Here is a 57,671-nt window from a genome sequence, read left to right as displayed (position 1 = left end):
AAGGCCCCGAAAGGCAAGATGCTTGGTACGGGTGATGTGGGTTATACCGTTCCTGCCGAATTCGTCTATCCGAAGTATTTTCACAAAAAAGGTGCTTTGTCGGCTGCACGTCAGGGTGATGAGGTGAATCCTGAGAAGGCATCGTCCGGTTGTCAGTTCTACATTGTGACCGGAAAGGTGTATGGTGATTCTACTTTGCTGGGTATGGAACAGCAGATGAACCAGATGCGTCTGAACAATGCTTTCAATGCATTGGCACAGAAGCACATGAAAGAAATCTACAAGATGCGCAAGAATAACGATCAGGATGGCTTGATGAACTTGCAGGATTCATTGATTGCGCAGGCCGAGGCTCAGGTTGCCAAGGAACCGGAGTTCAAATTTACTCCCGAGCAAGTAAAGGCCTATACTACTGTGGGCGGTACTCCGCATTTGGACGGTGCGTATACCGTATTCGGTGAAGTGCTGGAAGGTATGGATATCGTTGATAAAATACAGAAGGTCAAGACCGACCGTAACGACCGTCCCGAAGAGGATGTGGTTATTAAAAAAGTGACTGTGATAGATTGATGATGTAATCTGTCATTCCATTTTATGAAGATAAACAAAAAGATATTTGACAACGGTCTGCGGTTGGTGCACAAAGAGGACACCAGCACGCAGATGGTTGCCTTGAATATTGTTTATGACGTGGGTGCTCGTGACGAACATCCCGGGCATACGGGCTTTGCCCATCTGTTCGAGCATCTGATGTTCGGAGGTTCGGTGCATATTCCTGATTATGATGCTCCTTTGCAACTGGCAGGTGGGGAGAATAATGCATGGACCAATAATGATATTACCAATTACTACCTGACGGTTCCGAAATCGAATGTGGAAATCGGTTTTTGGCTGGAGTCCGACCGTATGCTGGAACTGGCATTCAGTGAGCAGAGTCTTGAAGTGCAGCGTGCGGTAGTGATGGAGGAATTCAAACAACGTTGCCTGAACCAACCGTATGGCGATGTGGGGCATCTGCTTCGTCCTTTGGCCTATCAGACGCATCCTTATCGCTGGCCTACTATCGGAAAGGACCTTTCTCATATTGCCAATGCCACGCTGGATGAGGTAAAGGAATTCTTTTTCCGTTTTTATGCACCTAATAATGCGGTTTTGGCCGTTACCGGAAATATTTCGTGGGAAGAAACGGTGAGGCTGACTGAAAAGTGGTTCGCTCCCATTCCCCGTAGAAACGTGCCTGTAAGGCAATTGCCGCAAGAAGTCGCACAGACGGTGGAACGCCGACAAACGGTGGAACGGAATGTTCCTTTGGATGCATTGTTCATGGCTTATCACATGTGTAGCCGTAAGGATGCCGATTATTATGCATTCGATATTTTATCGGATGTTCTGAGCAATGGAAGTTCCAGCCGATTGACCCGCAGGCTGGTGCAGGAGCAAAAGCTCTTTTCCAGTCTCGATGCCTATATCTCCGGTACACGGGATGCCGGACTGCTGCATATCAGTGGAAAACCCTCTGCAGGCGTATCTCTGGAGCAAGCCGAGGCTGCTGTTCGGCAAGAACTGGAAGAGTTGAAATCTGGGCTTGTTGGAGAGCAGGAATTGGAGAAGGTAAAGAATAAGTTTGAATCTACACAGATATTCGGCAACATCAATTATTTGAATGTTGCTACGAACCTTGCCTGGTTTGAGCTGACCGGAGAGGCGGAAGACATAGACCGTGAAGTAGACAATTACCGTGCCGTGACGGCAGAACAGCTTCATAGAGTGGCACAGCAGACGTTCCGTGACGAAAACGGGGTTGTGCTCTATTATCAAAAAGAAAACCTTTAGTATGAGAAATTTATTTGATACGTATAAGCAACACTATAAAGCACTGCTTCTCTTGGGACTGCCCATTGTGGTGGGCCAGTTGGGAGTCATTGTACTTGGTTTTGCCGATACGCTGATGATTGGGCATCACAGCACGGAGGAGCTGGGGGCCGCTTCTTTTGTAAACAATCTGTTTACTCTATGCATTATTTTCAGTACGGGTTTCAGTTACGGGCTGACACCGATTGTAGGAGGCTTTTACGGTAACCGCCGTTTTGCCGAGGCCGGACAGGCGTTGCGGTGCAGTCTGGTGGCCAATGTGCTGGTGGCTTTACTGCTGACTTTCGTCATGACTGTTCTGTATTTCAATGTAGAACGGTTGGGGCAACCTGAAGAATTACTGCCTCTGATTAAGCCTTATTATCTGGTGTTGCTTGCTTCATTGGTTTTTGTCATGTTGTTCAACGGTTTCAAACAGTTTACCGACGGCATCACTGATACCAAGACGGCCATGTGGATTCTGCTTGGAGGAAATGCGCTTAACATCGTAGGAAACTATATTCTAATTAATGGCAAACTGGGTTTCCCGGAACTGGGATTGCTGGGTGCGGGTATCAGTACCTTGTTTTCCCGCATTGTAATGGTGGTGGTCTTTACGCTGATTATGTTCCGCAGTCGTCGGTTTATTCGTTATAGAATCGGTTTCATGCGGTTGGGATGGTCGACCCCGATGTTCAAGAAACTCAATGCGCTGGGCTGGCCCGTCGGCATGCAGATGGGGATGGAGACGGCTTCCTTCAGTCTGAGTGTCATCATGGTAGGCTGGTTGGGAACACTTGCTTTGGCATCGCATCAGATAATGCTTACTATCTCTCAGTTCACCTTTATGATGTATTACGGCATGGGTGCTGCGGTTGCTGTGCGTGTCAGCAACTTCAAGGGGCGGGAAGACGGACAGAATGTGCGTCGCTCGGCATATGCAGGTTTCCACATTGTCCTTTGTATGGAAGTGGTGTTGCTGAGTATCGTCTTTGCACTTCGCGGACAAGTGGGCGGATGGTTTACGGACAATGCGGAGGTTTCTGCCATGGTTGCTTCTCTTTTCTTCCCGTTCTTGATTTACCAGTTCGGTGATGGGTTGCAGATTAACTTTGCCAATGCTTTGCGCGGTATCTCGGACGTGAAGCCAATGATTATTATTGCATTTATATCCTATTTTATGATATCTTTGCCTGTAGGGTACCTTTGTGGCTTCATCTTCGGCTGGGGACTGACGGGAGTCTGGATGGCTTTTCCGTTCGGACTTACCAGTGCGGGGCTGATGCTGTGGTTGAGATTCCGTAAACAGACAAGGAACAGGGCCTGATAAGTATGAATAGTGTCTCCAAAGTAAAGATTGCCGTAGGCTACACTTTGTTGCTGGCTGTATTGTTTTTTTCCTTGTTATTCGTGCGGCGGGAAATGGAGAACCTTATTCTTACCGATGACCACAATGTACAATGGGCGGATAGTGTGCTTGCCTTGATACGAGAGAAAGATGCCAACACGATAAGAATGCTGCGTACGCTGAGTGAGGCGAGTGACAGTGTGGTATCTACTAGCGACATTGAACAGATAATTGCCCGGCAGGATTCGGTAGTGGCCCAGCAGCGTGTGCAGCATCGTATCATTACACATCGGGATACGGTTGTGACGCGTCCTAAGAAGAAGGGGTTTTTCCGTCGTTTGGGTGAAGTGTTTGTCCCCTCCAAGGAAGATACGGCTATCCAAGTAAAAACCTCCCTCGAATTTGCAACGGATACGGTGATAGAACCTTATAATCCGGCCGACTCTTTGCATGAGAAACTGCGGGCTGTGGCCCGGCAGAAGAAAGCTGTAAACACTGTTATACAGCGACGTAAACGCTATCTGCAGCGTTTGGACCATACACTGACAGCCCGCATTGACAGCTTGCTGAAAGATTATGAGACGGAAACATTGCTGCGTGCCCGGGAGGAGGACGAATATCAACAAGCGGTTCGCTACCGTTCGGCAAAGATTATCGGTGGCATTGCCGCAGGGGCGGTGGTGCTTTCCGCTTTTTTTCTTATTATCATTGGTCGCGACATAACCCGCAGCAACCGTTACCGCCGTGAACTTGAAGAGGCCCGCCGTCGCGCCGAAGACCTGCTTGCTGTCCGTGAAAAACTGATGCTTGCCATTACCCATGACTTCAAAGCACCGCTCGGCTCTATCATGGGCTATGCCGATCTGCTTTCCCGGCTGACGGTGGATGAGCGGCAGCGGTTTTACCTGGACAATATGAAAACCTCATCGGAGCATCTGCTGAAGCTGGTCATTGATTTGCTCGATTTCCATCGCCTTGACTTGAACAAGGCCGAAGTCAACCGGGTCACCTTTCATCCTTCCCGTCTGCTCGAAGAGATACACGTCAGTTTTGAACCGCTTACGGCTGCCAAAGGGCTGACGTTTCATTGTGACATAGCCTCCGAACTGGGAGGCACTTATATCTGCGATTCCTTGCGTCTGCGCCAGATTATCAATAACCTGCTGTCCAATGCCGTGAAGTTTACGGACCGGGGTAGTGTTACCATGACGGCCCGTTACGAAGCCCGTCAACTGGTAGTTGCCATTGCTGATACCGGTAAGGGAATGGAGCCTGCCGACCGTGAACGTATCTTTCAGGAGTTCACCCGCTTGCCGGGCGCTCAGGGAAAAGAAGGATTCGGACTCGGACTTTCCATCGTCCGTATGTTGGTACAATTGCTCGAAGGTGCGATTGAAGTGGATAGTGTACCGGGTAAGGGAAGCACTTTTACCATATATATTCCTATTTATCCCATAAGAAGTGAAGGACATGACATTAAGGATAAAGAGCCGGACTGTGCCGACATGCAGAATGGCAATTCTTCATTCCCTATTCCTCATCCTTCACTGAAGAATGTCCTCCTTATTGATGACGACCGTATTCAGCTTACTCTTACTGCCGCCATGCTCCGGCAGAGCGGTATAAATTCTGTTTCCTGCCTGCAATTGGACGAATTGTTGGATGCTTTGCGCACGGAGACTTTTGATGCGCTGCTCACAGATGTACAGATGCCTGCCATTAATGGTTTCGACTTGCTGAAGCTGCTACGTGCCTCAAATATACCGCAAGCACAGTCCATTCCGATTATTGCCGTAACCGCCCGTAGTGACATGAAGCGTGAAGAATTTACTTCGCACGGCTTTGCCGGGTGTCTGCACAAGCCTTTTACGGTGCAGGAACTTCTTTGCGAAACGAATGCCGGAGATGCGGAAGCAACGGCTATTTCGATGTCTACCGGTACGGCAAATGCCATTGCCGCGGCTGCGGTGCCCATTGTGAAGGCTGCTTCTGTGGTGGCAGGTTCGACCTATGACTTCGCTGCGTTGACTTCCTTTGCAGGCGATGATTTTGAAGCTGCACAATCTATTCTGGAGAGTTTTCGATCGGAGATGCGTCTCAATATCCATCGCTTGGAAGAGGCTGTTGCAGCTTGCGATATGGATGGGATGGCCGCTGTCGCTCATAAAATGATTCCCCTCTTCAAACTGTTGGGAGCCGCGGAAGTTGTGGCATTGTTAAGGCAGTTGGAAGCCGCTGCGGGAACGCCTTTTACGGACGAATGGGGGACAAAGGCAGCTTTGGCACTGCGCCTGCTGGAGGAAGTGTATCGGCACATTCCGGCAGGCTGAGGGAGGCATTGCTTTCAGAAGATGTGGGGGTAACGCATCAGGACGGGTTCATACGCTTCCGATTCCGTGATGCCATAGATGAGGCTGTCGTCTTCCGTAACGGCAATGTTGACCACGAAGGGATTTAGGTGCAGCTTGTGGCACAGACGGCCTTCTCAGTCGAATACAAGAATCTCTTCGCTGAAAGCGGTTCTTTTGCCTGGACCCTTGAACTTGTCGGGCGTTTGTCCTCGGGTTATGGCACGCCGTTCGCCATGGCTCTCTCGGGATAGAAGCAGATAGATGTACCGGGATGTCACGGATACTTTGAATCCGGTCAATTGCCAATCCGGAGCTCCTTCCGGTGAGATGCCGTCTTCGCCAGGCTGATAGGTAGGATATTGGTCGAGCATGACTTTGCGGTTGATGACCCGGTTGTCTTCCAGATTGAAGATTTCGGCATAAAGCCCCTCGTCACCGCAGCCATATAGGAAGCGATTGCGGGTGGGATGTTTTTTGAGGCGTGCCGAGGAGTTGTAGATTCACTGCTTGGTCATCATCGGACCGTCGAAACCGTCGGCGGGGAAGAAACCCGCTACGTCTGTCAGCCGACCAGTAGGCAGATGCAATAGCTTGAACCAATCTTGTCTCTTATTATATTTTTTTAAAATGCGACAAATGTTACTCTTTTCGCAACGTATAAGAACTAAATGTCACAAGAAATTGTTTCCTTTGTAGAACTTTTGAATACGATGACTGATTAACGTTCCGATGAAAAGAAAAGGATTTAAAATAGCACTTTGGGCGTTGCTTACTCCTATAACATTATTTATAATACTGATGATATTGCTCTATGTACCTCCCGTACAAAGTTTCATACGGAAGCAAGCTACGGCAATTGCGTCAGATGCTACGGGTATGGATATATCCGTAGAACGGATTGATTTGCGCTTTCCTTTGAATCTGCTGGTTCGTGGTGTACTTGTAGTAGAACCGGCTGACAGCACTGCCGGTGTGCAGCATCCCGATACCTTGTTGAATCTGGAAAGCCTGAATGTACATGTGCAGGCATGGCCTTTGTTTAAAGGAAAAGTGGAGGTAGATGACATTACCTTGAAACAAGTTGCCGTAAACTCCTCCAATCTGGTGGAAGGCATGCGCATCAAAGGGGTACTGGGGCATTTCTTTCTTGAAAGCCATGGCATAGATCTCACTAAGGAAGATGCTATCCTCAATAACATTGAGTTGAGCGATACCCACGTTCAGGTGATGCTTACCGATACGACCGAGACTCCCAAGGATACCACTGAGACGGTGTTGAACTGGAAAGTGACTCTCCATACCCTGAAATTGAAGAATGTATCGGTCGATTTACAGATGCCGTTGGACTCTATGGGACTGAAAGCCCATATAGGGGATGCAGAGATTGCGGATGCCGCCGCCGACCTGAAGCATCAGTTCTATGGCTGGAGGAAATTCCAGCTGACCGGAACTTCCGTCAATTATGATACCGGCGGCCCGGGAAGTGCGATAGGATTCGACCCCTCGCACATAGCTCTTCGTGACATCCGTCTGGGCATTGACTCTGTGATGTACTACGGCAGGGATATGAACGCCGTTATCCGGGAATTTTCCATGTATGAGCGTTCCGGTTTGAGTGTAACTTCTCTGACCGGTCGGTTGTTTGCCGACTCTACCGTTATCCGTATCCCTTCTTTGAAGTTACTGACACCTCATAGTGAAATGAACCTTACGGCACAGACTTACTGGAAACTGATAAATATGCCTACCACCGGCCGTCTGACAGCCCGTTTCAATGCCCGTATCGGCAAACAGGATGTACTGCTTTTTGCCGGTGGCCTGCCGGAAGCTTTCAAGGAAGCCTACCCGTTCCGTCCGTTGACGATTCATGCCGGTACAGAAGGAAACCTGAAGCAGATGCAGATTTCACGTTTTACGGCCGAGCTGCCCGGAGCTTTTTCGCTGAGTGGAGGAGGAGAGTTTTGGAATCTGACCGACAGTGTAAAACGTAGCGGGAGCATGGACTTTGAAATGCACACACAGAACCTGAACTTCCTGACCGGACTTGCCGACATTACTCCCGACGGCTCTGTCATCGTGCCGGACAGCATGCACCTTGCGGCACGTGTCGGTGTGGAGGGGGCGCAGTGCACTGCTACCCTGAAGCTGCAAGAGAAGGAGGGCGACTTGAATCTGGACGCTGCCTATAACCTTGCTACGGAGGCCTACCATGCCGACCTTGCCATCAACAACTTGCAGGTGCATCACTTCCTGCCTAAGGACTCTATCTATGCTCTTACGGCAAAGATGTCCGCTAAGGGACAAGGGGTGGATATGGCATCACGAAAGACTGTGGCTGCTTTGAATGCCTCCTTGGAAAAACTACAGTATGGCCATTGGGACATTTCCGGCGTGGATGTGCGTGCCGGACTCAAGTCATCCGTTGCTACCGTCCGTCTTGCCAGCGATAATGTTCTTCTCAAGATGCAGGGAAATGCGGATATGCGTCTTGACCGCAGCTATCTGGATGGCGCTTTGGATTTGAATGTGAAAGAGGTAAATCTGCATAAGCTGGGGTTGGTGCCCCGACCGTTGAAACACCCGTTTGCCTTTACAATGGGAGTGGAGGCACGCCATGATTCTCTCAAGTTGAGGCTTGATGCCGGTGACTTGAATCTGCGTTTCCGCGCCCACAGCACGTTGAAGAAGTTGATGGAACAGTCGGATAAATTTGTCTCTATCCTGACAAAGCAGATTGATGAACGGTGTCTGGACCATGCCGCTTTGCGCCAAGTCCTTCCTTCAGCGGGCATGCATCTGGAAGCCGGTAATCAGAATCCCGTCAGTTATTTTCTGGCTGCAAAGGGTATTTCCTATAATGATTTCAAACTGAGTTTCGGGTTTACTCCGCAAGTCGGCATCAACGGGCGTACGGCTGTTCACGGATTGCGTATGGACTCCTTGCAGCTTGATACGATATTTTTTACAGTGAAACAGGATACTGCCCGCATGAAGTTGCAAGGCGGTGTCATAAACGGTCCCAAGAACCCGCAGTTTGTGTTCCGCAGTACTCTGACGGGTGAAGTCCGTAATGAAGATGCGGAGCTGACTGTGGATTATGTGGATGGAAAAGGGCAGACCGGTGTGCTATTCGGTATTAATGCCCGTCCGTTGACCGAAGGACATGGTCGCGGTAATGGTGTGCTGCTGAACCTCGTTCCTGCCGAGCCGATTATTGCTTTCCGTAAATTCCATTTTGAGGACAATTGTAACTGGATTTATTTGCATAAGAATATGCGCGTCTATGCCAATATCGACATGGACAGCGACGACGGTTTGTGCTTCCGCATGCAGTCAAACAAGGATGACACCCTTTCTTTGCAGAACATAAATGTGGAACTGAACCGGTTGCGTTTGGACGAACTGACCGATGTGCTTCCTTATATGCCCCGGCTTACGGGATTGTTCTCCGCCGAAGCAAATTATATACAGACCGCCACTTCCTTGCAGGTGTCTGCCGAAGCTAATGTAGAGAAACTGACCTATGAACGTCAGCCTGTGGGCGATATCGGCTTGGGGGCTACCTGGTTACCGGGCGACAAGGATACACACTATCTGAATACCTATTTTACATATGATAATGAAGAGGTGATGACTGCCGACGGTATCCTGAAGCAGAAGAACGGAAAGGATACCCTGGAAGTGTCCACTCGTTTCGAACATTTCCCATTGAAGATGGTCAATGCATTCATCCCTGACCAAATGGTGACTTTTACCGGAGATATTGATGGGGGGCTTTATATTGGCGGTTCGCCGGACAAGCCTCAGATGCATGGTGATATTGCTTTGGACAGCGTGTCGGTCTACGCACGTCAGGCAGGAGCACGTTACTGGTTTGACAACCGTCCGGTACAGGTAAAAGACAACCAGTTGATATTCGATAAGTTTGCCATTTATACCACCAGCAAGAATCCGTTTACGATTGACGGTAAGGTAGATTTCCGGAATATGGAACGTCCTACAGCCAATCTCAATCTGCTGGCCGAAAATTATACCTTGCTGGATGCACCGCGCACCCGCGAGAGCTTGGTTTACGGAAAAGTGTTTGTCGATTTGCGTGCCACGGTGAAGGGGCCGCTTGACGGGCTTGCCATGCGCGGAAACATGAACCTGCTGGGCAATACCAACGTGACGTATGTGTTGACCGACTCTCCTTTGACTGTAGAAGACCGCCTTGACGGACTGGTCACCTTTACCTCGTTTGCCGATACCATGTCGGTGGCGGCAGAAGAGGTGCCGGCCATGTCGCTGGGAGGGTTGGAGATGTACATGTCTGTCCATATAGACGATGCGGTCCGCCTTCGTGCCGACCTGAGTACCGACCGCAGCAAGTATATCGAACTGGAAGGCGGTGGTGACCTGAACATGCAGTATACCCCGCAGGGAGATATGAGCCTTACCGGACGCTACACCCTTTCGGGCGGTGTCATGAAGTATTCGTTGCCCATTATTCCGCTGAAGGAGTTCCAGTTCAATCCCGGCAGCTATGTGGATTGGCGGGGCAATATCATGAATCCTGCTCTGAATCTGAAAGCAACGGAACGTGTACGTTCTTCTGTGTCCGATGGAGATGGGGAAGGTTCGCGAATGGTGAATTTCGATGTTTCCATTTCCATTAAGAACAAGCTTGAATCGCCTGATCTCATCTTCGATATTTCAGCACCCGAAGATGCCGCTGTGGAGAATGAACTGCAAGCCATGGGCGCGGAGGAGCGCAGTAAGCAGGCCATTGCCATGCTTGCCACAGGCATCTATCTGAATAGTGGTGCCAAAGGAGGAGGATTGACGATGGGAGCTGCCTTGAACTCTGTGCTTCAGAGCCAGATAAATTCTTTGGCGGGAGGCATAAAGGGCGCTAATATCAGCGTGGGTGTGGAAGACCGTACCTCTTCTGAAACAGGCGACACGCAGAAAGATTTCAGCTTCCGTTATTCCCAGCGTTTCTTCAACGACCGCGTGCAGATTGTCATCGGTGGTAAGGTATCTACCGGTGCCAATGCCACGAACAATGCGGAGTCGTTCATCGACAATATATCGTTGGAATACCGCCTTGATGCTTCGGGCACCCGTTATGTCCGGGTATTCCATAATAAAAATTATGAAAGCATACTTGATGGCGAGATAACCGAGACGGGTGTCGGCCTTGTATTGCGCCGGAAGATGGACCGGTTGGGTGAACTCTTCATCTTTAAAAAGAAGGGGATAAAGGAGCGGGAAAACGGGTTGAAGAGGGAGTGAGTTGACAAAGCAAAAAGTATTCATCTTCTTTCCCTCCTTGCATCTTCATCAGCTTGAAACTTAATATGAAGCAAATGATATGAAACGATTGATATTGCATGTTGCAGGATTGATTTTTCTGGCGGGTTGCTCTACTACGAAGCACTTGCCCGAAGGAGAAATACTCTATACCGGCCAGAAGCCGATGGTGGTATTGAATCGCAGTGAAACTCCCGTTGGCGAGATTGCTATGGAAGAGGTGGAGGCGGCTCTTGCCACGGCGCCCAATAATTCTTTGTTGGGAAGTTCCAGAATCCGTTATCCCTTTCCTTTCGGACTGTGGATTTACAATGGTTTCCAGAAATACGAGAAAGGGTTGGGCAAGTGGATATTCAATAAGTTTGCCGCCACTCCGGTACTTATGTCCACAGTGAATCCTGATATTCGCCAAAAGGCGGCTGTCAACTTGCTGCGCGATTATGGCTATTTCAATGGAAGCGTCAGCTACAAGACATTTGCAGACCCGAAGGATTCCTTGAAAGCCAAACTGCAGTATACAGTAGATATGCGTAATCCTTATTTTATAGATACGGTATATTATCGTGGTTTTAACCAGCGCACCACCCGCATCATGGAATTGGGGCGTCGACGTTCCCTTATCAGTCCGGGAGAACAATTCAATGTGGCTGATTTGGATGGGGAGCGTACCCGTATCAGCACCTTGCTGCGTAATGTGGGCTGTTATTATTTCCGTCCCGACTACTTGACCTATCAGGCAGATACCATGATGGTTCCTAATGGGCATGTCCAGATGCGCTTGATTCCCGTTCCCGGTATGCCAACGGTAGCCGAGAGGCAGTTCCGTGTGGGGCGTAAATCCGTATATCTTCTTGGAAAACAGGGGCAGGAGCCCAATGACAGCATGGATTATAAAGGCTTGACCATACACTACTATAACAAACCTCCGGTACGTCCCAACATGCTTTACCGTTGGCTGAACTATCAAGGTTATCGGCGGAAACGTCAGATACAGGACAGTGCGGGTATTGCCCGCCAGCGTTCCGTGCAGAGCTTGTATAGTCTGTATCGGCAAACCCGTATTCAGGAACGACTGGCAAGTGTCGGCATCTTCCGTTATGCCGAAATGCAGTATATACCGCGTGATACGGCATTTGTGTCCGATACATTAGATGTGAAAGTCATTGCCGCCCTTGATAAGCCATACGATGCCGAATTGGATTTTAATGTCACCATGAAGAGCAATAACCAGACCGGACCGGGTGCTGCCTTTACCGTGACCAGGAACAATGTCTTCGGTGGCGGCGAAAGCTGGAATGTGAAGCTGAACGCTTCGTATGAATGGCAGACGGGCAAGGAGAGCTCTTCCTTGATGAACAGTTATGAACTGGGCATTTCCTCCTCGCTTGTCTTTCCGCGCGTGGTGTTTCCTCGGATGGGTGACCGTGAATATGATTTTCCTGCCACTACGACATTCCGTTTGTATGCCAATCAGGTGAATCGTGCCAAATATTATAAATTGCTGGCTTTTGGCGGTAACGTCACTTACGACTTCCAACCCAAAGCCACTTCCAGGCACAGTATAACTCCTTTCAGACTGACGTTTAATGTACTGCGCAATCCTACGGCTGCTTTTGATGCGTTGCGTGCCCAGAATCCGGCTCTCTATGTCAGTTTGCGCGACCAGTTTATACCAGCTATGGAGTATACCTATACTTATGACAATGCTTCTGTGCGTCGCAAGCGCAATCCCATTTGGTGGCAGACCACTGTCGTATCGGCCGGTAATCTGACTTCGGCTGTTTACCGCATGTTCGGCAAGCCGTTCGGCGAGGAGGGAAAGAAGCTTTTCGGTGTGCCTTTCGCACAGTTCCTGAAGCTGAATTCGGAATTCAGGTATCATTACCGTATAGACAAGAATCAGATGATAGCCTCGCGCATTGCGGGAGGAGTGATATGGTCGTACGGAAACGCTACGACTGCCCCTTATACAGAACAGTTCTATATCGGTGGTGCCAATAGTGTGCGTGCTTTCTCTGCGCGCAGCATAGGCCCGGGTGGCTATCCTCCCGAGAAGAACAGGAAGTATACCTATATTAACCATGTAGGCGATATCCGCATGGAAGCCAATGTAGAGTATCGCTTCCGTATGATTGCGGATTTGCACGGGGCTGTGTTTCTGGATGCCGGCAATGTATGGCTGATGCGCAAGGACGAAAGTCGCCCGAACGGTGAGTTTACCCTGAAGAACTTCCCGAAACAGATTGCTTTGGGCACGGGATTCGGCTTGCGTTACGATTTGGACTTCCTTGTTTTCCGTCTGGATTTGGGTATCGGACTGCATAATCCGTATGATACCGGAAAGTCGGGATATTACAATATTCCTAAGTTCAAAGACGGACTGGCTGTGCACTTTGCCATCGGTTATCCGTTCTGATTGTTTGTGAAGAAGTTGATTTTTCATAAAATGCGCGTTTTTGTACGGTTGAGGCTAAAGAATGAACTGAAACTTCCTTCTGCCAGTCATAAATTTTTGTACATTTGCAATCGTTATCAAACGTGATACACTAACCTTTTTAAATATAACTGATATGAAACCAACTTTATTCTTATTGGCAGCCGGTATGGGTAGCCGTTACGGTGGCTTGAAACAATTGGACGGACTGGGTCCCAATGGCGAAACTATTATGGATTATTCTATCTACGATGCTATCAATGCCGGTTTCGGCAAGCTCGTTTTTGTTATCCGTAAGGATTTTGAGCAGGATTTCCGTGATAAAATCATTTCTAAATACGAAGGTCATATTCCATGCGAACTGGTGTTCCAGTCTATCGACAACCTTCCCGAAGGCTTCACTTGTCCCGAAGGACGTACCAAACCTTGGGGAACCAATCATGCTGTGATGATGGGTGCCGATGTGATAAAGGAACCGTTTGCCGTTATCAATTGTGATGATTTCTATGGCCGCGACTCTTTTCAGGTAATGGGCAAATTCCTGTCTTCCCTTCCCGAAGGTTCCAAGAATGTGTATTCCATGGTAGGATTCCGCATTGGCAACACGTTGAGTGAAAGCGGTACCGTATCCCGCGGTTTGTGCGGAACGGATGCAAACAATCTGTTGACTTCCGTAGTGGAACGTACCAAGATTCAACGTATGGACGGCGAAGTGAAGTACATCGACGATAACGGCGAATGGACTGCTACTCCCGAGACTACTCCGGTCAGCATGAATTTCTGGGGCTTTACTCCCGATTATTTTGCTTACAGTGCAGAATTTTTCAAGAGTTTCTTGAGCGACCCGAAGAACATGGAGAACCTGAAGAGCGAATTCTTCATCCCGCTGATGGTGGATAAGCTGATTAACGACGGCACTGCTACCTGCGAAGTGCTCGATACGACCAGCAAGTGGTTTGGTGTGACTTATCCTGAAGACCGTCAGAGCGTGGTCGACAAGATTCAGGCTCTGGTGAATGCAGGCGAATATCCTGCAAAGTTGTTCTAAAAGTAAGATAGAAGGATAACCTGATTCGCGATTTGCGTTAATTTATAGGACAGAAGAGCAAAAGGACAAATATGGGGAAGGCGTTTTGCCGGAGCTGTGTTTGTTCTTTTGTTCTTCTGTCTTTTTTGTTTTTGTCTTCCATGCTTCCATTCTTTTGCCAGCTTGTTGGCACAGTTTTGCCTCCTTGTTGGCAAGGCCTTGTCATCAGCTTGGCAAAGTCTTGCCATTACTTTGGCAAAACCGTGTCGGTGCTATGTCTATGCCTTGGCAAGGTATTCTCTGATTACCATGACTTTTTCATTTTTAATAAATATGAACGAGGAGCCGCGGATACGGAAAGCAGGTGACTCAGGTTGCGGTGTGGGGCTGATGCTGGTGCTGGTGGTGTGCGAGGAAGTGTGATATACTATTGTAGGAATTGCCGGCATTTTCTCCGTTTTATCTTTATATACCGTTGAAAATCGCTACCTTTGCAGCTCTTAACGATAAATTCATTGACACTATGATATCTGTAGAAGGACTGAAGGTAGAATTTAATGCCACTCCTCTGTTCGAAGACGTCTCTTATGTTATCAATAAGAAAGACCGTATAGCTCTTGTCGGCAAGAATGGTGCCGGTAAGTCTACCATGCTCAAGATATTGGCTGGCATTCAGCAGCCCACTGCCGGTGTTGTTGCCGTTCCCCGCGAATGTACTATCGGGTATTTGCCCCAAGTGATGATACTCAGTGACGAGCGTACTGTGATGCAGGAGGCCGAACTTGCCTTCGAGCATATTTTTGAGATGCAGGCTGATATTGAGCGTATGAACCTGCAACTTGCCGAACGTACCGACTACGACAGCGAGGATTACCAGAAACTGATTGACCGCTTCACCAACGAAAATGAACGTTTCCTGATGATGGGTGGTACCAACTACCGTGCCGAGATAGAGCGCACGCTTCAGGGGCTGGGCTTCAGCCGCGAGGACTTCGACCGCTCTACAAGCGAATTCTCCGGTGGTTGGCGCATGCGTATAGAACTTGCCAAACTGTTGCTTCGCCGTCCGGATGTGTTGCTGCTCGACGAGCCCACCAACCACCTTGATATCGAAAGTATCCAGTGGTTGGAGAACTTTCTTTCCACCCGTGCCAATGCGGTGGTGCTTGTCAGCCACGACCGTGCCTTTTTGAACAACGTCACTACGCGTACCATCGAAATAACTTGTGGACGCATTTACGACTATAAAGTGAAATATGATGAGTTCGTGGTGCTTCGCAAGGAGCGTCGGGAGCAGCAACTGCGTGCTTACGAGAATCAGCAGAAGCAGATACAAGATACGGAAGACTTTATCGAACGCTTCCGGTACAAGGCTACCAAAGCAGTGCAGGTGCAAAGTCGCATCAAGCAGCTTGAAAAGATAGAACGTATCGAGGTGGATGAAGAAGACAACTCCTCTTTGCGCCTGAAGTTCGTTTGCAGTAGTCGTAGCGGTAATTATCCTGTTATCTGCGAGGATATGGAGAAATCCTACGGTGAGCACGTTATTTTCCATGATGTGAACTTGACCATCAACCGTGGAGAGAAGGTTGCTTTTGTCGGCAAGAATGGCGAAGGTAAGTCTACGCTTGTAAAGTGTATTATGGGTGAGATTACGGATTATACCGGAAAACTTACACTGGGACATAATGTGCAGATTGGATATTTTGCCCAGAACCAGGCACAACTCTTGGATGAGAACTTGACTGTATTTGATACGATTGACCGCGTGGCCGTAGGGGATGTCCGTCTCAAAATCCGTGATATTCTGGGTGCTTTCATGTTCGGCGGTGAGGCTTCGGATAAAAAGGTGAAAGTGCTCAGCGGTGGAGAGCGCACCCGGCTTGCCATGATAAAACTGCTGTTGGAACCGGTGAATTTTCTGATTCTCGACGAACCGACGAATCATCTTGACATGCGCTCCAAAGATGTGCTGAAGGAGGCTGTTCGCGATTTTGACGGTACTGTGATAATAGTCAGTCATGACCGTGATTTCTTGGACGGACTTGCGACTAAAGTGTACGAGTTCGGTGGCGGACTGGTGAAGGAACATCTGGGAGGAATTTATGATTTCCTGCAAAAGAAGCAGATAGAGAGTCTGAATGAGTTACAGAAATCCCCTTCACTTTCCACTTCGCCCACTGCCGGAAAGGCGGCATCGGGCAGTGTCGGTGCAGAATCGGCCCAACCCTCGGCAACCAAACTCTCTTACGAGGAGCAGAAGGAGTTTAACAAGAAACTTAAGAAACTGGAACGCCGCGTTGCCGATTGTGAAGCGGAGATAGAGCAGACGGAGGCTGCCATTGCTATTCTTGAGGCCAGGATGGCTACACCGGAAGGAGCTTCGGACATGTCGCTTTATGAGCAGCACCAAAAACTGAAAGAGCAGCTTGACCGTGCGATGGAAGAGTGGGACGCGGCTACTGTAGAGTTGGAGAATCACTAACTGTTATATTTTATATATTTATGAAAGCAAATCATTTGTTACCTATTGCAGCGTTCTGTCTGATGACGGCATCCTGCAACACCGGCAAGCAGCAGGCTGAACTTACAGCAGGCATCCAGCTCGCCAATCTTGACACGACGGCTCTACCCGGAACTGACTTTTACCAATACGCATGTGGCGGTTGGATGAAGAACAATCCGATTCCTGCTGAGTACTCACAGTACGGCTCTTTTACTATCCTTGCAGAAAACAACCGTAAGCAGATTCAAGGACTGATTGAAGAACTTGCCGCCACCCAACACGAAGCCGGTAGTGTGGCACAAAAAATCGGTGACTTGTACAAAATCGTAATGGACAGCGTGAAGCTGAACAAGGACGGTGTAGCCCCCATCAAGGCTGAACTTGACCAGCTGGCTGCTTTGAAGGACAAGAAGGAGCTTTATGCTTTGCTGGGCGATATGCAGAAGAAAGGTATCATCGCCTACAACGTGCTGTATGTTGGCGCTGACGAAATGAACAGTAGCATGAATGCTGTACAGACCTATCAGACCGGGCTGAGCATGGGCGAACGCGAATACTATCTGGAAAACGATGAGGCTACTGCTAAAATTCGTGATGCTTTCCGCGCGCATGTACAGAAGATGTATCGATTGGCCGGTTTTGACGAGGCTACTGCCAAGAAAGGTATGGAGGTGGTGATGGATGTGGAAACATGTCTTGCCAAGGCTTTCCGCTCTCGTACGGAGTTGCGTGACCCGCATGCCAATTATAACAAAATGAGCATGGAAGAGCTGAAACAGAATTATCCTACTTTCGATTGGAATGCTTATTTGTCTGCCATGGGATTGAAGGATGTGAAGGAAATTATCGTAGGCCAGCCTGCTTCGCTGAAAGCTGCTGCCGATATTCTGGATACGTTGCCTATTGAACAGCAAAGCCTTTATCTGCAATGGAAATTGATTGATTCTGCCGCAAGCTTGCTGAACGATGCTATGGCAGAACAGAACTTCGACTTCTACAGCCGCACCATGAGCGGTACACAAGAAATGCAGCCCCGCTGGAAGAGAGCGGTAAGCACTGTAAGCAGTGCGCTGGGTGAAGCCGTAGGCCAGATGTACGTGGAAAAATATTTCCCTGCTGCTGCCAAGGAACGTATGGTTACTTTGGTGAAGAACTTGCAGGAAAGCCTGGGCGAACGTATCAAGAATCTTGCCTGGATGGGTGATTCTACCAAGGTGAAAGCTCTGGAAAAACTGGCTACCTTCCATGTGAAGATTGGTTATCCCGACACTTGGAAAGACTACTCCACGCTGGAAATCAAGGACGATTCTTATTGGGCAAACATGGAGCGTGCCAATGAGTGGGACCATGCCCAAATGATAGCCAAGGCCGGAAAGCCGGTGGATAAGGACGAGTGGCTGATGACTCCGCAGACTGTCAACGCTTATTACAACCCCACTACCAATGAAATCTGTTTCCCCGCCGGTATCCTGCAATATCCTTTCTTCGATATGAATGCAGATGACGCCTTTAACTACGGTGCCATCGGTGTGGTAATCGGCCATGAAATGACTCATGGATTCGATGACCAAGGCCGCCAGTACGACAAGGACGGTAACCTGAAAGACTGGTGGACTGCTGAAGACGCCAAGAACTTTGACGAACGTGCCCAGGTGATGGTAAACTTCTTTGATAGCATCGAGGTTGCTCCGGGCGTATATGCCAACGGACGCATGACATTGGGTGAGAATATTGCCGACCACGGTGGCCTGCAGGTTGCTTATCAGGCATTCAAGAAAGCTACGGCTACCAATTCGTTGCCGGTGTTGGATGGTTTCACTCCCGAACAGCGTTTCTTCCTGGCATACGCAGGTGTATGGGGCAACAATATCCGTCCCGAAGAAGTGCTGAACCGCACAAAAAGTGATGTGCACTCATTGGGCGAATGGCGTGTAAACGGTGCACTGCCGCAAATAGGTGCTTGGTATGAGGCATTTAATGTGACAGAAAAAGACCCGATGTTCTTGCCGGTAGAAAAACGTGTATCTATTTGGTAAACCAACAAAATAGCCCTTAAAAAAAGGCGGCAGACTGGAAACAGATGCCGCCTTTTTTAATTATACCTAATTTATTGTGTATGAATGTATGTATGAATAAACAAAATTTGTAACTTTGCACATCAAATACTAATATACGCATACTTTAATACGCAAATCCATGTCTGAAACAAAAAGAATCAAAACAGCTCTGGTATCAGTTTACCATAAGGAAGGTTTGGACGAAATCATTACCAAACTGCATGAAGAAGGTGTAGAGTTCCTCTCAACCGGTGGAACCCGTCAGTTTATAGAATCCCTGGGTTATCCCTGCAAGGCAGTGGAAGACCTGACTACATACCCTTCCATTCTGGGTGGACGCGTGAAGACTTTGCATCCGAAGGTTTTCGGAGGTATCCTTTGCCGCCGTGGACTGGAGCAGGATATGCAACAGATTGAAAAATATGAAATCCCCGAAATAGACCTCGTCATCGTTGACCTCTATCCGTTTGAGGCTACAGTTGCCAGTGGTGCCGAAGAACCGGCCATCATCGAAAAGATTGATATAGGTGGTATCTCCCTGATTCGTGCTGCTGCCAAGAACTACAATGATGTGGTTATCATCGCTTCGCAGGCACAATATCAGCCGTTCCGTGACATGCTGATGGAACACGGAGCCACTACTACCATCGAAGAGCGTCGTTGGTTTGCCAAAGAGGCGTTCGGAGTGTCTTCACACTATGATTCTGCCATCTTCAACTATTTTGATGGCGAGGAAAGTTCCGCTTTCCGTTGTTCTGCCAACAGCCAGAAGACTTTACGCTACGGTGAGAATCCGCACCAGAAAGGTTATTTCTATGGCAATATTGATGCTATGTTCGACCAGATTCATGGTAAGGAAATCTCTTATAACAACCTGCTCGACATCAATGCTGCCGTTGACTTGATTGATGAATTCAAAGATACTACTTTCGCTATCCTGAAACATAACAATGCCTGCGGGTTGGCTTCACGTCCCACTGTACTGGAAGCATGGAACGATGCGCTTGCCGGTGACCCGGTATCTGCTTTCGGTGGTGTACTCATCACGAACAGTGTGATAGACAAGACTGCCGCCGAAGAAATCAATAAAATTTTCTTTGAGGTGATTATTGCTCCCGATTATGATGTGGATGCGTTGGAAATTCTCGGTCAGAAGAAGAACCGTATTATCTTGGTTCGCAAGTCGGCAGCTCTGCCTAAGAAGCAGTTCCGCTCTCTGCTGAACGGTGTATTGGTTCAGGACCGCGACCTTAAGGTGGAAACTCCTGAAGAGTTGAAGACTGTAACCACAAAAGCTCCCACAGCCCAAGAAATTGAAGACATGCTCTTTGCAAACAAAATTGTGAAGAACAGTAAGTCGAATGCTATTGTGCTGGCAAAAGGCAAGCAACTGTTGGCAAGCGGTGTAGGTCAGACCAGCCGTGTGGATGCTTTGAAACAGGCTATCGAGAAAGCCAAGAACTTTGGTTTCGACCTGAATGGTGCAGTAATGGCGAGTGACGCGTTCTTCCCCTTCCCGGATTGTGTGGAGATTGCCGGTAACGAGGGAGTAACTGCTGTCATCCAGCCGGGTGGGAGTATCAAGGATGAACTCTCGTTTGAATATTGCAACGAACATGGTATTGCCATGGTAATTACCGGATTCCGTCATTTTAAGCACTAATTCGGATTTACGATTTGACGATTTACGATTTACGATTGAAGTTACATCGTAAGTCTGAATCTCAAATTGTAAACAAAAGGAATATCAATCGTAAATAGTTAAATCGTAAATATTAATGGGATTATTCTCTTTTACACAAGAAATAGCGATGGACCTTGGCACAGCCAATACCATCATCACCACGAATGGCAAGATTGTGGTGGATGAGCCTTCGGTGGTGGCCTTAGACCGTCGTACCGATAAAATGATTGCCGTGGGTGACAAGGCAAAGATGATGCATGAAAAGACCCACGAAAACATACGTACCATCCGTCCGCTGCGTGATGGTGTGATTGCAGACTTCTATGCTTGCGAGCAGATGATACGCGGACTTATCAAGATGGTGAACAACCGTAACCGTCTTTTCTCTCCGTCACTCCGCATGGTGATTGGAGTTCCTTCGGGCAGTACCGAAGTGGAGTTGCGTGCCGTGCGCGATTCTGCCGAGCATGCCGGCGGGCGCGACGTTTATTTGATTTTCGAGCCGATGGCCGCTGCCATCGGTATCGGTATCGACGTGGAGGCTCCCGAAGGCAATATGATTGTTGACATAGGTGGTGGCTCTACGGAAATTGCCGTTATCTCTTTGGGAGGTATCGTAAGCAACAACTCCATCCGTATTGCCGGTGATGACCTGACAGCCGATATTCAGGAATACATGAGCCGCCAGCACAACGTGAAGGTCAGCGAGCGTATGGCTGAGCGTATTAAGATTAATGTAGGTGCCGCCTTGACGGAACTTGGTGAAGATGCTCCCGAAGACTATATCGTTCATGGTCCGAACCGCATCACGGCATTGCCCATGGAAGTGCCGGTATGCTATCAGGAAGTGGCGCACTGCTTGGAGAAGTCTATTTCTAAGATTGAGACTGCCATCTTGAGTGCATTGGAGAATACACCTCCCGAATTGTATGCCGACATCGTCCACAACGGTATCTACCTTGCCGGCGGCGGCGCATTGCTTCGTGGCCTGGATAAGCGTCTGACTGATAAAATAAACATACCGTTCCACATTGCGGAAGACCCCTTGCATGCCGTTGCCAAAGGTACGGGCGTGGCATTGAAGAATGTTGACCGCTTCTCATTCCTGATGCGGTAATGCGGAATTTATTAAACTTTCTCATTAAATATAATTACTGGTTCCTCTTTCTTCTGTTAGAGGTAGCCAGTTTTATTTTATTATTTCGCTTCAACCATTACCAGCAGAGTGTGTATTTCACCTCTGCCAATGGCGTGGCAGGGAAGGTTTATGAGCTATCGGGTGGCATCACTTCTTATTTTCATTTGAAGACGGTCAATGAGGACTTGCTCGACCGTAATATGTGGTTGGAACAGCGACTTTCCTTTCTGGAAAATGTATTGAAAGAAAAAGGATTGGACTCCGCCAGACTGTACAGTATGGAACGGCTTGCTCCTACGGAGTATCAGGTATTCAAGGCGAATGTCATAAAGAACAGCCTGAACAAGGCTGATAATTACATCACTTTAGACCGTGGAACGACGGAAGGTATCCGTCCTGAGATGGGAGTGGTGGATGCCAATGGCGTGGTGGGTATTGTGTATAAGACCTCTCCCCATTATTCGTTGGTCATTCCGTTGTTGAACAGCAAGTCGAGCATCAGCAGCAAGATTGTGGGCAGTGATTATTTCGGTTATCTGAAATGGGAGGGAGGTGACTCCCGTTTTGCCTATCTGAAGGATTTACCCCGGCATGCTGAATTCAATCTGGGAGATACGGTAGTGACCAGTGGTTATTCTACGGTGTTTCCCGAAGGTGTCATGGTGGGGACGGTGGATGATATGTCCGATTCGCACGACGGGCTTTCCTATCTGTTGAAGATAAAGCTGGCTACGGACTTTGGAAAGCTGAGCAATGTGCGTGTCATATCCCGCACCGGGCAAGCTGAGCAAAAGGCATTGGAAGCAAAGGGGGAAGAGTAGTAATTGGTGATTGATGATTGATGATATATCGTTTAGCGTAAAAAAAGATAGCATTGTTAGTTAATTATCTGCATAAAATAGGATGGTTCATAGGCTTGGTACTGTTGCAGGTACTGATATTGAACAATGTGCATATAGCAGGATATGCCACTCCATTTCTGTACATTTACCTGATATTGAAGTTTGAGTCGGACACTCCCCGCAATGCGTTGATGTTGTGGGCATTTTTCTTGGGCTTGGCTGTCGATGTCTTTTCCGACACGCCGGGGATGAATGCTGCTGCTACGGTGTTCCTGGCTTTCTTGCGTCCCGTTTTCCTGCGCTTATTCGTGCCTCGTGACACGCTGGATACACTGGTTCCGGCTATCCGTACAATGGGGATTCTTCCTTTTCTGAAATATTTGGTTGTGAGTGTGCTGATACATCACGGCTTGTTGCTTGCCCTCGAATTTTTCTCTTTTGCCCATATCGGTACGCTGTTGTTGAGAATCGTGACAAGTACCCTGCTTACTGTGACCTGCATTATGGCTGTTGAGGGGATAAGAAAGAAAGGATAAAGGGATTAAGGATTAGGAGTTGATGAAAGATTATACATTAGAAAAGCGGAAATATGTAATCGGGGCGGCGGCTATTGTCATCGTTATTATTTACGTGTTCCGGTTGTTCGACTTGCAGATTATGACCGATGACTACAAGAAGAATGCCGACAGCAACGCTTTTCTGAACAAGATACAATATCCCTCGCGCGGGGCTATCTACGATCGTAACGGTAAGTTGCTTGTGTTTAACCAGCCGGCATACAACATTACGTTTGTTCCGCGGGAGGTGATACAGTTGGACACGCTCGACCTTTGCAGCGCCCTGAACATCACCCGTGAACAGTTTGACAAACGGATGAAGGACGTCAAGAACCGTTGGATGAATCCCGGTTATTCCAAATACACCCATCAGGTGTTTATGACGCAACTTTCTGCCGAGGAGTGCGGTGTGTTTCAGGAGAAGCTGTTCAAGTTTCAGGGTTTCTATATTCAGCGGCGCACCATCCGCCAATATACTTATAATTCTGCCGGACATGCGTTGGGGGATATTGCTGAGGTGTCCAAGCGTGATATAGAGAACGATGATTACTATATCCGTGGTGACTATATAGGCAAGCAAGGCATCGAGAAGTCTTATGAAAAGTACCTGCGTGGAGAAAAAGGGGTGGAAATCCTCTTGCGTGATGCCCATGGACGTATTCAGGGGCGCTACATGAATGGACAGTTGGATCGTCCTTCCGTGCCGGGCAAGAATTTGACCTTGGGGTTGGACATAGACTTGCAGATGCTGGGCGAACGCCTGCTGCAGAATAAAATCGGTGCAATCGTGGCCATCGAACCGGCTACGGGCGAGATTCTCTGTATGGTTTCTTCGCCTTCCTTCGACCCTCATCTGATGATTGGGCGGCAACGTGGAAAAAATCACCGGATGTTGCAGATGGACAAGCGGAAACCTTTGCTGAACCGTGCCATTATGGGGGCATATCCTCCGGGTTCTACTTTCAAGACGGCTCAGGCGCTGACGTTCCTTCAGGAAGAGATTATTCATGAGGATTATCCGGCTTATCCTTGTGCGCATGGCTTCAACTATGGAAGTTTGCATGTAGGATGCCATGCGCATGGCTCCCCGTTGCCACTGGTACCTGCCATCGCCACTTCGTGTAACTCTTATTTCTGCTGGGGGCTGTTCCGTATGTTCGGTGACAAGAAGTATGGTTCGCCACAGAATGCGATTACGGTATGGAAAGACCACATGGTGTCGCAGGGGTTCGGCTATCGGCTCGGTACCGATCTTCCTGGTGAGCAGCGTGGCTTTATTCCCAATGCCCAATTTTATGATAAGACGTATCGGGGCTCTTGGAACGGGCTGACAGTTATCAGTATCTCCATCGGGCAGGGTGAGATTACCGCTACTCCGTTGCAGATTGCTAATTTGGGTGCGACCATTGCCAACCGGGGACATTTCATCACTCCGCATATCGTAAAGGAGATAGAGGACAATGAGCTCGACACTCTTTATCGTAATCCCCGCTATCCCATTGTCGACCGTGAGTATTATGAGATGGTGGTGAAGGGTATGCGTGCCGCCGTTACGGGAGGGACATGCCGTGTGGCAGGTGCTATCTTGCCCGGTATAGAGGTGTGTGGTAAGACGGGTACGGCGCAGAACCGTGGCAAAGACCATTCCGTTTTCATGGGCTTTGCCCCGATGGATAATCCCAAGATAGCCATTGCGGTGTATGTGGAGAACGGTGGTTTCGGTGCTACGTATGGAGTGCCTATCGGTGCAATGATGATGGATCAGTACCTGCATGGAAAACTGTCGCCCGAGAACGAGATACGGGCAGAAGAATTCAGCAACCGTGTGATACTCTACGGTGATGAGGAGAGATGATGGAGAGGAATCAAGGATGAGTAACTCCAATCGTAAATTGTAAATCGTAAAATAGTGAATAAATTGGTGACGCGGAAAGATAGTATGTGGAAATCATTGGACTGGGTGACGATTGTCGTTTACCTGCTGCTGATTGTATTCGGCTGGTTCAGTGTCTGTGGAGCGAGTTATGATTATGGTGACCGTGACTTTCTGGACTTCTCCACCCGTGCCGGCAAGCAGTTCGTCTGGATTATATGTTCCTTCGGGCTGGGGTTTGTATTGCTGATGCTGGACGATTCCCTCTATGACATGTTCTCCTACCTTATATATATAGGGCTGATGCTGTTGCTGATTGTCACGATATTCATTGCGCCCGACACGAAAGGATCGCGGTCGTGGATTATCCTGGGACCGGTCAGTTTGCAACCGGCGGAATTTGCCAAGTTTGCCACGGCGCTGGCGCTGGCCAAGTATATGAGTGCCTACTCGTTTACGATGAAGAACTGGAAAAGCTCCCTTATGCTGGCTTTTTTGATTCTCTTCCCCATGTTGCTGATTATCCTGCAGCGGGAGACGGGTTCGGCATTGGTGTACTCTGCATTTTTTCTGATGCTTTATCGGGAGGGAATGCCGGGCGTGGTGCTCTTTTCGGGTATATGTGCGGTGGTCTACTTTGTAGTGGGCATCCGTTTTGATGCGGTAATGATTGCCGATACGCCGACGCCTATCGGAGAGTTTGCCGTACTGCTGATGGTGCTGCTCTTTGCCGGAGGCATGGTGTGGGTTTATAAAAAGCGTTGGGAACCCACGCGGAATATCATCGGTGGTTCGTTGGGACTGCTACTTGTGGCTTATCTGACTTCGGAATACGTGGTACCCTTCAACTTGGTGTGGGTACAGTGGGGGCTTTGTGCACTTGTTGTCGGGTATCTTATCTTTCTTTCTTTAAGCGAGCGCCATTTATCTTATTTTCTAATCGGGCTGTTTGCCTTGGGTTCGATAGGTTTTCTCTACTCCAGCGACTACTTCTTCAATAAAGTGCTGGAACCTCATCAGCAGATACGTATCAAGGTGGTACTTGGCATGGAGGAGGACCTTGCAGGCGCCGGCTATAACGTAAACCAGTCGAAGATAGCCATTGGCTCCGGGGGCCTGACCGGCAAAGGTTTCTTGAACGGTACGCAGACAAAGCTGAAGTATGTGCCGGAGCAAGATACGGACTTCATCTTTTGCACCGTGGGCGAGGAGGAAGGATTCGTAGGGTCTACGGCTGTACTGTTACTGTTCCTTATTCTTGTCTTACGGCTGATTGCTGTGGCCGAGCGGCAGCAATCTCCCTTTGGCCGGGTATACGGCTACTCTGTGCTTAGCATATTCTTATTCCATTTATTCATCAATATAGGTATGGTGCTGGGACTGACTCCTGTTATCGGTATCCCATTGCCTTTCTTCAGTTATGGAGGTTCGTCTCTTTGGGGGTTCACTATCCTGTTGTTTATTTTCCTACGGATTGATGCGGGACGTAATCGCCGAATTTAGTTGTGATTCCGTTTTCTTGTGGAATATGCGAATGGGCCTGATTATCATTACATTGCATTTACACATTGTTTACATGAGGCAAGAGGGTCAGTTATGAGAGCTCGTCAGTTTCCCCTTCGAGGAGATGTGAGTGGGAGACTGAGACAGTTGTTAGAAAAGGTAATAAAGCAGAATAGGGAGCTCCTATCTCTTCAGTTTGATGCCGATGTCATTGATTCCTTGCAGTCTGTCGTCCGGTAGCGTATAGGCCACCTTAAAAAGGTAGGTGCCGGGTTTGCCGATTCGAATGCTTCCTGCGGAAACGGCAGTCTGATAGAGACCTCCCCAGCCATCACCTTTCCAGACTCCTTCTTTGTCTGCCAGAATTAGCTGTATGGTGTCTGCAGGTGCCGGGATGGAATCTGGGGTGGTGTAGCAGATGGATAGAGGCAGGTTTTGATAAGGGTAGTTGTTTCGGTTGCGCACTTCCAAAGACAGTTTGTAATAGGTCAGTGAGTCGGTGACCTTCACGTCGAAAGAGAGTGTGTCTTTGCGCAACCAGCCTTCGGTGGGGAGGGATTGGAAGGAATGGTATACAGTCTGTTTGTCGCAAGCGCTCAGCAGGCTTGCGGCAAACAGTAGTATGATACCTTTCAGGCAGAGATTTCTATTCTTGAGTCGGTTTGTCATTTTGGGCAGGTCTTTCACCTTGAGGTTTAGGCTTATTGTTACGGGGCGGACGACGGTTGTTATTGTTCCTTTGTTGACGTTCGCCTTGTTGCTGGTCACCCTGTTTGGGGGCTTGCCGGTCTTGTTTTTGCCTCGGTTGCCGGTCTTGCCAGGATTGTTCTCTCTGACTGTTGGCTTGGGGAGCACTCTGTTGCGGACGACCGTTTCCACTCTTTTTCTTTTTCCTGTTACGGTTGTTGTTGCTGTTTTCGCCACCGTTGCCGTCACCGCCACCCTTGCCTTTACGGTTACGGTCAAAGCGGGTGAGGCTCTCTTGTTCCAGCAAGTCTACCGGCTTTTTAGGTTCGGAGCGATGGTTTTCTTCTGTCAGGCTGTCGGGCTTGATGCCGCGTCTGTTCAAGCCGATGACCTCAAAAGCCCGTCTGCCGCTGATGGTCACCAGGTTGGCGGGGATATTCTTGTCGCTCGAGTAGGTTATCAGATTGCTCAGGATGTCAGCCTTGAAGAAGAAGAACTCGCCATCCTTCGTTTCCAGGGTAATCTCACGTGAGGGCAGACGCTTTTGTGCTTCCACGTAACAGTCCACTTCGTAGTTGAGGCAGCATTTCAGCTTGGCGCATTGGCCGGCAAGCTTCTGCGGATTCAGGGATATGTCTTGGAAACGCGCCGCGCTGGTAGATACCGATACGAAGGAGGTCATCCAGGTGGCGCAGCAGAGTTCGCGTCCGCAAGGACCGATGCCACCGATGCGTCCTGCTTCTTGGCGGGCGCCTATCTGTTTCATCTCGATGCGTACGTGGAAGGCGTCGGCAAGAACCTTGATGAGCTGGCGGAAGTCCACCCGCTCGTCGGCGATGTAGTAGAAGATGGCCTTGTTGCCGTCTCCCTGATATTCCACGTCGCCAATCTTCATGTTGAGGTCGAGGTCCAAGGCTATCTGACGCGAACGTATCATGGTTGAGTGTTCGCGGGCTTTAGCCTCGTTGTACTTCTCCATATCCACAGGTTTCGCCTTGCGGTAAATGCGTTTGATGTCTGCCTCGGACTTGATATTGGTCTTCTTCATTTGTAGCGGTACGAGTCGTCCGGTCAGGGTTACCACACCGATGTCATGTCCGGGGGTGGCTTCTACGGCTACGATGTCGCCTTTCTCCAGAGGTATCTTGTTGCTGTTGCGGAAATAACCCTTGCGAGTATTCTTGAACTGAACCTCTACCAGCTCACTTTCATTGGCATTGCCCGGAATGTCTGCCAGCCAGTCGTAGGTGTTCAGTTGCTTGTCCTGCCTGCCGCAACTCTTGCAGCACAGGCCTCCGCTTCCGTTATGTAGTTTAAATTCCATCATCTGATTTATTTACTATTTGACTATTTACTATTTGATACTTTGCATTTCATTGTTTTGCCACCTTTCATTGTTTCAACAGCACAATCATCTTTAGCGAGAAGTCGAAGAACACCATGCGGGCGTTTACGTTCTGCTCGATGTGGCGTTGTGCCTCACTTAGTTCGTCCATGATACCCATGACATTCCGTTCGTTGACAAAGGGGGCGAAACGGGTGGCGAAGTTTTGTTCGGGCAACGTCATGTAGTTCATCTCCTTACGATGCAGGTTGTAGATGAAGTTCTCGCGGGTCATACGCTGGCAGTAGTCCAGGAAGTTTTTCTGCCGTTCGCGTCCCATGGCGGCAAGTTGCTCGCTCCATTGTTTCATTTCCCGTATCTTGCGCTGGTAGGAGAGACGCATCAAGCTGACAAAGAGATTGAAGAACAGTTCGTTCTCCTCATTCAGGTGGATGGTTTCCAGCGCTTTGATGAAGTCGCCGTTTGCCAGATGGGCTATCGTCTCGCTGTCGTGGGGCTGCACTCCGTATTTCTGCTGCAGGGCTTCGGCTATGTCGGCTTCTTCAATCTTGGGGATGTTGAAGCGCTGCGTGCGGCTGAGGATGGTAGGCAGTATCATTTCCGGAGCTTCGGAGATGAGGAGAAATATCGTTCTTTCGGGTGGCTCTTCCAGTAGCTTCAGTAGCTTGTTGGCGCAGACCTCGTGCATTTTTTCGGGTAGCCATACGATGGTCACTTTGTAGCCTCCTTCGCTGGACTTCAGGCTGAGTTTGCGAGTTATCTCATCACTCTCTTTGGCGTAGATGATGGCTTGTCCGTTTTCGGCATCCATTTCGTTCAGCCAATGGTTCAGCCCGAAATAGGGACTGTTCAGCAGAAGGCGTCGCCAGTTGGCGATATAATCGTCGCAGACTTCCTTTTTCCCTTTGGCGCTTTTGACGATAGGGTATACGAAGTGTACGTCGGGATGCACCAGCTTGTTCCATTTCACGCAGGAAGGGCAGGTGCCGCATGCATCGGTTTCCGTCCGGTGGGGACAGCAGAGATAGCGGGCATAGGCAAGTGCCAATGGGAGTTTTCCTACTCCGGCAGAGCCGCAGAAAAGTTGTGCGTGGGGGATGCGTCCTTCCTGCACTTCTTGTATCAGCCTTTGTTTGGCTGCCTCTTGACCTATTATCTCCTTGAAACTGAACACGGGTTAATTAGTTATGAGTTATTACTTGTGACACTGCCAGTTGCCAATTGTCAACTATCAGTCATCCATTGTTTAGTAGATTTGTTTGGCTACTTCCCTGATGCTGTCTGTGGCTCCTACCGAGTAGAAGTGGAGGCTTGGGACGCCATGGGCTATCAGCTCTTTGCACTGCTGCACGCACCATTCGATACCCACTTGCTGAGTTTCCGCATCGGTGTTGCACTTCAGAACCTCTTGGGTCAGTTCCTCGGGAAGGTCGACTTTGAAAGTCTTTGGTATCATGCTGAGTTGTGACAGCTTCTTGAAGGGCTTGATGCCCGGGATAATCGGGATGGTGACACCGGCTTGACGGGCGCGCTTCACGAAGTCGAAATATTTCCGGTTGTCGTAGAAGAGCTGGGTCACGGCATACTCCGCACCCATTTCCATTTTCTTCTTCAGCCAGTGGATGTCAGTATCCATATTGGGAGCTTCTTCATGCTTTTCCGGATAGCATGCCACACCGTATGAAAACGGGGTATTGGTGACTTTCATCTCGGAGCCGTCCACAAAGATGCCTTTGTTGAAGTTATTGATTTGTTCCTGTAGTTCGATGGCGTGGTGATAACCGTTGCCCACGGGGATAAACGAGGATTCGTGCTTTGCCTTGTCCCCACGAAGTACCAGCAGGTCGGTGATGCCGAGGAATTGCAGGTCGAGCAGCACGTACTCCGTCTCCTCGCGGGTGAAACCGCTGCAAAGGATGTGCGGTACCATGGTGATGTTGTATTTATTCTGGATGGCAGCGGCTACGGCTACGGTTCCGGGGCGGCGGCGCAGGCGGTTTCGCTGGAACAATCCGTTGCCGAGGTCTTTGTACACATATTCGCTGCGGTGCGTGGTGATGTTGATATATTTAGGGTCGAATTCCCGTAACGTATCTATGGTCTGATACAGCTTTTCGATGCCCGTACCTTTCAGTGGTGGCAATATTTCAAAGGAAAAAGCTGTTCTTTCGTTACTGTTTATCAGGTCGATTACTCTCATTTCTTTTTCGTTATCTTTGTCCGGTTGGCAAGAAACTTGCACATTGGGAACAAAAATACGAAAAAGAAATGAGAAATGCCGGAATTGCCGGCTATTCTTTTATACAGCGAATGGAAAGGGCTTTATAATAGGGCTTGCCGGTGACATGGGCGGTGCTTTTGACAAACTCGTTGCTTTCGCCGAGAAAGTAAAAGGTGCTTTCCGAAAGTGTATGCTTTGTGTAGTCCCAACTCCAAAAGGCGGTCATCTTGTTTGGGCTGTTGTGGCTCTTGTTGTACCACATTCCTACGGGGAAAGCATTGAATCGGGTATGGTTGTTGACGGGGACAACTTCGCCGGATACCATTACCTGCCATTCTCCTGCTTTTAGTATGGAGGTATCGTTGTCGGTGTAGTTTTTCAGTTGCTCCCAGTCTGCATCCGATGGAATTTTCCAGCCTTCGGGAGCCAACTCTCCTGCCAGTATGGCTTCTCCATTGTAAAAATAAATATCATATTTGTCCGGCTTGTAATATCCGGCTTTGTCCGTTCCCAAGTCAATCTGTTTTTTCAGGGGAGTTCCGTCACGGTAGGTGGTGGCATGAAGCTCTCCACCCATCCAGTATTGGGCTCCAATCTTGACAATGGGGTATTCGGTAGACACTCCTTTTCTGATGTCTCGAAGGGTGTAGCATGCCACATTCACTTTGATGGCGTTTTCCGGCTTTTCCAGAAGCAGCTTATGGTTGTTGTCTATATAGAGCTTATCTATGCCGGTAGATTTCCCTTTTGTGTAGGTAAATCCATAGTCGTCTGTATTCCAGCTTATTCTTCCTCCGCAGATGCTGTCTTTACGGTCTGCGAGTTGTAGGATGATTCCATTGCTCAGGTCGGTCTCTTCATTTTCACCTATGGGATAGGCTATAATGGCTCTGGAAGTCAATGACGCTGATTTGAGATATTCCCTACATACTTCTGCAACGGGTACTCCTTCGTGATAAATTCTGTATACATTTGAAAGAGAAAAGGAGAGAGCGGAGATATGTATGGCAGTGTAATCTTCCATATTGTCGGTGTCAATGGGAGGGAGGCTGCTCCATTCCTTGATTTTTCCGGCAAAGCTGCTCAGTACGTTGCTGTTGCTCTGCATGGCTGATATGTTGATGGTACATTGGGTGCTGCTGTTCATTTCCACGTCGGGTATTGCACAACTGTATATACGTCCGTTCCACTCCATAATGAAGGATTGTTTGCCGTCGTTTATCGTTTGGGGTATGATGATGAATTCCTTGCCGGTAAGTTTGTTGTCTTTGACGTTCCACTCGCCGGAGGCTATGATGTCTTGTGTTCCTGCAAGATTACTGAAAGTCCCGTCCTCCAGATTATAATCGGCCGAGGTCTTGAGCCCGGTTGCGATGATGCGCGGATTGGCTTTCAGCAAATCATTGGCGGAGTTGCTTGCGTCAGGAGTCAAAGAAATTGCCAGTTTGGACAGCTTGTGCTGGAACTCCAAGGTTACAGATTTGGTCTTATTGGTGATTCCTTGCGCTTTGGCTACCAAAAAGTCACTTTGTGCGCGGTTCTTCTCATTGCTTTGGTCTGTCTGTACGGATACGGGAAGGACGGACGTACCGGTGGCTACCCCTTCGGTTTGGTAAGGGTGGTAACTGATAAAGTCCAGTGGTACATCTCCTTCCGGATAGAATACTGTCTTTTTGGCAACCAGTGTGGAGCCTTCCGTATATTCCAGAACCAGATTGTCAATATACCGTTTTCCCTTGATGGAGCCGGAGGAAGTGGTTGCAAACAAACCCATTCTGTCTCCTTTTTCAAAGGTGGTGTTTGTGACCTTGGTGTTTGCCTTTTCCATTTTGATAGAGAACGTAATAGGTATCGTCCCTTCCTTAATTTCCACTTCTGGTTCTTCATCAATCCGATTCACACAAGCTGTATTTCCTAAGGACATGCAGCAGAATAAAGAGGCTGCTAAGACTCCTTTTGCAAGAATAAGTTTTTTCATTGTATTATTATTGCGGGGCAACGGTTTTTCCGCTTTCCCAGTTATACTTAATAGACCTTGTCTTAACTTAAAATGAGGATTTAGCAGAGCTATAACTGGTATGGAAAAGTCTTTTACGCTTTTGAATGCTAATTATCGGCATCATGCTTGATGCTGCAGTGCTTTTAAATCTTGTTTTTTAATAATTTTTATAAGGTTCGGGTGCAAATATAAGGAAACGTGTTAAATAAAGAGGGATAAATCAATAAAACTTTTATAGTTTATTTATCACACTCTGATTTTTTGCCTAACTTTACACGCTAAAATCATAGACAGTAATAAGTTAAACCATAGATATAAGCTCATGCCTTTAAATTTACCCGATAAACTACCTGCTATCGAGTTGCTGAAAGAAGAGAATATTTTTGTTATTGACAATTCCCGGGCAACCCAGCAGGATATCCGTCCGTTGCGTATCGTTGTTCTGAACCTGATGCCGCTAAAGATTACGACGGAAACGGACTTGGTGCGTCTGCTTTCCAATACTCCGCTTCAGGTGGAAATATCGTTCATGAAGATAAAAAGCCATACTTCCAAGAACACTCCGATGGAGCACATGAAAGCGTTCTATACGGACTTTGACAAGATGCGCGATGAAAAGTACGACGGCATGATTATCACCGGTGCTCCGGTAGAACAGATGGATTTTGAGGAGGTGACTTATTGGGATGAGATTACCGGGATATTCGACTGGGCACGTACGCATGTCACCTCTACTCTCTATATCTGCTGGGCGGCGCAGGCAGGGCTCTATCATCATTATGGAGTGTCGAAGCATGCACTGGATAAGAAGATGTTCGGTATCTTTGAACATCGTACCCTGCAGCCGTTGCATCCCATTTTCCGAGGATTTGATGATATGTTCTATGTGCCGCATAGCCGTCACACGGAAGTGCGCCGGGAAGATATACTGAAGATTCCGGAATTGACGTTGCTTTCCGAGTCGGAGGATGCCGGTGTATATATGGCAGTGGCCCGTGGAGGGCGTGAGTTCTTCGTGACCGGCCATTCGGAATACTCTCCGTTGACGCTGGACACAGAGTATCGACGTGACTTGAATAAGGGCCTGCCCATCGAGATGCCCCGTAACTACTATGTGGACGATGACCCGGACAAAGGAGTGCTGGTGCGTTGGCGCGCCCATGCCAATTTGTTGTTCTCCAATTGGCTGAATTATTTCGTATATCAGGAGACGCCGTATAATATCAACGATATAGAATGAGTCGTGAGTAATTTGTAACTGAACAAATGATAAAACAACGTAAAATAGAGCTGCTGGCTCCTGCCAAGAATTTGGAGTGTGGCATAGAAGCCGTGAATCATGGAGCGGATGCGGTCTACATCGGTGCACCCAAGTTCGGTGCGCGTGCCGCTGCCGTCAACTCTTTGGAGGATATTGCAGTCTTGGTGGAGCATGCCCATTTGTATAATGCCCGTATCTATGTGACGGTCAATACCATTCTGAAAGAAGAAGAGCTGAAGGAGACGGAGAGGATGATTTGGGAATTGTACCGCATCGGGGTGGATGCGCTGATTGTGCAGGACATGGGGATTACGCGGCTGAATTTGCCACCCATCCCGTTGCATGGCAGCACACAGATGGATAACCGTACGCCGGAGAAAGTACGTTTTCTTGCCGATGCCGGTTTCCGTCAGGTTGTGCTGGCACGCGAGTTGTCGTTGCAGGAGATACGCGGTATCCACGAGGCTTGTCCCGATGTGCCGCTCGAGGTTTTTGTACACGGGGCTCTTTGTGTCAGTTATAGCGGGCAGTGCTATGTCAGCCAGGCCTGTTTCGGACGGAGTGCCAACCGGGGGGAATGTGCGCAATTCTGCCGTTTGCCCTTCAGCCTGGCAGATGCCGATGGCAAGACCATTGTGCACGACAAGCATCTGCTTTCTTTGAAAGACCTCAACCAAAGCGAGGTGTTGGAAGAACTGCTGGATGCCGGAGCCACTTCCCTGAAGATAGAAGGCCGTTTAAAGGATGTGACCTATGTGAAGAATGTGACGGCGGCTTACCGTAGGAAACTAGATGCCATCTTTGCCCGTCGCAAGGAATATGCCCGTGCTTCTTCAGGCACCTGCCGTTTTGATTTCCGGCCACAGTTGGACAAGAGTTTCAGTCGTGGTTTCACTCATTATTTCCTGCAAGGAAGAGGAGGGGAAATTACTTCATTCGATACGCCCAAATCTTTGGGAGAAGAGATGGGCACCTTGAAGGAGCAGCGCAGAGGCTATCTCACTGTGGCCGGTGTAAAGCCTTTCCACAACGGAGACGGTGTCTGTTTTCTGGATGAGCAGGGACGTTTGCAAGGTTTCCGTATCAACCGGGTGGATGGCAACAAGCTCTATCCGGCAGGGGAAGTGCCTCGTATCAGACCGCGTACCCGGCTTTATCGTAACTTCGACCAGGAGTTTGAACGTGCCCTTACCCGTAAATCTTCCGAACGTAAAATAGGTGTTTGTTGGGAGTTGGCAGATACTTCTTTCGGATTCAGCCTGACGGCTGCGGACGAAGATGATAACCGCGTGACACTCTCTTTCCCTTATCCGAAGGAGTTGGCACGTACACCGCAGGCGGATAACCTGCGCAGCCAACTGGTTAAGTTGGGAAATACCCCTTTCGAGGTAGCCGGGCATCTGTCAGAAGAGGCGTCGGGTATCAGGCTCAATCTTTCTGCGAACTGGTTCCTTCCTGCTTCTGTGGTGGCAGACTGGCGCCGGCAGGTGATAGATAAGCTGATTGTGGCCCGGCGTGTTACTTGTCGTCGTGAGCTGGCCGTCTGGAAACCGACAAGCCATGTTTTCCCGGCTACTTCGCTGACCTATTTGGGCAATGTGATGAACAGTGCTGCCCGGAGTTTCTACCATGAGCATGGACTTTCGTCTATAGCGCCTGCCTACGAGGTGCAAGCGGTTCCGGATGCTGTACTCATGTTCTGCAAGCATTGTCTGCGTTTCAGTATGGGATGGTGTCCCACCTATCAGAAAGGACATTCTCCTTATAGAGAACCGTATTATTTGGTTGGAACGGACGGCAAGCGCTTCCGTTTGTCGTTTGACTGCAAGAATTGCCAGATGAAAGTCCTTGCTCATCAAGAACCGCTTTAATGAAAAATGAGGTGTTACTAACAAATGCTTGAAAATGAGTAGTGAGGAACGGAAATGTAATAAAAGGCTGGCAAATGACCGGTGCCGGGAAGCGGGTAGAGACAAGCATCCTTTGCGCTCACTGCGTCCTCTCCTGTTCTTCATTCTTTATTTTTCATGCTTCATAGCTTTAGTTTCCTGCCATTATCCCCGTCCTAATCTTGAAGATGAGAATCTGTCTAAGGAAACGCGTGATTCGCTGACTTGTCTTTTTGAGCGGCATTATACCTGGAACGCCAATCTGGAAGTGCTGGCGGATTCCGTGAATTTGGCTTGCCTGCCCGTGAAAGACTGCTATAACATGCTTCATCGGGGAGACCGCGTGGTTGTCGCGGAGTTTGCCATCCACCCTGCCGACAGCGTGGACAGTGTATGGGTGAAGCTTGCCCATTCGCAGGAGGTGCAGGGATGGCTGAGGGAGTCCGAGATGCTGCATGCTTTTATTCCTACGGACAGTATTTCGCAGGCCATCTACTTGTTCAGTGATACCCATGTCTCTTATTTCATCATGATTTTTGCCTTGTTCGTGGCGGTCTGGCTGTTCCATGCTTTCCGGCGCAAGCAGTTGAAGATGGTGTACTTCAATGACATAGACAGTCTCTATCCGTTGTTGCTATGCTTGCTGATGGCGTCTTGTGCCACTATTTATGAGTCTGTTCAGGTTTTTGCGCCGGAAACGTGGCAGCACTTCTACTTCAATCCTACTTTGTCTCCGTTCAAGGTGCCGCTTGTGCTTTCTGCTTTTCTGATGGGTTTCTGGTTGTTCATTGTGGTATTGCTGGCAGTGCTCGATGACTTGTTCCGCCAGCTTTCACCGGCAGCCGCCGTATTCTATCTGTTGGGGCTGGCCTCCTGCTGCATCTTCTGTTATTTCTTCTTTATCCTTGCTACATCCATCTATGTCGGATACTTGTTTTTGGCTGCTTTTGTATGGGTATTCTTCAAAAGGCTTCGTGTTTCGCTGCTGGCTTCACGCTATCGTTGCGGCAGATGCGGGCAGAAACTGAGGGAAAAAGGAGTCTGCCCGCATTGCGGAGCGATTAATGAATAAATCAGAATCTGCATCGCAGTTCTATCCCTGCCTGCACGGGACGTCCTTTCTGCATGAATCCGTTTCCCATACTCTCGAAATAGAAGGAGGCGTAATCTTTGTCGAGTGCATTACGTACCCAGAAGTCAATCTGTCCATGCCCTTTCTGGAAGCTGATGCGTCCGTTCAGCGTGCCGTAGAAGGCTTGGCTCACGTTGTTCTCTTCCGTCCAGTAGATACGTCCGGCGCCGGTATAGTTGGCGCTCAACCGGATACGGTCCAGCCAGCGTCCCGGACGGATGCGGAAGATGTACTGCCCGCCCACGTTCATGGTATGCTTGGGGACAAACGGTACATATTTGCCGTTGTAGCTCACTTCCTGGAGTTCTCCGTTGATACGGGCATTGCCGACGTACTCCTTGAAGGTGGCGTATGTATATCCGTAGCAGGCATTCAGCGTGAACGCGTCGGTCAGGGCAGCCTGCAGGCTTGCTTCGGCTCCGTAGCTCCGGCTTTTCCCGGCGTTTACAGTAATGCGTCCCAGTCCGCTTTCTGCGAATTTGGATATTTGCTGGTCGCGGGTGTCCATATAGAAAGCGGAGACATCGGCCAGCAGACGGTCTTCCCAAAGCGTGAGGTGCATACCTGCCTCGTAATTCCAGGTATATTCGGGCTTGTAGCGGGTTGCTTCACGTACTTCCGGTACCTTTTGTTTGATGGTGTTCACATCAATCATCAGGTTTATCATCTTCAGGTTCTCGTCCGCAGCGATGGCGTCTATCATCGAATTGCTCAATACGCCGGTAATCAGGTCGGAGAACATCTGTATGTTGTATCCCCCCGAACGGTATCCTCGGGTTGCGGTGGCATATACATTGTTCCCTTTACTCCACTCGTATTGCAGGGCGAATTTGGGCAACAGCTGTACGTAGTCCGTCGACTCCTTTCCCTGATAGGCTGCATTGCCTCTCAGCGGCGAGGCGTTCTCAATGACGATAGGGAACGGCATACCTGGTTTGTTGACCGTCACCTTGAAGTCGAAATCGGTAGGAGTAGAGGCTGAATTATAGTCCATCCGTATCTTTTCATAATCCAGACGCAGGCCGACTGTAGCGGACAGTCCTTCTGTCAGCAGGTCGTTGAAGGTGGACTGGTGGAAGATGGCTCCGCTTAGTGTGGGTGTGTCGAAACTGCCGCTTACCCGCATGCTTTGGTCGTTGATGGTCAGGTGCATGTCCGGTGCTCCCGAAAGCCCGGCGAATACATTGTTCGCGTTTCCTTCTATCACCTGGTCGATGCCTTCCTTGTGGAACACGACCGGTCCGTCCGTGTGCAGCCATTGATAGAATCCGAAGGCACCGGTAGTCCATTGCCAGCGGCGGTTGGGCCTCGACTTGAGGACAACTTCCTCGGAGAGGGTGTTCATCTTCTGCCTCTGCTCGATGTTGAAGATGTTGGCGGGGCTGAAGTCCTGGTCCATGAACATGCGGTCTTTGAGGTATTGATAGCCGGTGACCATACTCAGAGTGAAGTTACGGGCTTGATATTCCAGGTTCAGTCCGGCATTCAGCAGGTTGCGGTAGTAACTGCTTGCCTCGTCGTTGGAGATTTTGCCGATGTAGGGTTTCAGTTCCTCTTTCTGTCCGGCAGGGGCCAGACTGCCCAGGTAAAAGTAGGGATATCCTCCTTGGTCGCTGTATTCGTAGTTGATGTTCAGGTCTGCCTTCCAGTTGTCCGAGGGGAGGTAGATGGCACGGAAGCGTCCGCCTGCCGATTGCCCCTTGTCGGCTTTCTCGTCTCTCACCGTGTTGCGGAAGAATCCTCCTTGGTAGTCGTAGAATCCTCCGGCAGAAAAGGCGAACCGTTCCGAAAGCCGGTGATAGTGGGTCAACGAGGTGTTATAGGCATTGTGCGTGCCTGCCCCCACGTGGAAGTCCGTTCCTTGGTAGGAGAAGGGGGATTTGGTGTGTACCTTTATCAGCCCGCCCATGGCATTGCGTCCGTAGAGCGTGCCTTGCGGACCGCGAAGCACGTCAATGCGCTCCACGTCGGCGTAGCTGAAGTCGAAGGCCGACTTGTCTATATAAGGAATGTTATCCACGTAAAGTCCTACCGAGGGAGTGTTGATGCGCGAACCTATGCCGCGGATATAGACAGCCGAAGTCAGTCGCGAGCCGTAGTCGGGGATAAACATATTGGGCACTACGGACGTCAGATTCTTGATGGAGTTTACTTGTGCGTTCTGCATGTCTTGTTGCGAAAGCAGGGTGACGGCAGCGGGCTGCTCGCGCAGTTTCCGGTTCTCTTTTGGGGCAGCAATGACGGTTATTTCCTCCACATCCACCACTTTCAAAGTGTCTGCCTCTTCGGCAAGTACATTGCCGGTTGCCAAAAGGCAGAAGACACCGGCTAAAATTCTATGTCTGTTCATAAACTGTTTTTTTGCGCTTGCAAAGTAAAGGGATTCTTGTGGAAGAGGCAATCCTCATTTATTAGGATTTCGTTCTTGGAGTGCCAATCATGAATCGTTCCATCACATAGAAAATATCGTTCCGTCATGGGGTAAAAATCGTTCCATCATGGTGGAACGATTTTTACCCCATGACGGAACGATTAAGTTTTAACATATAAGTATATTGATTGGGGCGGAGCCTTTCTGAAGAACTCCGCTTCTGATGTATTCCGGTTGTAGGATTATATTCTGTCGGCTTCCACATATCCATGCATGACTGCATAGATAGTCAGCCCGGATACGGACTTGATGCCCAGCTTCTCGGTGATATTCTTGCGGTGTGAGATGACGGTAGTCTGGCTGATGTTCAGTTTGTCGGCAATCTCCTTGTTGATAAGTCCTTTGATAATCAGCACCAGTACTTCTATTTCCCGGGCGGAAAGGTCGTGTCCGGCAGCTGTATTTACTGCCATATCCGAGTGTCTGGCAGGTGCCGGCTTTTCGTGGTTTTGTCTGTATTGGTTTCCGTATTGGCGCAGTTGCAGGATGTTCTTTGCCAAGTTTTGTTCGTCCTGATAGATGTTCAGCGTCGGCATGCCCGACAGTTGGGGAACGGTTTCACCATTGACCAGCACAATGGTTTTGGGCATGCGCTCCAGAAAGAAAGCGGTATGCTCGAAGTAAATCTGTGAAGAGATGAAGTAATGCACATACATGTCAGGTGTATCATCCATCAACTCACCAAAGGAACGGAAAGAGCGGATGACGGCTGTCGGGATGATTTCCTCCAGCAGGTTCTGCAGTCCCAGGCATGAGAGGGTGTTGGAGTCGACGATTGCTATTTCAGGAGTCATTCTCGTTTTTTGTTTCTGCAAAAGTACGGATTATTTTTATGAACGAAAAGAAAATCAAAACAGTGTCTCAGCCGAAGAAGGCCTTTGCCGCTTCCGCACACCGTTCGCCGTCAATTCCGGCAGACACAATGCCTCCGGCATATCCGGCGCCTTCTCCGCAAGGGAACAAGCCTTTTATGCGTATATGTTGCAACGTTTCTTTGTCTCTTGTTATGCGTACCGGTGCTGATGTACGCGTTTCCACTCCAATCATTACCGCCTCGTTCGTCAAGAAACCGTGGCTGTATTTTCCGAATAGCTGGAAACCTTTGCTCAGGCGTTCTGCAATGAAAGAAGGCATCCAGAAGTGGAGAGGTGAGGAAACCAATCCCGGTGCATACGAAGTTTCTGGCAGGTCGTAACTCAATTTTTTCTTAGTGAAGTCTGCCATTCTCTGCGCCGGTGCCGTCTGCTTCATATTGCCTTGTTGCCAGCAGAGGCGCTCCAGATATTCTTGAAAGTACATCATGCTTAATGGAGAATTGACTGTGGACAATTGACAATTAGCCGCACTGTCGTGCTCTATGTCTTCCGGTCGCAACTCCACTACCATTCCCGAATTGCTCCAACGGGAGCCGCGGTTGCTGGGACTCATTCCGTTGACTACAATCTGTTCGGGACCGCTGGCAGCGGGCACGACAAAACCGCCGGGACACATGCAGAAACTGTATACTCCCCGTCCGTCCACCTGGTTTACAAAGCTGTATTCGGCGGCGGGCAGATATTTTCCCCGTCCGTTCCGGTTATGATATTGTATCCGGTCTATCAAGGCAGCGGGGTGTTCCAGTCGTACGCCTACGGCAATGCCTTTGGCTTCAATCTCTATATTGTTGGCGGCAAGCCAGCGGTATACGTCCCGGGCGGAGTGGCCGGTGGCAAGTATCACCGGGCCGAGGAAGGTCTTGCCGGTATTCGTTTCAATGCCTTTGACTTCATCCTTCTCTATGAGCAGGGCGTCCATGCGTGTCTCGAAGTGAACTTCGCCACCGCATTCGATGATGGTGTTCCGCATGTTTTCGATGACACGCGGCAGTTTGTCCGTACCTATGTGCGGATGTGCATCTACCAGTATGGAAGTAGAGGCGCCATGTTGGCAGAAGACGTTCAGAATCTTGTCTACATTACCGCGCTTCTTGCTGCGTGTGTACAGCTTGCCGTCCGAGTAGGCGCCGGCGCCTCCCTCTCCGAAGCTGTAATTGGACTCCGGGTTGACGAGTTGTCGGCGGCCGATTTGCGCCAGGTCTTTCTTGCGTTCCCGCACGTCCTTTCCGCGTTCCACGATGACGGGGCGCAGACCGAGCTCTATCAGGCGCAGGGCGGCGAAGAGTCCTCCGGGACCGGCTCCCACCACTATCACTTGCGGTTTTCCTTCTACATTATTATATGGGGTATGTTGATATTCGTCCTCTTTCGGCATCTCGTTCAGATATGCCCGCACGTTGAGATTGATATAGATAGTCCGCTGACGGGCATCGATACTGCGCTTCAGGATGCGCGTGGCTGTTATTTCCCGTGCGTTCAGGCCTTTTTCGTGTACTAGGTAGTCTTTCAGGCGTTGCTCGTTTGCCGCAACTTCGGGCAATACGCGCAGTTGGTATTCTTGTATCATAATGATTATCCGAATAGGGCACGGAATGCTTCTTCCACCTTCCGCACCGGTATCAATTCCATTTTAATCTTTTTCGTGTTCAGTCCTTGCATGTTATACTTGGGAAGTATGAATCGCTTGAATCCAAGTTTTTCTGCTTCTCCGATACGTTGCTCTATGCGGTTGACAGGACGGATTTCGCCAGACAGACCTATTTCTCCCGCCATGCATACCTCCGGCTCTACGGCTGTGTCCATGTTGCTGGAAAGTATGGCACTGATGACAGCCAAGTCTATGGCAGGGTCGTTCACCTTCAGTCCTCCGGCAATGTTGAGAAACACGTCTTTCTGTGCCAGCTTGAAGCCTACACGTTTTTCCAATACGGCCAGCAGCATATTCATGCGGCGGATGTCGAATCCCGTGGCAGAACGTTGCGGGTTGCCATATACAGCGCTGCTGACCAATGCCTGCGTTTCGATGAGGAACGGCCTGACGCCTTCTATCGCCGAGGCAATGGCTATGCCGCTCATGCCTTCATGGTCCTGGCTCAGCAGCAGTTCGGAGGGGTTGCTTACCTGTCGTAATCCATCTTGCCGCATTTCGTAGATACCCAGTTCGGCGGTACTTCCGAAGCGGTTCTTGATGCTGCGTAGGATACGGTACATATAATGTTGGTCGCCCTCGAACTGGAGTACGGTATCCACGATATGTTCCAGTACCTTGGGACCGGCTATGCTGCCTTCCTTATTGATATGCCCGATGAGGATGACCGCCGTATGCGTTTCCTTGGCAAAGCGCAGGATGGAAGCGGAACATTCCCGCACCTGAGCGATGCTCCCCGGCGAGGATTCGAGGGTTTCGGTAGAAATCGTCTGTATGGAGTCGATGATGACTATGTCCGGACGAATGTTCTTGACGTGGACGTAAATCTGTTCCAAGGAAGTTTCGCACACGATGAGGCAGTCACTGGAAGTGTTTGTCAAGCGGTCGGCACGCAGTTTCAACTGGCGGGTGCTTTCTTCACCGGATACATAAAGGATGCGTTTCTCCGGTATGCGGAGTACGGTCTGTAGCACCAGGGTGGATTTGCCGATGCCCGGTTCGCCGCCAATCAGTACAAGAGAGCCTTGTACAAGACCGCCGCCCAGTACCCGGTTCAGCTCGGCGTCATGGAGGTCGATACGCGGCTCGTCATCGGCCACAATTTCATGGAGGGTGACGGGTTTGGCCTTGGCAGTTGCTATGCCCGATACGGGACGCTTGTTCACCACTTCTTTCCGCACCACCTCTTCCACATACGTGTTCCACATTCCGCACGACGGGCATTTGCCTACCCATTTGGGAGAGTCTTGCCCGCAGTTGCTGCATACATAAACCGTCTTTTCTTTAGCCATAATTGAGCATTCCTTCTAAAATGATTGCCCAAAGGTACAATTTTTCGATGCAGGGCTTGCAGACTCCCATAGAGTTTTTTTATTTTTGTGGGTAGAAAACAATAACATATCATAAAAGCCATGATAGAAGATATTCTTGCATATAACAGACGTTTTGTAGCCGAAAAGGGGTATGAGAAATACATCACGAATAAATACCCGGATAAGAAGATTGCCATCCTCTCTTGTATGGATACCCGTTTGACCGCTTTACTGCCGGCCGCTTTGGGCATAAAGAACGGCGATGTGAAGATGATAAAGAATGCGGGTGGAATCATTTCGCATCCGTTTGGCAGCGTCATCCGTAGTCTGATGGTGGCCATCTATGAGTTGGGAGTGACGGAAGTTATGGTGATTGCCCACTCCGATTGCGGCGCGTGCCATATGAGCAGTGCCCAGATGATAGAGCATATGAAGACCCGAGGTATCAAGCAGGAGACGATTGATATGATTCGTTTCTGCGGAGTGGATTTTGAGTCCTGGTTATATGGATTCGAAGATACGGAGAAATCGGTAAAAGGTACGGTGGAAGCCATTATCAATCATCCGCTGATACCGAATGACATCAATGTCAGCGGTTTCATAATAGATTCTGTGACGGGAGAACTGACCCCGGTGCGGTGATGGTTGTGCTTCACACGGTAATTTCCCCTGCCAGCGGCCGTCCCATCAGTTCGCGTATTTCGGCAGGCGGATAATCGTGCCCCAGGAGGAACATCAGCTTGGTTACGGCAGATTCCGTCGTACTGTCATATCCGCAGACAACTCCTGCCTGCATCAGTTGGTAACCGGTTTCATAACGCTCCATTTCAACGGTGCCGGCGCTGCATTGGGTGACATTGACAATGATGATTCCCTGTTCGCAGGCATTGTGCAGGCGGCGTAGGAACCATTCCTTTCGGGGAGCGTTGCCGGAACCGTAGGTTTCGAGGACTACGGCTTTCAGTCCTTCAGTGGCAAGTATGGCTGCCACGACATTTTCCTGAATACCTGGAAAAAGCTTCAGTATGGCGATGTTGGTATCGAGCAGATAGTGAGGCTCCAGTTCGCGGGGAGTGCCGTGCGTATGAATCTGCACATTATTATATTTAATATGTATACCGGCGGAAGCGAGTACCGGATAATTGAAGGAACGGAAAGCATTGAAGTTCTCCGCGTTCATTTTGGTGGTGCGGTTGCCGCGCATCAGGTGGTTTTCGAAGAAGATGCAGACTTCGGGCACGATGGGCCGTCCGTTGGCGTGGCAGGCGGTGGCTATCTCGATGCTGGTCAGTAGGTTTTCTTTGCCGTCTGTACGGAGCACGCCGATGGGCAGTTGTGAACCGGTCAGGATAACGGGTTTGTTCAGTCCCTCGAGCATGAAGCTGAGTGCGGATGCAGTATAGGCCATCGTATCTGTGCCATGCAGAATGACGAAACCCGTATACCGGTCGTAGTTGTCGCTGATGATGCGTACCAGTTTACGCCAGGCATCGGGGGCCATGTCCGAAGAATCCATGGGCGGGTCGAACTGATAAGTGTCGATACGGAACGCAAACCTCTGAAGCTCGGGAACATGTTTCTGCAACTGCTCGAAATTGAAGCTTTCCAGAGCACCGGTCTCTGTATTCTCTATCATTCCAATACTTCCGCCGGTGTATATTAGCAAAACGGAAGTGTTTTCTGGGTTCATGCGCACTTTTCTTTCATATTTTTCATGCAAATATAATGATTTATCTTAATAATAGTATCAAAATGTTAGAAAAGAATGGACGGATATACAGAAAAAAGGTATGGAAAGTGTGAAAGTGTAAGCCGGAAGTTGTGCATATATCTTGCCTTTTTAGAGCCTTTCTATATTTTTATCGCAAAAAAGTCGTAAAAAGTGATATATTGAATGTTTTTATTGTTACTTTTGCAACACTTATCATAAACGATAGAAACAAGAGACAATGAACAAGTACTATCTGCATACAGTCACATCCATGTGGACTATGACCCTTAGGGGTTAGGGATAGTATTTTGTGTTTCTACGTGTTACACCATTTTTAAGCAGTTTTTCCATTTAATTAAAGTCAATGCAAGCTGTAGCAGCTTGTTTCCGACACATTGTATCAACCATCTCAACAATATAAAGAGAAATGAAAGTAATGAAATTCGGCGGAACGTCCGTAGGTTCCGTGAACAGTATTTTGAGCGTCAAGAGAATTGTAGAAGCAGTTGACGAACCGGTTATCGTGGTAGTGTCCGCATTGGGCGGCATCACGGACAAGTTGATTAACACTTCCAAGATGGCGGCAGTCGGTGATGCTTCTTACGAGAATGAGTTTCGGGAGATTGTCCACCGTCATGTGGAAATGATAAAGGAAGTGATTCCGGCAGGCGAGGCGCAGGTTGTCTTGCAGCGCCAGATTGGTGAGCTGCTCAACGAGCTGAAGGACATCTTCCAGGGTATTTATCTGATAAAAGACCTTTCGCAGAAGACATCCGATACCATTGTGAGCTATGGCGAGCGTCTTTCATCCATCATTGTTGCCCAGTTGACGGGGGCTGAATGGTTTGATTCGCGTAAGTTTATCAAGACGGAAAAGAAGCATTCCAAGCATGTACTGGATACGGACTTGACCAATTCGCTGGTACGTGAGACATTCAGCAGCCTGCCCAAGCGTGTGCTGGTTCCGGGTTTTATCGCCACAGACAAGATGACGGGCGAGGTGACAAATCTGGGTAGAGGTGGTTCCGACTATACAGCGGCAATCATTGCTGCCGCGCTGGATGCCGACAGTCTGGAAATCTGGACGGATGTGGACGGGTTCATGACGGCTGATCCGCGTGTGATTTCCGGGGCATACACAATCAATGAATTGAGCTATGTGGAAGCTACGGAGCTTTGTAACTTCGGTGCGAAAGTTGTCTATCCGCCGACAATCTATCCGGTTTGCCACAAGAATATTCCCATTCTGGTAAAGAATACCTTTAATCCGGAGGGGGTAGGAACTGTTATCAAGCAAGAGGCTTCCAATCCGCAGAGTAAGGCCATCAAAGGTATTTCTTCCATTAACGATACGAGCCTGATTACAGTGCAAGGCCTTGGTATGGTAGGTGTTATCGGTGTGAACTACCGTATCTTCAAGGCGTTGGCAAAGAACGGCATCAGCGTGTTCCTTGTGTCCCAGGCTTCTTCAGAGAATTCAACCTCTATCGGTGTGCGCAATGCGGATGCCGACTTGGCTTGCGAGGTACTGAACGAGGAGTTTGCCAAGGAAATCGAGATGGGAGAGATTTCCCCCATTCAGGCGGAAAAGAATCTGGCTACTGTGGCCATCGTAGGCGAGAACATGAAGCATACGCCGGGTATTGCCGGAAAATTGTTTGGTACGTTGGGACGTAACGGTATCAATGTAATTGCCTGTGCGCAGGGTGCCTCGGAAACCAACATCTCGTTTGTTGTGGACAACAAGTCGTTGCGCAAATCGCTGAATGTTATTCATGATTCTTTCTTCTTGTCAGAATATCAGGTATTGAATCTCTTTATCTGCGGTATAGGAACCGTAGGCGGCAGCCTGATAGAGCAAATTCACAGCCAGCGCCAGAAGTTGATGCAGGAGAACGGCTTGCAACTGAATGTAGTGGGTATCGCCGATGCAAACAAGGCCATGTTCAGCCGCGAAGGTTTCGATTTGGGACGTTTCCGTGAAGAGCTGCGGGAGAAAGGAAAGAACAGTTCCCTGGAAACGTTGCGCAATGAGATTATCGGTATGAACATCTTTAACTCTGTCTTTGTGGACTGTACGGCAAGTGCAGGCGTGGCTTCCCTTTACAAGGACTTGTTGCTGCACAATGTTTCGGTAGTGGCTGCCAATAAGATTGCCGCTTCTTCTGAATACGAGAACTACCGTGAACTGAAACAGATTGCCCGCCAACGCGGTGTGAAGTACTTGTTTGAAACGAATGTAGGCGCCGGACTCCCTATCATCAATACCATTAACGACCTTATCCATAGCGGTGACAAGATATTGAAGATTGAAGCAGTGCTGAGTGGTACGTTGAATTACATCTTCAATAAAATCAGTGCAGACATTCCTTTCAGCAAGACCATCAAGATGGCACAAGAGGAACGTTACTCCGAGCCCGATCCGCGTATCGACCTCAGTGGAAAGGATGTTATCCGCAAACTGGTGATTCTGGCACGCGAGGCCGGTTATCGTTTGGAACAGAGCGATGTGGAGAAGAACTTGTTTGTGCCCGATGACTTCTTTGAAGGCTCCCTGGATGACTTCTGGAAGAAAGTGCCGGGCCTCGATGCCGATTTCGAAGCCCGCCGCAAGGTGTTGGAAGCCGAGAACAAGCATTGGCGTTTCGTAGCCAAACTGGAAAACGGCAAGGCATCCGTCGGTTTACAGGAAGTCTGTGCCAACCATCCGTTCTACGGTCTGGAGGGCAGCAATAACATCATCCTGCTGACCACGGCACGTTATAAGGAATATCCGATGATGATACAAGGCTACGGAGCCGGTGCGGGTGTAACGGCTGCAGGGGTATTTGCGGATATTATGAGCATTGCAAACGTTTAATCCCAAGGGTAAATAGAAAGATGAAACACATCATTATATTAGGTGACGGTATGGCCGACTGGCCCGTGAAGGCTCTGGGAAGCAAGACCTTGATACAGGCGGCTGCAACGCCCTATATGGACAAGCTGGCATGTATGGGACGTGTGGGAAGGCTGGTGACAGTGGCCGATGGATTTCATCCCGGCAGTGAGGTGGCGAATATGTCCGTTCTGGGCTATAACCTGCCGAAGGTGTATGAAGGCCGTGGTCCGTTGGAGGCGGCGAGCATTGGTGTGGACTTGCAGCCGGGTGAGATGGCGATGCGCTGCAATATTATCTGCATCGAGGGAGACGATATCCGGAATCATTCTGCCGGGCACATCACCACAGAGGAAGCGGATGTGTTGGTGAAATACCTTCAGGAGCATCTGGGCGACGACCGCGTGTGTTTCCATACGGGCGTGCAATATCGCCATCTGCTGGTAATAAAGGGAGGGGACAAGCGCATTGACTGCACACCGCCCCACGATGTCCCCTTGAAGCCTTTCCGTCCGTTGATGGTGAAGCCGATGGAGGGTACGGAAAACATTACAGTCCCCGAAGGAGAGGCAGCACTTACTCCGAAGCAGACTGCCGACTTGATTAACGATTTGATTCTCCGTTCGCAAGAGTTGCTGGAAAACCATCCGGTCAACGTGAAGCGGAAGGCGGAGGGGAAGGACCCTGCCAATAGCATCTGGCCATGGAGCCCTGGTTATCGTCCGCAGATGGAGCGCCTTTCAGACAAGTTCCCGCAGGTGAAGCGTGGTGCAGTGATTTCTGCCGTGGATTTGATTAACGGTATCGGCTACTATGCCGGATTGCGGCGCATCACCGTAGAAGGTGCGACGGGGCTTTATGATACCAACTATGAGAATAAGGTGGCTGCCGCCCTCGATGCATTGCGGACGGATGATTTTGTCTACCTGCATATCGAGGCTAGTGATGAGGCCGGTCATGAAGGAAACGTCTCCTTGAAGATTATGACGATTGAGAATCTGGACAGCCGTGCCGTAGGTCCTATCTATGAGGCTGTGAAGGATTGGGAGGAACCCGTTGCCATCTCCGTATTGCCCGACCATCCCACTCCCTGCGAGCTCCGTACGCATACGGCCGAACCTATTCCGTTCCTCATCTGGCATCCGGGTATCGAGGCTGACGAAGTACGGACATTTGATGAAGTGGCAGCCTGTGAAGGCAGTTACGGACTGATGAAAGAAGACGAGTTTATTAATGAATTTATGAGTTCCACCACAGAGTAACACAGAGTTTCACGGGGGTTTATTTATAGAGAATTCTGTGAGACTCTGTGGTGAATAAAAAAATACCGCAATGAAATATTATAGCACCAACAAACAAGCCCCCGAAGCCACTCTTGAAGAGGCCGTGGTAAAGGGGCTTGCCGCAGACAAGGGGCTTTTCATGCCCTTTACAATCAAAACTCTGCCACAAGAGTTTTACGATAGCATCGATACGCTCAGCTTTCAGGAGATAGCCTATCGCGTGGCCGATGCCTTCTTTGGCGAGGATGTTCCTGCCGATACGCTGAAACAGATTGTTTATGACACACTCAGTTTCGATGTCCCTCTGGTCTGGGTGACGGAGAATATTTATTCACTTGAGCTGTTCCATGGTCCGACGCTTGCCTTTAAGGATGTAGGCGGGCGCTTCATGGCGCGTTTGCTGGGGTACTTTATCAAGAAGGAGGGCAAGAAGCAAGTTAATGTTCTTGTGGCTACTTCCGGTGATACGGGGAGTGCCGTTGCCAACGGTTTCCTCGGTGTGGAAGGCATACACGTCTATGTGCTCTATCCGAAGGGAAAAGTCAGTGAAATTCAGGAGAAGCAATTCACTACCTTGGGACAGAATATCATGGCTATTGAGGTAGATGGCACGTTCGACGATTGCCAGGCTCTGGTCAAATCCGCTTTTATGGACCGGGAACTCAACGAACACCTGCAACTGACCAGTGCCAATTCCATCAATGTGGCGCGTTTCCTGCCGCAGGCATTCTATTATTTCTATGCCTATGCTCAATTGAAGAAAGTGAAGGGTGACTCCTCACCGGTTATCTGTGTCCCCAGCGGTAATTTCGGCAACATCACTGCCGGACTTTTCGGTAAGCGTATGGGGCTTCCCGTGGAGCGTTTTATCGCTTCCAACAACCGCAATGATATTTTCTTCCAATATTTGCAGACGGGCATTTATACGCCGCGTCCCAGCATCGCCACCATTGCCAACGCGATGGATGTGGGCGACCCAAGCAACTTTGCCCGCGTACTCGACCTTTATGGAGGCAGTCATGCCGCCATTTCTGCCGAAATCAGCGGTGCCGCTTATACCGACGAGCAGATTGCCGAAACTATGCGGGAAGTGTGGAAGAAGGACCATTATTTGCTCGACCCGCACGGAGCCTGCGGCTTCCGGGCCCTGGCCGAAGGACTGAAACCCGGCGAAACGGGCGTGTTCCTGGAAACGGCTCATCCGGCGAAATTCAAGGATACGGTCGAAAAGATTATCGGTGAAGCCGTAGAAATGCCTGCTAAGCTTCAGACCTTTATGCGCGGTGAGAAGAAGAGCCTGCCGATGCCGAAGGACTTTGCAGACTTCAAGGCCTATTTGCTGACGCGCTAGGACGGTATACTTTTTCTGCTTCGTACCAGGTGGGGAGAAGAGGGAGGAGAATCAGCGGAGAACGGTATCGTTGAGGAATACCAAGTATTCTCCTTCCGCTTCGATGGTGAATTCCGTATCGGTGCATTCGTTGAGTGTGCCTTGCCACCAGTTGGTGAAGTCGCTGAGAGGATAGACCAATCCTTTGCCATGCAAGCCGCGTGCGGTGAAGTTGATGATGGATACTTGCTGTCTGGGATGACTTGGGAAGGTGCGGGTACCCCGACAGGGGATGAAAATACCGTAATCGGTATAGGTGCGTACATCGGCTCCGGCGCGGAGATAGTCGATGAGCAGGCTGATATTTCCTAGTGTATGGTCTTCGCGTTTGCCCGTGGCGCCGATGATTGCGATGTGGCGTTTGCCTTGCGCCAGCAGGAAGTTGACGGCTTTGGTCTGGTCGTTGGTCTCCTGGTCGCTGATGCGATGTAGGATATGCCCGAACTTCCGGCGGTTTTCATCACTGAGGGAGTCGCCGTCGCCGATGATTGCGTCGGGAGTATTGCCCCGGCGGATGTATTCGTCCGCTCCACCGTCGCAACAAACCACGTAAGGCGCTTCTGCCAATATCTTCAAAGGCAGGGGATTGGCAGGATATTCCCCGTTCGCCAGAACTACTGCTTCCATCTTACATCATTTTTCTCCATTTGAAGTAGCCAAAGATAGCTATAATTGTGTAAAGGGCATACAGTCCGGCTGTAAAATCAAGCCCCTTGTAGATGTACAGCCCGGTGCTGACGGCATCTACTGCAATCCACGCCCACCATTGTTCCACATATTTCCGTGCCAGCATCCACATGCCAACGATGCTCAGTGCGGTAGTGAAGGAGTCCAGCCAGGGCACATTGCTGTCCGTGAAGTTCATCAGTATCCAGGTAATGCTTAAGAGTGCCACGACAAATACGGCGGTAAGCGGCAACAGATAGTGCGACGGTATGTGGGTAATGGGCAGTTCCTGCTTTTGTTCTTCTATTCTTTTGTCTTCTCCCCTTTGTGGCGCACCTTTCCGTTTCAGGATAGTCCGTCGTAGGGACGCTCCGTACTTCCACATCGTCCAGCCGTAGATGGCGGCACCCAGATAGTAGATATTGATGCCGCAATCGGCATATAACCCTGCCTCGTAGTAGACAAAAATATAGACGGCGGGCATAATGATGCCCGCTATCCAGAGATAAATGCTTGCCCGGTATTCCAACCAGAGGTAGAGAATTCCGACAATAGTGCCTATGATTTCAAGACCGTGTTCCATCAAAAATTAATAGCTATGTGTCCCAGTACATTCCTTCCCGCCTGCGCAGCGTAGCCCGCATAGTTGTAGCGGGCTTTTTCTCCTTTATCGTTGCGGTAGTATCCGCTGCCTGCGTATCCGTTATTCTCGTATTCTTCATTGAACAGATTGTAGATGGTGCATCCTACGGTTACCGACTTTACTTTAGGCAACTTGAAGGTATAAGACAAGTTCAGGTTGCTTATGAAATAAGCATCCAGCGTACACTCCTTTTGCTTGGCGTTACTCATGTATTGCTTGCTGATATATTGTGACTGCAACGAGGTCTCGAATCCTTTGAACATATATCCCAGGCGGTTGTTCAGTATGAAGTCGGGAGAGAATGCGATGGGGGTATCCCCGTGTTTGACGCCCCATGCCTCAGACCCGACTTCTTCGTTCTCGTAGAGTGTCTCGGTGAAGTTTTGCACACGGTTTTTGCTTAGCGTGGCGTTGATGTCCCATTGGATACCGCACTCCAGCCGGATGCCTGCCATCAATTCGATACCCATGCGGTAGCTGTCGGGCACGTTGCTGGCCATGGCTTCGCCTATCTCGTTCAGCTCTCCCGTCAGTACCAGCTGATCTTTATAATCCATATAGTAGAAGTTGGCACCTGCATGGAGCCATGAGTTGGCAAAGGTATATCCCAGTTCGTAGTCGAACAAGCGCTCAGCCTTGGGATATTCGGTGAAGTAGCCGTCGGTGTAGTTGTTGCGTGTCGGCTCTTTATGGGCTACGCTGAACGAACCGTACAAGCGGTGATTACGGTTGAGTTGCCAGGACAGTCCGGCTTTCGGGTTGAAGAAGTCGAAATCTTCGTCAATGTCCAATTTTTGCATTCCCGGAGTAGCGGCAGTCCAGTTGTACTTGTCGTTCAGTCCGTTTATCCTGTAGTTGATGTGGCGGTATTGCAGGTCAAGGTAGGCGCTGAGGCCGCTTACCAGTTCATAATTGGCTTTCAGATAAATATTTCCGTCGTTCTTTGTGGCGTTGTTGCGGTAGTAGTCGTGGTCGGGGTTCAGGTGGCCGATATAGTTCTTTACCCAAAGCACCCGGCCGAAGTGGTCGCCGTCATAGCGGTTCAGTGCACCGCCTAGCGAGGCATGCAGACGGTCGGCTTTGTAGCTTACAGAGAAGATTCCGCCGCCAAACCAGTTGTCCATTGCCTTCTTGCGGATAAGGTCGCTTACTTCTACCTTGCCGCCATTGTATTCGAAAGGCGACATACCGTACTCTGCCAAGGAGCGTTCACCTTTATATTCTTGATAGTATCCGTCGCCTTTGGTGTAGTGCAGGCCGATATTCAGATTCCATTGTGAAGTGAAGTTGTGGTTGAGGAGCAGTTGGTAGTTCTTCTGTGTATAGTTGTCGGTCTGGTCGTTATAGAAGTGCAGGGCGCCTCCTTCGTTCGTGAGGTAATGTTTCTCTCCGTTGTCGTCTTTATAATATTCTTTGCCGTACACGTTGCCTTCCCGGTCGGTGGCGTACATGAAGCCGCAGGAATTATAACGCCGTCCGTAGCGTTCCATCTCCTCCTTGCTGGCGTAGTTCCATGCGTGGTAAGTGCGTTCTTTGCCGGCAAAGGTTATCAGCTTGATGGAGGTATTGTCATTGTAATATCCTCCTTGCAGGTAATAGGAGTTCAAGCTCACGGACGCCCGGTCTATATATCCGTCCGTGCTGATGTTGGAGAGCCGTGCATCGAACGACCAATGATTATTGATGAGTCCTGTTCCCACTTTCACCGTTTCCTTGTGTGTATTGAAGGAGCCGTAGGAACCGTTGAACTCTGCGTAGGGTTCCATGGAGAAATCACCCGTCTGCATGTTGATGCTGGCACCGAAAGCCCCAGCTCCGTTTGTTGAGGTCCCTGCTCCGCGTTGCACCTGCATGTCTTTGACGGAGGAGGCAAAGTCCGGCAGGTTGACCCAGAACACCGTGTGGCTCTCGGCATCGTTGATGGGGATGCCGTTGGCGGTGACGTTGATGCGCGTGCCGTCTGTGCCGCGGACCCTCAGCGTGGTGTAACCTACTCCCGCACCGGCATCGCTGGTGGTAATGGCGGAGGGCGTCATGCTCAACAGATACGGCAAATCTTGTCCGAAATTCTGTTTTTTCAGTTGTTCTTTTCCGATGTTGGTGAATGCCACCGGTGTGCTGCTGGTGGCACGCGTGGAGATGACCTCCACTTCTTGCAGGTTCACCACCCGCAGGCTGTCTTGTTCCCGTGTCTGCGCACAAACACTCAGTGCTGCCATTAGGAGGCAGGCTGCCATTGCATGTCTTTTCATTTGCAATTGTTTCGTTTAGATGAATACAGAAAAGGGGAGACTTTTCTCGTTTTTCCCTCCGCCGGCACTACCCGGATCAGGTCAATGGGTATAATCTCAGCCCGTCGTATTAGGGCACCCCTTAGTTGAAATCGAGGGCAAAAGTAGGGAGTTCCGTCGAAAAAGACAAGCTAAGTGAACGAAAACCTGAGTTATTTGTTAATTTTGTACGCTTAATTTCAAAAAAGTATAGTTATGTTATTATCCTTATTCATGGCAACTTTTGCCATCCAAACTGCTGACGATGGTTTCAGCAAACTGCAAATATTTCTTCAGCAATTGATAAATTGGAGTGTGGATGCCGGTGGGCGCATCATTGGGGCTGTCATCATTTTTGTGGTGGGGCGATTCTTGATATCCCTTCTCCGGAAAATGCTGGCGAGATTATTGGAAAAAAGGCGTGTGGATGCCAGTATCCAGAGTTTTGTGAAAAGTTTGGCCAATATCTTGCTGACCGTTCTGCTGATTATTGCCGTTGTCGGCAAGTTGGGAGTGGAGACCACTTCATTTGCAGCTTTGTTGGCATCTGCCGGTGTGGCTGTTGGTATGGCACTTTCCGGAAACTTGCAGAACTTTGCGGGTGGATTGATTGTGCTGTTGTTCCGTCCTTTCAAGGTAGGCGACTGGATTGAAAGTCAGGGCGTGTCCGGAACGGTACGTGAAATCCAAATCTTCCATACGATTTTGACCACAGCCGATAATAAGGTGATTTATATCCCCAATGGCGCGTTGAGCAGTGGGACGGTGACCAATTACAGCCGTGAGGATACGCGTCGTGTAGATTGGGTAATCGGGGTGGAATACGGTGAAAATTATGATAAGGTGGAAAGCACCGTGCGTCGTATCATCTCCGAAGACAGCCGTATCCTGAATGTTCCCGAGCCGTTTGTCGCCCTTCATGCCTTGGATGCCAGCAGCGTGAATGTAGTAATCCGTGTCTGGGTAAAGAGTGGCGACTACTGGGACGTATATTTTGATATGAACAAGAAGGTTTACTCCGTATTCAACGAAGAGGGCATCGGCTTCCCGTTCCCACAACTTACGGTGCATCAGGCGAAAGAGTGATTAAGAGCATAGTGGGCTATGTGACGAGCAAAAGAAGGAATACAAATCTTGATTGCTCTTCGTGTTTTTTGAAGGCGAAAAGCTAATATGATTTTAGTTTTTCGCCTTCGTGCTTCTAAGAATCTGTTTTAATCTTATTCAGCATTTTTTGGGAGCATAGCGAGCTATGTAACGAATAGAAAGGGGGAAACAGGCTCTAGGTTTTATTTTGTGCCCATTCATTTCCCTCTATTTATTGCTCAAGGGTTCCCTTTATCTCCCAGGTTATAAAGCTTGTTGCAAAACTGTCAAAGCAAATATGCCGACTTCCGCAATAGAAGTGCAATTCTTTGCATTGATTTCCATCAGCGGCTCTAATTTGAAATATCTGCCGTTATAACTTCTTTCGAATTGTACGACATTAGGTACAGGATTGTGCATGATGTTGCTGAATTCACCATGGGTAATGCATTTTGTCCATTTCTTACCGTCATTACTTACATAAAAATTATATTTGTAGATTGTTCCATCTAAGTTTTCATCGGTAGCAGGGGCATAGCTGAAACCAGTAATTTCTGTTTCACTGCCTAAGTCAACCACCAATGGAATCAATCCCTCTGTACGCCAAACGCTCTGAAGATTTCCGTCTATGGCTTTACCGGCTTCTTTGTCATCACCAACGATGTGGTATTGAGAAATTGGCACATTACCCAACTTCACTTTGGCATTAGTGTTCGAGAGTGGTTGTGCATAGAATAGTCCGGCATTTAGAAAATTGGCTTTGCCTCGTGCCGAACGAATAGTCAGTCTTACTTTTTCCGGTTGGCATGAATCAAAACGTATCAGGCGTTTATAGCCTACGGTGGTGCCTTCTGCCAGTTTATGCCATGCATTGTCCATCCATCCTTCCAATAGGAAATCTTCTACTCGTTGCCCTTTTGCTATATCCTCCTGAAGCATAAAAGTATTGACCAGTGCGTTTGTCTGAACTGTAAATTCTCTTGATTCTCCAGAGGAAGCCTGCCAATATGAGTTTCCCTTTTTCAGGAAATTGTCATTGAACGTATTTTTCAGATAACTGGCAAATTCATTCAACCGGAGACGATCTGTTTCATGAATCAATCCTCGTTTGTCAGGTGGTATATTCAGTAGCAATACAGAATTATATCCTACCGATTTAAAATAAATATCCACTAAATGTGACAATGGCTTTACTTGCTCATTTTGGTCTGCATGATAAAACCAACCTGGTCTGATGGATACATCTACTTCTGAAGGATACCAATAAAGTTCCGATGCACGTGCCAGTACCTCTCTACCTCCCAAATCTTTTGAACGGTTAAAAATGCCTATCTCCTTATTCCTTTGTTCGGAGTGTGTATAAATACCAGGAGTAAGTACCGTGGCACTCCATTCTGTTTCACGGCCAATCCCTTTTTCGTTGCCAACCCAACGCACATCGTCGCCCATGATGGCAGTTACGGCTTTGGGCTGCAAACTGCGGATTGTCTTCTCGATGGCAGCCCAGTCATAGATTTGCTTCTTTCCGTTCGGTCCCTCACCATTAGCACCGTCAAACCACACTTCATGTACTTCACCATAATTAGTGAGCAATTCTGTGAGTTGTTTAATAAAAAACTGATTATAAATATCACCTTGTCCATAGCATTTAGCATTACGGTCCCATGGTGAAAGATAAACACCAAATTTCAATCCGTATTTTTTGCAGGCATTACGTAATTCGCGTACCACATCGCCTTTTCCTTCTTTCCATGGTGAAGAAGTTACGGAATATTGGGTAGTTTTAGTAGGCCACAGACAAAAGCCGTCATGATGTTTGGCGGTAATGATGGCCATCTTGAAACCACTTTCTTTCAAAGATTTTACCCATTGTTCACAATCCAAAGATGTGGGATTGAATAAAGATGGGTCTTCCTTCCCTTCTCCCCATTCTCGACCTGTAAAGGTATTAATTCCGAAATGGAGAAATGCTGTCAACTCCATTTGTTGCCAATCCAACTGTTGCTTGCTGGGTATGAGTCTTGAAGCCATATCTATTTTTTGTTCAAGGGTAGCTCCTGATGGAAATACCACATGCTTTTCAAAATATTGTTGCGCTCTCGCAGGTATAGCCGAAGTTACAGTTAAGGCAATGTAAAAAATAAATTTTTTCATGATAATTTAATTAATTGAAGGGTTCACAAAAGACTTATGTATTACGAATACAAATATAGCAAAAAATAATGGATAAATTAATAATTTTATTTAGAGCCTGTTTAAAAATGCCTGAAATCTTTTTCTAAAGAGGTTTCCGTATCCGCCAGATTATTTCTTTCTTTGAAGCGACCAAACTTAAAAAAAGATGTATCATACAGATTTAACGGAAACCGATTGGCAATATATAACAAAAGTATTGAACCTGCAAGAAAGAAAGCGAAAATATGATTTGCGATTGATTTGGAACGCTATATTTTACCTGGTAAAGACAGGTTGTCAAT

Annotated in this window: 38 protein-coding genes and 1 riboswitch (1 of these 39 running past the window's edge); of the genes, 23 read left to right on the top strand and 15 right to left on the bottom strand. The window is 49.0% G+C overall.

Annotation, left to right across the window (positions count from 1 at the left end; translation table 11 throughout):
• The 4 genes in view from HU824_RS07315 to HU824_RS07300 are tightly spaced (at most 24 nt apart) and all read left to right on the top strand, a layout consistent with a single transcriptional unit that may run on beyond the window.
• Positions 1 to 570, top strand: partial view of a peptidylprolyl isomerase gene (locus HU824_RS07315; RefSeq protein WP_176468509.1) — the 3' portion only. It extends 270 nt beyond the left edge of the window; 570 of the gene's 840 nt are visible here — the last part of the coding sequence; its start codon lies beyond the left edge, outside the window; the stop codon is at positions 568 to 570.
• 24 nt (positions 571 to 594) lie between these two features.
• The gene (locus HU824_RS07310) at positions 595 to 1,833 is read left to right on the top strand and encodes a pitrilysin family protein (protein WP_136009733.1); all 1,239 of its coding nucleotides are present in this window, start codon (positions 595 to 597) and stop codon (positions 1,831 to 1,833) included.
• Position 1,834: 1 nt separating this feature from the next.
• Positions 1,835 to 3,178: an MATE family efflux transporter gene (locus HU824_RS07305; RefSeq protein WP_176468508.1), complete on the top strand. Its 1,344-nt coding sequence runs from the start codon at positions 1,835 to 1,837 to the stop codon at positions 3,176 to 3,178.
• 5 nt (positions 3,179 to 3,183) lie between these two features.
• Positions 3,184 to 5,529, top strand: a complete 2,346-nt coding sequence (locus HU824_RS07300; protein WP_176468507.1) for a hybrid sensor histidine kinase/response regulator — start codon at positions 3,184 to 3,186, stop codon at positions 5,527 to 5,529.
• 155 nt (positions 5,530 to 5,684) lie between these two features.
• Here the strand turns inward: HU824_RS07300 and HU824_RS07295 are convergent, their stop codons facing one another.
• The gene (locus HU824_RS07295) at positions 5,685 to 5,921 is read right to left on the bottom strand and encodes a hypothetical protein (protein WP_176468506.1); all 237 of its coding nucleotides are present in this window, start codon (positions 5,919 to 5,921) and stop codon (positions 5,685 to 5,687) included.
• Between the two features lie 358 nt (positions 5,922 to 6,279).
• Between HU824_RS07295 and HU824_RS07290 the strand changes: the two genes are divergently transcribed.
• From HU824_RS07290 to rodA, 11 genes are all read left to right on the top strand, one after another.
• Positions 6,280 to 10,827 carry a translocation/assembly module TamB domain-containing protein gene (locus HU824_RS07290; RefSeq protein ID WP_176468505.1) on the top strand — a complete coding sequence of 1,516 codons (4,548 nt, stop codon included), beginning with the start codon at positions 6,280 to 6,282 and terminating at the stop codon, positions 10,825 to 10,827.
• A gap of 79 nt (positions 10,828 to 10,906) precedes the next feature.
• The gene (locus tag HU824_RS07285) at positions 10,907 to 13,261 is read left to right on the top strand and encodes a BamA/TamA family outer membrane protein (RefSeq protein ID WP_136009739.1); all 2,355 of its coding nucleotides are present in this window, start codon (positions 10,907 to 10,909) and stop codon (positions 13,259 to 13,261) included.
• A 154-nt stretch (positions 13,262 to 13,415) separates the two neighbouring features.
• Positions 13,416 to 14,327, top strand: a complete 912-nt coding sequence (locus tag HU824_RS07280) for a nucleotidyltransferase (RefSeq protein WP_176468504.1) — start codon at positions 13,416 to 13,418, stop codon at positions 14,325 to 14,327.
• Positions 14,328 to 14,829: 502 nt separating this feature from the next.
• The gene (locus HU824_RS07275) at positions 14,830 to 16,791 is read left to right on the top strand and encodes an ABC-F family ATP-binding cassette domain-containing protein (RefSeq protein WP_176468503.1); all 1,962 of its coding nucleotides are present in this window, start codon (positions 14,830 to 14,832) and stop codon (positions 16,789 to 16,791) included.
• A gap of 20 nt (positions 16,792 to 16,811) precedes the next feature.
• Positions 16,812 to 18,848, top strand: coding sequence for a M13 family metallopeptidase (locus tag HU824_RS07270; RefSeq protein ID WP_176468502.1), 2,037 nt, complete (start codon positions 16,812 to 16,814; stop codon positions 18,846 to 18,848).
• Between the two features lie 160 nt (positions 18,849 to 19,008).
• Positions 19,009 to 20,532, top strand: coding sequence for a bifunctional phosphoribosylaminoimidazolecarboxamide formyltransferase/IMP cyclohydrolase (gene purH / locus HU824_RS07265; protein ID WP_136009744.1), 1,524 nt, complete (start codon positions 19,009 to 19,011; stop codon positions 20,530 to 20,532).
• 115 nt (positions 20,533 to 20,647) lie between these two features.
• The gene (locus tag HU824_RS07260) at positions 20,648 to 21,670 is read left to right on the top strand and encodes a rod shape-determining protein (protein WP_005828544.1); all 1,023 of its coding nucleotides are present in this window, start codon (positions 20,648 to 20,650) and stop codon (positions 21,668 to 21,670) included.
• On the top strand, positions 21,670 to 22,512 hold the full coding sequence (gene mreC / locus HU824_RS07255) for a rod shape-determining protein MreC (protein WP_136009745.1): 843 nt from the start codon (positions 21,670 to 21,672) through the stop codon (positions 22,510 to 22,512). Before HU824_RS07260 ends, mreC begins: the two co-directional genes overlap by 1 nt.
• Before the next feature lie 53 nt (positions 22,513 to 22,565).
• Positions 22,566 to 23,069, top strand: coding sequence for a rod shape-determining protein MreD (gene mreD, locus HU824_RS07250; protein ID WP_176468501.1), 504 nt, complete (start codon positions 22,566 to 22,568; stop codon positions 23,067 to 23,069).
• Positions 23,070 to 23,088: 19 nt separating this feature from the next.
• Positions 23,089 to 24,945 carry a penicillin-binding protein 2 gene (mrdA, locus tag HU824_RS07245; RefSeq protein WP_176468500.1) on the top strand — a complete coding sequence of 619 codons (1,857 nt, stop codon included), beginning with the start codon at positions 23,089 to 23,091 and terminating at the stop codon, positions 24,943 to 24,945.
• Between the two features lie 63 nt (positions 24,946 to 25,008).
• Positions 25,009 to 26,466, top strand: a complete 1,458-nt coding sequence (rodA, locus tag HU824_RS07240) for a rod shape-determining protein RodA (protein WP_136009790.1) — start codon at positions 25,009 to 25,011, stop codon at positions 26,464 to 26,466.
• A gap of 183 nt (positions 26,467 to 26,649) precedes the next feature.
• Here the strand turns inward: rodA and HU824_RS07235 are convergent, their stop codons facing one another.
• From HU824_RS07235 to HU824_RS07215, 5 genes are all read right to left on the bottom strand, one after another.
• A complete protein-coding gene (locus HU824_RS07235; RefSeq protein ID WP_176468499.1) occupies positions 26,650 to 27,135 on the bottom strand; it encodes a gliding motility lipoprotein GldH in 486 nt (161 codons plus the stop codon).
• Positions 27,113 to 28,477, bottom strand: a complete 1,365-nt coding sequence (locus HU824_RS07230) for a regulatory iron-sulfur-containing complex subunit RicT (RefSeq protein ID WP_176468515.1) — start codon at positions 28,475 to 28,477, stop codon at positions 27,113 to 27,115. The genes HU824_RS07235 and HU824_RS07230 overlap by 23 nt, the downstream gene beginning before the upstream one ends.
• 67 nt (positions 28,478 to 28,544) lie before the next feature.
• Positions 28,545 to 29,672: a DNA polymerase III subunit delta' gene (gene holB / locus HU824_RS07225; RefSeq protein WP_176468498.1), complete on the bottom strand. Its 1,128-nt coding sequence runs from the start codon at positions 29,670 to 29,672 to the stop codon at positions 28,545 to 28,547.
• A 72-nt stretch (positions 29,673 to 29,744) separates the two neighbouring features.
• Positions 29,745 to 30,698 carry a methylenetetrahydrofolate reductase [NAD(P)H] gene (gene metF, locus HU824_RS07220; protein ID WP_176468497.1) on the bottom strand — a complete coding sequence of 318 codons (954 nt, stop codon included), beginning with the start codon at positions 30,696 to 30,698 and terminating at the stop codon, positions 29,745 to 29,747.
• A gap of 91 nt (positions 30,699 to 30,789) precedes the next feature.
• Positions 30,790 to 32,697: a fimbrillin family protein gene (locus tag HU824_RS07215; RefSeq protein ID WP_176468496.1), complete on the bottom strand. Its 1,908-nt coding sequence runs from the start codon at positions 32,695 to 32,697 to the stop codon at positions 30,790 to 30,792.
• A gap of 343 nt (positions 32,698 to 33,040) precedes the next feature.
• Here HU824_RS07215 and metA point away from each other — a divergent pair, with 343 nt between their 5' ends.
• From metA to HU824_RS07200, 3 genes are read left to right on the top strand one after another with little or no spacing between them, the layout of a single operon-like run.
• Positions 33,041 to 33,958 carry a homoserine O-succinyltransferase gene (gene metA, locus HU824_RS07210; RefSeq protein WP_176468495.1) on the top strand — a complete coding sequence of 306 codons (918 nt, stop codon included), beginning with the start codon at positions 33,041 to 33,043 and terminating at the stop codon, positions 33,956 to 33,958.
• Positions 33,959 to 33,984: 26 nt separating this feature from the next.
• Complete coding sequence (locus HU824_RS07205) at positions 33,985 to 35,850, top strand: U32 family peptidase (protein ID WP_136009754.1); 1,866 nt, start codon at positions 33,985 to 33,987, stop codon at positions 35,848 to 35,850.
• Positions 35,851 to 35,884: 34 nt separating this feature from the next.
• Positions 35,885 to 36,940: a hypothetical protein gene (locus tag HU824_RS07200; RefSeq protein WP_176468494.1), complete on the top strand. Its 1,056-nt coding sequence runs from the start codon at positions 35,885 to 35,887 to the stop codon at positions 36,938 to 36,940.
• Between the two features lies 1 nt (position 36,941).
• Here the strand turns inward: HU824_RS07200 and HU824_RS07195 are convergent, their stop codons facing one another.
• The 4 genes from HU824_RS07195 to radA form a co-directional block, all read right to left on the bottom strand.
• A complete protein-coding gene (locus tag HU824_RS07195; RefSeq protein WP_176468493.1) occupies positions 36,942 to 39,350 on the bottom strand; it encodes a TonB-dependent receptor in 2,409 nt (802 codons plus the stop codon).
• Between the two features lie 263 nt (positions 39,351 to 39,613).
• Positions 39,614 to 40,225 (bottom strand): response regulator transcription factor, encoded by a 612-nt coding sequence (locus HU824_RS07190; protein WP_136009757.1) that lies wholly within the window; start codon positions 40,223 to 40,225, stop codon positions 39,614 to 39,616.
• A gap of 67 nt (positions 40,226 to 40,292) precedes the next feature.
• Positions 40,293 to 41,873, bottom strand: a complete 1,581-nt coding sequence (locus tag HU824_RS07185; RefSeq protein ID WP_176468492.1) for an NAD(P)/FAD-dependent oxidoreductase — start codon at positions 41,871 to 41,873, stop codon at positions 40,293 to 40,295.
• Positions 41,874 to 41,878: 5 nt separating this feature from the next.
• On the bottom strand, positions 41,879 to 43,246 hold the full coding sequence (gene radA / locus HU824_RS07180; RefSeq protein WP_176468491.1) for a DNA repair protein RadA: 1,368 nt from the start codon (positions 43,244 to 43,246) through the stop codon (positions 41,879 to 41,881).
• A 120-nt stretch (positions 43,247 to 43,366) separates the two neighbouring features.
• On the opposite strand from radA, the gene HU824_RS07175 reads away from it, so the two are divergent.
• Positions 43,367 to 43,909, top strand: coding sequence for a carbonic anhydrase (locus HU824_RS07175; RefSeq protein WP_136009760.1), 543 nt, complete (start codon positions 43,367 to 43,369; stop codon positions 43,907 to 43,909).
• A gap of 10 nt (positions 43,910 to 43,919) precedes the next feature.
• Here the strand turns inward: HU824_RS07175 and HU824_RS07170 are convergent, their stop codons facing one another.
• A complete protein-coding gene (locus tag HU824_RS07170) occupies positions 43,920 to 44,957 on the bottom strand; it encodes an asparaginase (protein WP_176468490.1) in 1,038 nt (345 codons plus the stop codon).
• A gap of 448 nt (positions 44,958 to 45,405) precedes the next feature.
• On the opposite strand from HU824_RS07170, the gene thrA reads away from it, so the two are divergent.
• The 3 genes from thrA to thrC all read left to right on the top strand — a co-directional run bounded on the left by thrA (position 45,406) and on the right by thrC (position 50,490).
• Positions 45,406 to 47,838 (top strand): bifunctional aspartate kinase/homoserine dehydrogenase I, encoded by a 2,433-nt coding sequence (gene thrA / locus HU824_RS07165; protein WP_136009762.1) that lies wholly within the window; start codon positions 45,406 to 45,408, stop codon positions 47,836 to 47,838.
• Between the two features lie 20 nt (positions 47,839 to 47,858).
• A complete protein-coding gene (locus HU824_RS07160; protein ID WP_176468489.1) occupies positions 47,859 to 49,118 on the top strand; it encodes a cofactor-independent phosphoglycerate mutase in 1,260 nt (419 codons plus the stop codon).
• A 70-nt stretch (positions 49,119 to 49,188) separates the two neighbouring features.
• Entirely contained in the window at positions 49,189 to 50,490 is a 1,302-nt protein-coding gene (gene thrC, locus HU824_RS07155) for a threonine synthase (RefSeq protein ID WP_176468488.1), read from the top strand.
• Positions 50,491 to 50,541: 51 nt separating this feature from the next.
• Here the strand turns inward: thrC and HU824_RS07150 are convergent, their stop codons facing one another.
• The 3 genes from HU824_RS07150 to HU824_RS07140 are packed head-to-tail and all read right to left on the bottom strand — an operon-like array spanning position 50,542 to position 54,090.
• Complete coding sequence (locus tag HU824_RS07150) at positions 50,542 to 51,156, bottom strand: thiamine diphosphokinase (protein ID WP_176468487.1); 615 nt, start codon at positions 51,154 to 51,156, stop codon at positions 50,542 to 50,544.
• Between the two features lies 1 nt (position 51,157).
• Positions 51,158 to 51,778, bottom strand: coding sequence for a nicotinamide riboside transporter PnuC (pnuC, locus tag HU824_RS07145; RefSeq protein WP_176468486.1), 621 nt, complete (start codon positions 51,776 to 51,778; stop codon positions 51,158 to 51,160).
• The gene (locus HU824_RS07140; protein ID WP_176468485.1) at positions 51,778 to 54,090 is read right to left on the bottom strand and encodes a TonB-dependent receptor; all 2,313 of its coding nucleotides are present in this window, start codon (positions 54,088 to 54,090) and stop codon (positions 51,778 to 51,780) included. The genes pnuC and HU824_RS07140 overlap by 1 nt, the downstream gene beginning before the upstream one ends.
• Before the next feature lie 36 nt (positions 54,091 to 54,126).
• Positions 54,127 to 54,222, bottom strand: a riboswitch (TPP riboswitch).
• A gap of 102 nt (positions 54,223 to 54,324) precedes the next feature.
• Here HU824_RS07140 and HU824_RS07135 point away from each other — a divergent pair.
• On the top strand, positions 54,325 to 55,194 hold the full coding sequence (locus HU824_RS07135) for a mechanosensitive ion channel family protein (protein ID WP_246866899.1): 870 nt from the start codon (positions 54,325 to 54,327) through the stop codon (positions 55,192 to 55,194).
• Positions 55,195 to 55,458: 264 nt separating this feature from the next.
• Here the strand turns inward: HU824_RS07135 and HU824_RS07130 are convergent, their stop codons facing one another.
• Complete coding sequence (locus tag HU824_RS07130) at positions 55,459 to 57,348, bottom strand: alpha-L-fucosidase (RefSeq protein ID WP_176468484.1); 1,890 nt, start codon at positions 57,346 to 57,348, stop codon at positions 55,459 to 55,461.
• Between the last annotated feature and the right edge of the window lie 323 nt (positions 57,349 to 57,671).

Source organism: Bacteroides sp. L10-4 (assembly GCF_013373675.1).
In the GTDB taxonomy this organism is placed as follows: Bacteria; Bacteroidota; Bacteroidia; order Bacteroidales; family Bacteroidaceae; genus Bacteroides; species Bacteroides muris.
The sequence above is the reverse complement of the archived record's forward strand: the minus strand, read 5'-3'. Positions and strand labels throughout refer to the sequence as shown.

Excerpts from the sequence above, each read along its gene's own strand:
- HU824_RS07300 (WP_176468507.1), top strand. The coding sequence starts at position 3,184 with ATGAATAGTGTCTCCAAAGTAAAGATTGCCGTAGGCTACACTTTGTTG.
- HU824_RS07200 (WP_176468494.1), top strand. The coding sequence starts at position 35,885 with ATGAGTAGTGAGGAACGGAAATGTAATAAAAGGCTGGCAAATGACCGG.
- HU824_RS07295 (WP_176468506.1), bottom strand. The coding sequence starts at position 5,921 with ATGCTCGACCAATATCCTACCTATCAGCCTGGCGAAGACGGCATCTCA.
- HU824_RS07130 (WP_176468484.1), bottom strand. The coding sequence starts at position 57,348 with ATGAAAAAATTTATTTTTTACATTGCCTTAACTGTAACTTCGGCTATA.
- HU824_RS07140 (WP_176468485.1), bottom strand. The coding sequence starts at position 54,090 with ATGAAAAGACATGCAATGGCAGCCTGCCTCCTAATGGCAGCACTGAGT.
- HU824_RS07205 (WP_136009754.1), top strand. The coding sequence starts at position 33,985 with ATGATAAAACAACGTAAAATAGAGCTGCTGGCTCCTGCCAAGAATTTG.
- HU824_RS07215 (WP_176468496.1), bottom strand. The coding sequence starts at position 32,697 with ATGAAAAAACTTATTCTTGCAAAAGGAGTCTTAGCAGCCTCTTTATTC.
- HU824_RS07170 (WP_176468490.1), bottom strand. The coding sequence starts at position 44,957 with ATGAACCCAGAAAACACTTCCGTTTTGCTAATATACACCGGCGGAAGT.
- HU824_RS07310 (WP_136009733.1), top strand. The coding sequence starts at position 595 with ATGAAGATAAACAAAAAGATATTTGACAACGGTCTGCGGTTGGTGCAC.
- HU824_RS07135 (WP_246866899.1), top strand. The coding sequence starts at position 54,325 with ATGTTATTATCCTTATTCATGGCAACTTTTGCCATCCAAACTGCTGAC.
- radA (WP_176468491.1), bottom strand. The coding sequence starts at position 43,246 with ATGGCTAAAGAAAAGACGGTTTATGTATGCAGCAACTGCGGGCAAGAC.
- HU824_RS07285 (WP_136009739.1), top strand. The coding sequence starts at position 10,907 with ATGAAACGATTGATATTGCATGTTGCAGGATTGATTTTTCTGGCGGGT.
- metF (WP_176468497.1), bottom strand. The coding sequence starts at position 30,698 with ATGAGAGTAATCGACCTGATAAACAGTAACGAAAGAACAGCTTTTTCC.
- HU824_RS07175 (WP_136009760.1), top strand. The coding sequence starts at position 43,367 with ATGATAGAAGATATTCTTGCATATAACAGACGTTTTGTAGCCGAAAAG.
- metA (WP_176468495.1), top strand. The coding sequence starts at position 33,041 with ATGCCTTTAAATTTACCCGATAAACTACCTGCTATCGAGTTGCTGAAA.
- thrC (WP_176468488.1), top strand. The coding sequence starts at position 49,189 with ATGAAATATTATAGCACCAACAAACAAGCCCCCGAAGCCACTCTTGAA.
- HU824_RS07270 (WP_176468502.1), top strand. The coding sequence starts at position 16,812 with ATGAAAGCAAATCATTTGTTACCTATTGCAGCGTTCTGTCTGATGACG.
- purH (WP_136009744.1), top strand. The coding sequence starts at position 19,009 with ATGTCTGAAACAAAAAGAATCAAAACAGCTCTGGTATCAGTTTACCAT.
- HU824_RS07235 (WP_176468499.1), bottom strand. The coding sequence starts at position 27,135 with ATGACAAACCGACTCAAGAATAGAAATCTCTGCCTGAAAGGTATCATA.
- HU824_RS07275 (WP_176468503.1), top strand. The coding sequence starts at position 14,830 with ATGATATCTGTAGAAGGACTGAAGGTAGAATTTAATGCCACTCCTCTG.
- thrA (WP_136009762.1), top strand. The coding sequence starts at position 45,406 with ATGAAAGTAATGAAATTCGGCGGAACGTCCGTAGGTTCCGTGAACAGT.
- HU824_RS07230 (WP_176468515.1), bottom strand. The coding sequence starts at position 28,477 with ATGGAATTTAAACTACATAACGGAAGCGGAGGCCTGTGCTGCAAGAGT.
- mreC (WP_136009745.1), top strand. The coding sequence starts at position 21,670 with ATGCGGAATTTATTAAACTTTCTCATTAAATATAATTACTGGTTCCTC.
- HU824_RS07185 (WP_176468492.1), bottom strand. The coding sequence starts at position 41,873 with ATGATACAAGAATACCAACTGCGCGTATTGCCCGAAGTTGCGGCAAAC.
- HU824_RS07260 (WP_005828544.1), top strand. The coding sequence starts at position 20,648 with ATGGGATTATTCTCTTTTACACAAGAAATAGCGATGGACCTTGGCACA.
- HU824_RS07150 (WP_176468487.1), bottom strand. The coding sequence starts at position 51,156 with ATGGAAGCAGTAGTTCTGGCGAACGGGGAATATCCTGCCAATCCCCTG.
- HU824_RS07280 (WP_176468504.1), top strand. The coding sequence starts at position 13,416 with ATGAAACCAACTTTATTCTTATTGGCAGCCGGTATGGGTAGCCGTTAC.
- HU824_RS07160 (WP_176468489.1), top strand. The coding sequence starts at position 47,859 with ATGAAACACATCATTATATTAGGTGACGGTATGGCCGACTGGCCCGTG.
- HU824_RS07195 (WP_176468493.1), bottom strand. The coding sequence starts at position 39,350 with ATGAACAGACATAGAATTTTAGCCGGTGTCTTCTGCCTTTTGGCAACC.
- pnuC (WP_176468486.1), bottom strand. The coding sequence starts at position 51,778 with ATGGAACACGGTCTTGAAATCATAGGCACTATTGTCGGAATTCTCTAC.
- HU824_RS07290 (WP_176468505.1), top strand. The coding sequence starts at position 6,280 with ATGAAAAGAAAAGGATTTAAAATAGCACTTTGGGCGTTGCTTACTCCT.
- HU824_RS07305 (WP_176468508.1), top strand. The coding sequence starts at position 1,835 with ATGAGAAATTTATTTGATACGTATAAGCAACACTATAAAGCACTGCTT.
- HU824_RS07190 (WP_136009757.1), bottom strand. The coding sequence starts at position 40,225 with ATGACTCCTGAAATAGCAATCGTCGACTCCAACACCCTCTCATGCCTG.